The following is a 56,048-nucleotide window of genomic DNA, read 5'->3' on the forward strand; positions in this document are numbered from 1 at the left end:
ACCACCCCCCCCCCCGGGGCGGGCCCCGCGGCCGGGCGGCCCCCCCGGCCCCCCCGCGGCGGGTGATGTTCTGCTTGACCTCGTTGAGTCGCTGATCGAGCTGGCTCTGCATGACCACGTCGTTGTCGACGATGGCCACGACCTTGTCGAGCGGGACCACGGCAGCCTGAGCCAGAGGGGAGAGAACGAGCGCCGCGCCCAGGGCGAGCGGGCGCAGGGCGTTACATAGCTTGGTCTTCACGTTCACGATAGCCTTGAATGCCTCTGTCCAGGAAGCCTTCGGTCTTGCCGCCGAAGACGTTGCCAAGTCCCTTGAGCACGATCTGCAGGAAGATCCCGCGATCGGCTTCGGAACTCTGGGCGGTGTAGAAGACGTCGTCTTCGCTCTTGAGCCAGTAGCGGCTGATCAGGCGCAGCTTCCAGCAGCAGTTGTCGTACTCGAAGCCACCGAAGGCTTCGAGGGTACGGCTCTTGTTGTAGTCGAACTGCCAGCGGGCAATCGCGGACCACTGGGGCACGATCGGCCAGATGAAGGAGATGTCGTGCTGGTCGACCTTGTAGTCGTCGCTGTTGTAGGTGAAGCGGCCGAAGTTCGGATCGAACACTCGGACGTTGTCACGATAGCGATAGCCGACGTTGAGGATCTTGCCCGGCTCGGCTTCCGGCTGGTAGTGGAACATGACGCTGCCGGAGTCGGTCTGGTGCAGGGTCGGATCCCAGTTGAATTCGCCGTTCACGCGCCAGTCGCGATTGAAGCGATACATGCCAGCCAGGGCATAGGGCGAGCGCGAGGTGGTGGCCTGGGGATTGTCGATGTTCTGCCCCAGGCTGCGGGCGTAGGCCAGGTCGTCCTTGGTCAGGCCGGGCAGCTGCACTTCGCGGTCGCGGAAGTAGAACAGCTGGCCGAAGCTCACGTTGGCGCGCTCGAAGCCGTTGGGCTCGATGAAGCGGCTGGTGGCACCCAGGGCCAGCTGGTTGGCGTCGCCGATGCGGTCGCGACCGGTGAAGCGGTTGTCGCGCCACAGCGAGCTGTAGCTGAAGGTGTATTCGCCGGTATCGAACACCGGCAGATCGTCCTGGTCGCGGTTGGGTACGTAGAGGTACTTGGCGCGGGGTTCCAGGGTCTGCTTGCCGCCTTCGCCGAACAGGTTCGAGGTGCGGTCGAAGTAGAGGCCGCTGTCGAGGCTGAAGATCGGCACCGAGCGGGTCGGGCTGTCGTTGAAGCTGGTCACGCTGGAACCGGCCGCGGCGCGACGGCTACCGCCGACCAGCGGCGAGTTCAGGTCGTTCTGGCCGGTGCTGTCCAGGTCCAGGTCGTAGCGAGTATAGGCATAGCGCAGCGACGGCGTCAGGAAGCCCCAGGACGCGGTCATCGGGCGGGCGATGCCCGGCTCGACGTGGTAGCGATTGCCTTCGGCGCGGGTCAGGCCGAACAGGTTGACGTCCGGGCGGTTGCGCACGTTGGTGCGATTGCCGTTGTCGTCCAGGTCGAAGTATGTGTTGTCGTCGAAGCTGCGGGTGAAACGCACCGCCTCGGTGTCGTAGGTGAAGTCCAGACCGCCCGGGTTGTAGGGCAGGGCGCCGCTCAGGGTCAGCTGCGGCAGGCGGTTGTAGGGCGTCACGTCGGAGACGGTAGCCAGTTGGTAGGCCTGGGCGTTGAGGCCGGCGACGAAGGTGTCGCCGCGGTAGGTCAGGCGACCCTGCTGGTTGACGTAGGTCGGCTTGTTGATGCCGAGGTCGGTGTCCAGGTCCTGGAAGTAGTAGGGGTCGCTGATGCGGGTGTAGTCCACCTCGGCCATCAGGCGCGAATCCAGGCCGCTGCGATTCTTCCAGCCGTACAGCCAGCGGTTGTCGGTGGCTTCCGGTTCGCCCTCGTGCTCCGGGTCGGTGTCCTTGAGGTAGGAGCCGTAGACCTCGCCTTCGCTGCTGCGGGTCAGGTAGCGGAAGTCGCCCTCGGTCTGCAGGCCGTGCTTGGCCATATAGCGCGGATAGAGGGTGGCGTCGTAGTTGGGCGCCAGGTTGAAGTAGTAGGGCGTGGTGATCGCGAAGCCGGTGTCGCTGGAAGTGCTGATCGAGGGTGCCAGGAAACCGGACTGCCGACGGTCGTCGATCGGGAAGTAGATGAAGGGCGTATAGAGGACCGGAATGTCCTTGACCCGCAGCGTGGCATTGGTCGCGTAGCCGAGGCCGGTGGCCGGATTCAGGGTGACGGTGTTGCCCTTGACCTGCCAGGCGTTGCTGCCCGGTTCGCAGGTGGTGTAGGTGCCATCCTTGAGGCGGATGATGGCGTCGTCGCCACGCTTGGCGTAGAGCGCGCTGCCACGGGCGCGGCTCTGGTGCATGACGAATTCGGCGTTATCGACCTGGACCTGGCCGTTGTCCAGCTGCATATCGGCTTTGTCGCCGACCATCAGCAGGCCGTTGTCGCGGAATCTGACGTTGCCCTTGAGCTCGCCGCGATTCTCCAGCTGGTGCAGGTTGGCTTCCTGGGATTCCACCTGCATGCCGCCCTGGCGCAGCACCACGTCACCGGCCAGGGTAGCGACCTGCTGCTCCTGCTCGTAGCGCGAGGCCTTGGCGGAGATGTAGGTCGGGGCCTTGGCGGTCGGGGTGTCGTCGTACATGCCTGGACGCTGCGGCTCGACATAGGCACCGCTGCAGTAGGGACCGGTCTCGGCCAACTGGGCCGGGGTCAGCTGATCGCGCGGGACCCAGTCCAGGTGACTGTAGTCGGCGCTGCGGGACTTCAGGGCGCGGCCCTTGCTCTCGGTCACCAGTACGGCAGTATCACCCTTGCGCGCGGCGGGCTCCGCCGCGACGCCCTGGGTCTCGCCCTTGCTGGGGCGGGGCGGAATGGCCGCGGTCGGTGCCTGGGTGTTGCACGACCAGCCGCCGCCGGCTCCGGCGCTACAGCTGAACTGCTCGGCGGGGGCGGCGATAAGGGCGGTGACGGGCTGCATGGCGAGCAGGCTGCCGGTTACCAAGAGGGGAAATTTTCTGCGAAACGCGGGGGTTTTCACGGCCATCCTTAAAGTCGTCCTGCACGCCGGCCATTAAGGGGCCGCGGCCTCTCGATGGGCTCAAAAAGATAGCGGATAATAAAACATGACCTGCACATCGGCTAGGGCCGAGGGATCCGCTGTAAATGACTGAAGATGTTCGCTTAAACCAGATAGAAGACTGGCTGACCACCGTTCTACCGGAAATTTTCCGGGAACAGGCCTGGGGCGAGGTGCCCAAGGGTAGCCTGACCGCGGCCAGCAGCGATGCCAGTTTTCGCCGTTATTTCCGCTGGGCGGGCGAGGGCCGCAGCCTGATCGTGATGGATGCGCCGCCGCCGCAGGAGGACTGCCGTCCGTTCGTCCAGGTGGCCGCGCTACTGGCCGAGGCCGGGGTCCATGTACCACGCATCCTGGCTCAGGATCTGGAGCGGGGATTCCTGCTGCTGAGCGATCTCGGCACCCTGACCTATCTGGAGGTGATCAATGCGGCCAATGCCGACGATTATTTCCAGGCGGCCATCGATGCCCTGCTGGCTTTCCAGGGCAAGCAGCCGACGAACGGCAGCCTGCCGCTCTACGACAGGGCTCTGCTCGCCCGCGAGTTGAGTCTGTTTCCAGAGTGGTACGTGGGTCGCGAACTGGACACGACCTTCAGCGCCAGTCAGCGCGAACGCTGGCAGGCCGTCTGCGATCGATTGATCGACAGCGCCCTGGCGCAACCCCAGGTGCTGGTCCACCGGGACTTCATGCCGCGCAACCTGATGCTGAGCACGCCCAATCCGGGCGTGCTGGACTTCCAGGATGCGGTCATCGGGCCGGTGACCTATGACATTACCAGCCTGTTCAAGGATGCCTTCCTCAGTTGGCCCGAGCCGCTGGTGCAGCGCTGGCTGCTGGGCTACTGGGAGCAGGCACGGGCCGCCGGCATCCCGGTGCAGCCCGACTTCGCCGATTTCCAGCGCGCCTCGGATCTGATGGGCGTGCAGCGCCACCTCAAGGTGATGGGCATCTTCGCCCGCATCTGGCATCGCGACGGTAAGCCGCGCTACGTCGCCGACACCCCGCGCTTTCTTGCCTACATCCGCACCGTGGTGGCGCGGCGACCGGAGCTGACCGATCTCGGCGCTTTGCTCGACGAGTTGCACGCCGCGCGGGCCGACGCATGAAGGCCATGATCCTGGCGGCGGGCAAGGGCGAGCGGATGCGACCGCTGACGTTGAGCCTGCCCAAGCCGCTGATCGAGGTGAACGGCCGGCCGCTGATCGAGCATCACATCCGGGCGCTGGCCGCGGCAGGCATAACCGAGCTGGTGATCAATCACGCCTGGCTGGGCGCCCAGCTGGAAGCCGTCCTGGGCGATGGCAGCCAACTAGGGGTCACCATCCGCTTCTCTGCCGAGGGTGAGCCGCTGGAGACCGGGGGCGGGATCTTTCGCGCGCTGCCGCTGCTGGGCAGTGCGCCCTTCGTGCTGGTCAACGGCGATATCCGCACCGATTTCGCCTTCGGTACCCTGGCCTTGCCAGCCGGTCGCCTGGCGCACCTGGTGCTGGTCGACAATCCGCCGCATCACCCGGCCGGCGACTTCGGTCTGGTGGACGGGGGGATCACCCTGGATGCCCCGCAAAAGCTCACCTACAGCGGCATCGCCGTGTTGCATCCGCAGCTGTTCGCCGAGCGCACGGCCGGGGCCTTCAAGCTGGTGGACGTGTTGCGACCCGCCATTGCCGCCGGACAGGTCTCGGGCCAGCGGCTGGACGGTCGCTGGGTGGACGTGGGCACCCTGGAGCGGCTGGCGGAAGCGGAGCGGCTGTTCGGGACGGCTTCTTGAAGGTCTGGTTCTGGCCGCTGACGGTGCTGGGCTTCCTGGCCGGCTGGGCCGTGGCCAGCATTCCCGGCGCCCTGCTGGTGGCGCTGCTCGCCCATGCCGGTGAGCGCCAGCTGGGGCTGACTTCCCTGGCGGGCTGGAAGGCACGCTGGCAGGGGCGCCCCGGGCGCTTCGAACATCAGGCGCAATTCCAGATGCTTGGCCGGCTGGCCAAGCGCGGGGGGCGGGTGCTGACGGCCCACATCCGCCAGGCCGAAGGCGAGATCGAGCGTCTGGGGCTCGGCGCCGACGACCGCAAGCAGGCCATCGCCGCCTTCGAGCAGGGCAAGGGCGGCACCCTGCCGTCGACGGCCGACCTGCAGCGTCTCAGCGAGCGCAGCGAGGCCATCCTGCGCGCCTGCTGGCGCATGGTCTGGATCAGCGGCAGCGTGCGCCCTGGGGATCGCGACGAGATCCTCGGCTGGGGGCAGGCGATGGGTCTGGCCGAAGCCCAGGTGCTGGCCCTGCAGCCACCGGTGCAGGCGGCGCCGCGCCAGCCCGGCGGCGAGGAGAAGTATCGCAAGGCGCTGCAATTGCTCGGCGTTACCGATGACGCCGACGCCGCCACGGTCAAGCAGGCCTATCGGCGGCTGCTCTCCCGCCACCACCCCGACAAGAAGGCCGGTGCCGGGGCGGGCCAGTCGGCGGTCTATGCCGCTGCCCAGCGTACCGCCGAGCTGCATGCCGCCTATCAGCTGATCAAGAGGCGGCGGGGCTTCCGCTAGCGGCCGGTGGCAGGCGATCCAGCCAGGCGCGCAGCCGGCGGACGGTCTGCTCCTGCTCCGCGGCACGGTCGCCGGGAATCACCGGCAGGTCGATCTGCCGATAGCTCTTGTTGGCCTTTTGCGCCGCGCGCTCCTTGCGCCGTTGGGCAGCCGGTCCGGGTGCATGTACCAGGTCGGCGATCTGCAGATCGGTCTTGCCCATGGTGGCGTCCAGCCGCGGTGGCAGCCCCTGGGGCTCGCGACCATCGATGAGCACCAGTTGCTTGACCTCGGCCGGTTCCTTTTCCGCCAGATAGCGCGCCGCCCAGTAGGCGCCGGTGCCGTGGCCGACCAGTACGATGGGGTTGGCGCCCTGTTGCAGTGCCAGGTCGATGCCAGCGGCGATGCGGGCCAGCACCCGGGTGGCCTGGGCATTGGCCGCCGCCTCGGGATCGACCGGCGCGACCGCCGCCTGGGCCGGTTCGCCGCTGCCGGCTTCGGCCTGGGTCGGAGCGGCGGGCACCGCGCCGCTGCCACCGGTCACCGGCGGTGCCGTCTGCTCGCTGTTGGCCTGGGCGTCGGTGTCCGCCGGGGCGGTATCGCGCTCGATCGCCACCACCGGGTCATAGGGGTCGGGCAGGCTCAGACTGATGGTCTGCCAACCAAAGGTGGGCAGTTGCTGGCGCACGGGCGCCACCACATTGGGCCAGTCGGCCGATTCGCCGTCGCCCGGCACCAGCACCACCGTCCCGCTAGCCTTGGCTCGGGCGGCGGGCACCAGCAGGGCAAGAAAGGACTCGTCGCCGGCCTGCAGGGTCTTTTGCTGCTCGGTGGGCAGTTGCCGCATCAGCGCCTGCTGCTGCTCCTGGCTGCGCTCCAGCGCCGGGGCCACGGCGGCTGGAGCCGCGGGCGTTTCCGGCGCCGGGGTGGGCGGCTCTTCGGCACGCACCGGGGCGGTGAGGCCGAGCAGAAGCAGGCAGAGTGGCAGCAGGGCGGGCGACGACATCGACGGGAATCCTCGACAAGGGCAGGGTTGACCCCGGCGAGCCTACCGCCGTTCGCCCCGGCAGGGCAGCGGGAACGCCCGAGCCGCAGACGGATCTCCGTTACAATGCTGTCCCTCAACCTTCGCCGAGGCTATCCCATGCAACCCTTCGCCATCGCCCCCTCGATCCTGTCCGCCGATTTCGCCCGCCTGGGCGAGGAAGTCGACAAGGTCCTCGCCGCCGGTGCCGACATGGTCCATTTCGACGTGATGGACAACCACTATGTGCCGAATCTCACCATCGGCCCCATGGTCTGCAAGGCGCTGCGCAACTACGGGGTGACCGCGCCCATCGACGTGCACCTGATGGTCAAGCCGGTGGATCGCCTCATCGGCGACTTCATCGAGGCCGGCGCCACCGACATCACCTTCCACCCCGAGGCCTCCGAGCACATCGATCGCTCGCTGCAGCTGATCAAGGATGGCGGCTGCCGGGCCGGTCTGGTGTTCAATCCGGCCACCTCGCTGGACGTGCTCAAGTACGTGATGGACAAGATCGACATGGTGCTGCTGATGAGCGTCAACCCCGGCTTCGGCGGCCAGAAATTCATTCCCGGCACCCTCGACAAGTTGCGCGAGGCGCGCGCCCTGATCGATGCCTCCGGCCGGCCGATCCGGCTGGAGATCGATGGTGGGGTCAACGTCAAGAACATCGGCGAGATCGCTCGCGCCGGGGCCGACACCTTCGTCGCCGGCTCGGCCATCTTCGGCCAGTCCGACTACGCCGCGGTGATCCAGGCGATGCGCGCCGAGCTGGCCAAGGCGCGCTCGGTATGAGCGCCCTGGTAAGGCTCGGTGGCGGGCAGCCACCCGCGCTGGTGATGTTCGACCTCGACGGCACCCTGCTGGACTCGGCGCCGGACCTGGCCGCCGCGGTGGACGCCATGCTCGTACGCCTGGACCGCGCGCCGGCGGGGCTGGACAAGGTGCGGCTGTGGATTGGCAACGGCGCCCGGGTGCTGGTGCGCCGCGCGCTGGCCGACGATATGGCGCATGCCGCGGTGGACGAGGCCGCCGCCGACGAGGCCCTGGCGCTGTTCATGGAGCTCTATGGCGGCAGCCACGCTCTGACCCGTCTCTATCCGGGGGTGCTGGACAGCCTGGCGCTGCTGCGCACCCTGGGCGTGCGCCTGGCGGTGATCACCAACAAGCCGGAGCGCTTCGTCGCGCCGCTCCTGGCCGACATGGGCCTGGGCGACTTCGACTGGATCGTCGGCGGCGATACCCTGCCGCAGCAGAAGCCGGACCCGGCCGGCTTGCTGTGGGTCATGCAGCTGGCCGGCGTGGTGGCCGGCCAGGCCCTGTTCATCGGCGATTCGCGCAACGACATCCGCGCCGCCCGTGCCGCCGGGGTGCGCTGCGTGGCCCTGAGCTATGGCTACAATCATGGCGAGCCCATCGCCCTGGAGCAGCCGGATCTGGTCGTCGACGATCTGCGCGAGCTGTTCATCTAGCACGCCGAGGTGGCCGGCCGGTTGCCATGCCGCGCCGGCTAGGCTAACGTGGCCCTTCAACCCCCGCCTCAAGAGCAAGAGATCGCATCGTGGTGGTCACCCGCACAGGCTCCTCGCGAGCATGGATGAAAGTCATCAAGGCCCTGGCCCGTTGGCGCTGGCGCGCCTGATTTCGTCCTGGCCGGTATCTGACCGGCGCGCTGTGCACCTGACCTTTCGTTTTCCTCGCCACGAGGCTGATCATGACCCGCGACGATTTCCTGCGCCTGGCCGCTCAAGGCTATAACCGCATTCCCCTGGCCTTCGAAACCCTGGCCGACTTCGACACCCCCCTGTCCATCTACCTGAAGCTGGCCGACGGCCCCAATTCCTATCTCCTGGAATCGGTGCAGGGTGGCGAGAAATGGGGGCGTTACTCCATCATCGGCCTGCCGTGCAGCCGTGTCCTGCGCGTCCATGGTCATCGCGTGGTGGTCAGCGATGCCGGTCGCGAGGTCGAGGTGATCGAGCACTGCGACGATCCCCTGGCCTTCGTCGAAGCCTTCAAGGCGCGCTATCGCGTGCCGACGCTGGATGGCCTGCCGCGCTTCAACGGTGGCCTGGTGGGCTACTTCGGCTACGACAGCGTGCGCTACGTCGAGCGGCGCCTGGCGGCCTGCCCCAATCCCGATCCGCTGGGTACGCCCGACATCCTGCTGATGGTGTCCGATGCCGTGGTGGTGTTCGACAACCTGGCGGGCAAGATCCACGCGATCGTGCTGGCCGATCCGGACGAGACCGACGCCTTCGCCGCCGCCCAGGCGCGCCTGGGCGACATCCTCGACCGCCTGCGCCAGCCCATCGTGCCGCGCCGCGGCCTGGATCTCGCCGCCCCGGCCGGTCCGGAGCCGAGCTTTCGTTCCAGCTTCAGTCGCGAGGATTTCGAAGGCGCGGTGCAGCGCATCAAGGACTACATCCTGGCCGGCGACTGCATGCAGGTGGTGCCCTCGCAGCGCATGTCCATCGCCTTCCAGGCGGCGCCCATCGACCTCTATCGGGCACTGCGCTGCTTCAACCCCACGCCCTACATGTATTTCTTCAACTTCGGCGACTTCCATGTGGTGGGCAGTTCGCCCGAGGTCCTGGTGCGGGTGGAGGACGGCGAGATCACCGTGCGTCCCATCGCTGGGACCCGTCCGCGCGGCGCCACCGAAGAAGCCGATCTGGCCTTGGAGCGCGATCTGTTGGCGGATGCCAAGGAGCTGGCCGAGCACCTGATGCTGATCGACCTGGGACGCAACGACGTGGGCCGGGTCTCCACCACCGGCAGCGTCACCCTGACCGAGAAGATGGTCATCGAGCGTTATTCCAACGTGATGCACATCGTCAGCAACGTCACCGGTCGGCTCAAGCCCGAGCTGAGTGCCATGGACGCCCTGCGCGCCATCCTGCCGGCCGGGACCCTGTCCGGGGCGCCGAAGATCCGCGCCATGGAAATCATCGACGAACTGGAGCCGGTCAAGCGGGGCATCTACGGCGGCGCCGTGGGCTACCTGGCCTGGAACGGCAACATGGATACCGCCATCGCCATCCGCACCGCGGTGATCAAGGACGGCGAGCTGCACGTGCAGGCCGGGGCAGGGATCGTCGCCGACTCGGTGCCGGCGCTGGAGTGGGAAGAAACCCTCAACAAGCGCCGCGCCATGTTCCGCGCCGTCACCCTTGCCGAACAGTCCGTCTGAGGAATCCTCCATGCTGCTGATGCTCGATAACTACGATTCCTTCACCTACAACCTGGTGCAGTACCTGGGCGAGCTGGGGGCCGAGGTCAAGGTGGTGCGCAACGACGAGGTCCCGGTCGAGGCGCTCGAAGCGCTGGCGCCCGAGCGTATCGTCGTCTCTCCCGGTCCCTGCACGCCCAACGAGGCGGGCATCTCCCTGGCCACCCTGGAACGCTTCGCCGGCAAGCTGCCGGTGCTGGGCGTCTGCCTGGGGCACCAGAGCCTGGGCCAGGCCTTTGGCGGCGAGGTGGTCCGAGCCCGCGAGCCGATGCACGGCAAGACCAGCCCGGTCTACCACAACGGCGAAGGCGTCTTCGCCGGCCTGCCCAATCCCGTCACCGTGACCCGCTACCATTCGCTGGTGGTCAAGCGCGAGACCCTGCCCGAGTGCCTGGAGATCACCGCCTGGACCCAGCATCCGGACGGCAGCATGGACGAGATCATGGGCCTGCGGCACCGCGAATTCATGATCGAGGGGGTGCAGTTCCACCCCGAATCCATCCTTACCGAACATGGCCATGATCTGCTGGCCAACTTTCTCCAGCAGCAGGGAGGGCGGCGCTAGATGGACATCAAGCAGGCCCTGAATCGCATCAGTGGACAACTCGACCTCAACGTCGCCGAGATGCAGGCGGTGATGCGCCAGATCATGACCGGTGGCGCCGACGAGGCGCAGATCGGTGCCTTCCTCATGGGCATGCGCATCAAGAGCGAGACCATCGACGAGATCTGCGGCGCGGTCAGCGTGATGCGCGAGCTGGCCACTCCGGTGGTGCTGCCGACCCTCGACCACGTGGTCGACGTGGTCGGTACCGGCGGCGATGGCGCCAATATCTTCAACGTCTCCTCCGCCTCGGTATTCGTGGTCGCGGCGGCGGGCGGCAAGGTCGCCAAGCACGGCAATCGCGCGGTGTCCGGCAAGAGCGGCAGCGCCGATCTGCTGGAGGCCGCCGGTATCTACCTGGAGCTGACCCCGGCGCAGATCGCCCGCTGCGTCGAGCAGGTGGGCGTCGGCTTCATGTTCGCCCAGTCGCACCACAGCGCCATGCGTCACGCCGCCGGGCCGCGCCGCTCGCTGGGGCTGCGCACCCTGTTCAACATGCTCGGTCCCCTGACCAATCCGGCCGGGGTCCGGCACCAGGTGGTCGGGGTGTTCAGCGCCGCGCTGTGCCGGCCGCTGGCCGAGGTACTGCAGCGCCTGGGCAGCCACCATGTGCTGGTGGTGCACTCCCGCGACGGCCTGGACGAATTCAGCCTGGCCGCGGCGACCCAGGTCGCCGAACTCAAGGACGGCAGCATCAGCGAATATCAGGTGCTGCCGGAGGATCTGGGCATCAAGAGCCAGACCCTGGTCGGCCTCACCGTGGACGGCCCCGAGGCCTCCCTGGCGCTGATCCGCGACGCCCTCGGCCGGCGCAAGACCGAGGCCGGGCAAAAGGCTGCCGACATGATCGTGCTCAATGCCGGCGCGGCGCTCTACGCCGCGGATCTCGCCCACAGCCTGCACGAAGGGGTACTCTTGGCCCACGACGCGCTCTACAGCGGCCTGGCCCGGGAAAAGCTGGACGAGCTCGCCCATTTCACATCCGTCTATCGCGAGGAGGGTCGCCCGTGAGTGTGCCAACCGTGTTGCAGAAGATCCTGGCCCGCAAGGCCGAGGAGATCGCCCAGCTCAAGGCCCGGACCAGCCTGGCCGAACTCGAGGCCCAGGCCCGTGCCGCCGACGCTCCACGCGGCTTCGCCCGTGCCCTGCAGGCCCAGGTGGCGCGCAAGGAGGCAGCGATCATCGCCGAGGTGAAGAAGGCTTCGCCGAGCAAGGGCGTGATCCGTGAACACTTCGTGCCGGCCGAGATCGCCCACAGCTACGCCCTGGGCGGGGCCACCTGCCTGAGCGTGCTCACCGACGTGGACTTCTTCCAGGGTGGTAATGCCTATCTGCAGCAGGCGCGCGCTGCCTGCCAGCTGCCGGTGATCCGCAAGGACTTCCTCGTCGATCCCATCCAGGTGGTGGAAGCCCGGGCCATCGGCGCCGACTGCATCCTGCTGATCGTCGCCGCGCTGGACGACGGCCTGATGGGCGAACTGGCCGCCACGGCCAAGGACGTCGGCCTGGACGTACTGGTCGAGGTGCATGACGGCGCCGAGCTGGAGCGCGCCCTGACGGTGCTGGATACCCCGCTGGTTGGGGTCAACAACCGCAACCTGCACACCTTCGAGGTCAGCCTGGAAGCCACCCTCGATCTCTTGCCGCGTATCCCCCAGGATCGGCTGGTGATCACCGAGAGCGGCATCCTCAATCGTGCCGACGTGGAGCTGATGGAGATCAACGAGGTGCGCGCCTTCCTGGTCGGCGAAGCCTTCATGCGCGCCGACGAGCCGGGTCAGGAGCTGCAGCGCCTGTTCTTTCCGGAGCGGCGCTTCCCGCTCAAGGACGCCTGATCCTTCGGTCGTCCGCAGCAGGCCTCGGTGGCGACACCGGGGCCTTTTTTTATCCCTCGCAGTGACCCAGGTCGACTCGTGCGCTCCCCAAACGGCGGGAACGACCTCGGTGTGCCCGCTGCCGACGCAGGGCTTTGTTTCCATCGGAATAAACCCGGTTAATGGCCTCCGACTCACTGAACCGTGGCGAGGCGCGGAGACGGCTGGCTGTCGCAGGACGAGCCTGCGCTCCGCCGCACCAGGCCATCCACAACCAGGGCAAGCAAGCACCATGGCAACGGAAGAAAAAAGCGAAACACTTGATATCAGCGTCACCGATCCCTCCCGGACCGAGGAGTCGCGCCGGGATCGGCGACTCGCCGGCACCACCGACTGGGTCGTCTTCGGCGTCACCAGCATCGCCGCGCTGGCCTTCGTGATCTGGGGCTTCGTCAGCCAGGCCAGCCTGGCCAGCAGCGCCTCGACCGCCCAGGGCTGGGTGATCACCCACTTCGGCTGGCTGTTCGTGCTCACCTCCACCGGCTTCGTGGTCTTCGTCATCTGGCTGGCCGCCAGTCGCTATGGGCGGATCCCCCTGGGGCGCGACGACGAGCAGCCGGAATTCCGCACCCTGTCCTGGGTGGCGATGATGTTCAGCGCCGGCATGGGGATCGGCCTGATGTTCTTTGGCGTCGCCGAGCCGCTGTCGCACTATCTAAATCCGCCGCCCGGTGGCGCCGCGGGGCAGAGCAGCGCCGCCCTGCAGGTGGCCATGGCCACCACCCTGTTCCACTGGACCCTGCATCCCTGGGCCATCTACGCCGTGGTCGGTCTGGCGATCGCCTATGGCACCTATCGCCGCGGGCGCTCGCAACTCATCTCGGTGGCTTTTCGCCCGCTGATCGGTGAGCACGCCAATGGCCCCCTCGGCCGCGTCATCGACATGATGGCGATCTTCGCCACCCTGTTCGGCTCCGCGGCCTCCCTCGGTCTGGGCGCCCTGCAGATCGCCGGCGGACTCGAACACAACGGCTGGATCGAGCAACCCGGGAAAATGCTCTACATCAGCATCATCACAGTGCTGACGGCGGCCTTTGTCATCTCCGCGGTCTCCGGGGTCGAGAAGGGCATCCAGTGGCTGTCCAACACCAACATGGTGCTGGCGGTGGCCCTGGCGCTGTTCGTCTTCGTCGCCGGTCCGACCCTGCTGATGCTCAATCTGCTGCCCACCGCCATCGGCGACTACATCGACCTGCTGCCGGAGATGATGGCGCGCACTAGCGCCAGCGGTGGCGAGGCCATGGGCAACTGGCTGTCCAGCTGGACGGTGTTCTACTGGGCCTGGTGGATTTCCTGGACGCCCTTCGTCGGCATGTTCATCGCCCGCATCAGTCGCGGTCGCACCATCCGCCAGTTCGTCACCGGCGTGCTGCTGGTACCAAGTCTGGTCAGCGTGGTCTGGTTCGTCATCTTCGGCGGCGCGGCCATCGACGCCATGCGCCTGGGCGCCTTCACCCTGGTCGACGGTGCGGTGAACAGCAACTTCGCCCTCTATGACCTGCTGGCCAGCTATCCCTGGGTCTCGGTAACCTCGGTGCTGGTGATGGTGCTGGTGGCGATCTTCTTCGTGTCCGGCGCCGACGCCGCGTCCCTGGTGATGGGCACCCTGTCCGAGCGCGGCACCACCGAGCCTTCACGGCGCACGGTGATCTTCTGGGGTGCCCTCACTGGGGCGGTGGCGGCGATCATGCTGGCCATCGGCGACCCGAACAACCCGGGCGCGGCGCTCAACGGCCTGCAGAATCTGACCATTGTGGTCGCGCTGCCCTTCGTGGTGGTGATGGCGCTGCTGTGCCTGGCGCTCTATCGCGATCTGCGTAGCGATCCACTGATGCTGCGGCATCTGCGCGGTACCGAGCTGATCGAGAAGGCGGTGCTCTATGGCGCGGTCAAGCACGGCGAAGAATTCCATTTCGTCGTGGGCGAGCCCAAGGCCAAGGGTAATGACGAGAAGACCGTCGACGAGAACGCCGCGGTGCGGGTCGCGAAGATCCAGCCGCAGGTCGAGCGCTGAGGCCAGGATGGGCGGGGGGAGCGGCCCCCGCCTGCTTGCAGGGGCGCGCTAAGCGGGCTCAGCGGGTGCCGAACACCACCATGGTCTTGCCCTTGACGTGGACCAGGCCCTGTTCTTCAAGGGACTTCAGTACGCGACCGACCATCTCGCGGGAGCAACCGACGATGCGGCCGATCTCCTGACGGGTGATCTTGATCTGCATGCCATCCGGGTGGGTCATGGCGTCGGGCTGCTTGCACAGGTCGAGCAGGGTGCGCGCCACACGACCGGTGACATCGAGGAAGGCTAGGTCGCCGACCTTGCGGGTGGTCTGGCGCAGGCGCTCGGCCATCTGGCGTCCGAGGGAGAACAGCATGTCCGGATCGTGCTGGCTCAGCTCGCGGAACTGTCCGTAGCTGATCTCGGCGACTTCGCACTCGGTACGGGCACGCACCCAGGCGCTGCGCTCGGGCTCGCTGCCTTCCTTGGAGAACAGCCCCATCTCGCCGAAGAAGTCCCCGGCATTGAGATAGGCGATGATCATTTCGCGGCCTTCATCGTCTTCGATGAGGATGGTCACCGAACCCTTGAGGATGAAGAACAGGCTTTCGCTGTTGTCGCCAGCGTAGATGATGGTGGTTTTTGCCGTATAGCGGCGACGCGAGCAGTGCGCTAGCAGCTTGTCGATGTGCTGTAACTTCGCGGGTGGGATGATAGCGGCCATGCTGATTCCTGAGGTTGAAAACTAACCTGAGTCGGGGCACCGAGGTCCGAACCGGTGCGTGCACAGGCTGCGCCGGTTCCAATTCAAAGACCGGATAAGAACATGCGCAGCTTAAATGCGAGCTGAATAACCCTTCACTGCGCCCCAGTTTACGCCATCCAGCATGTTAAGCTGATCACCATTTGCATATATAAGTAGGACGAAAGCGATGAAAGCGCGCATCCAGTGGGCAGGCGAGGCCATGTTTCTCGGTGAATCCGGCAGCGGCCATGTGGTGGTCATGGACGGCCCACCGGAAAGCGGGGGTCGCAACCTCGGCGTGCGGCCGATGGAAACCGTGCTGATCGGCCTGGGCGGCTGCGCCAGCTACGACGTGGTCAGCATCCTGCGCAAGGCGCGGCAACCGGTGGAAAGCTGCGAGGCCTTCCTCGAAGCCGACCGCGCCGACACCGAGCCCAAGGTGTTCACCCGCATCCACCTGAAGTTCGTGGTCAAGGGCCGGGGCCTCAAGGAAGCCCAGGTCAAGCGCGCCATCGAACTGTCGGCGGAGAAGTACTGCTCGGCCTCCATCATGCTCGGCCGGGCCGGCGTCGAGATCACCCACAGTTACGAACTCGTCGAACTCGCCTGATGCTCTTAGGCGATGCCCGTGCGGGCGTCGCCCTCCGCTTCATCCCTTCCCCGTCGACATCAATTCATCACCTGGGCCCGGCAGACTCTGGCCCCAGCCGCTGCCGATCTGCATAATGCGCCGCTCTTAAGGGGCTAGCCCCCGACAAGTACAGCCAATCGCCATCGCGAAGAGGTGTTCGCCGCCCTACGCAGCTTGCGCAATCCGCAGCTGACGGGCACTCAGGACCGCGGTCAGAGACCGCACGACGGGAGCTTTACCACCGTGAAAAGCAAACTCAGGCTTCATGGTTTCAACAACCTGACCAAGACCTTGAGCTTCAACATCTACGACATCTGCTATGCCGAGACGTCGGAAGATCAACAGGCCTATGTCCAGTACATCGACGAGGAATACGACGCCGAGCGTCTGACCCAGATCCTGACCGACGTGGTCGATATCATCGGGGCCAACATCCTCAATATCGCCCGCCAGGATTACGATCCCCAGGGTGCCAGCGTGACCATCCTGATCTCCGAGCAACCGGTCGAGCCGACCGAGAGCCAGATCGAGGAGTCGCCCGGCCCGCTGCGCGAGACCATTCTCGGCCACCTGGACAAGAGCCACATCACGGTGCACACCTATCCGGAGATCCATCCGGACGACGGCATCGCCACCTTCCGCGTCGACATCGACGTCTCCACCTGTGGCGTGATCTCCCCGCTCAAGGCCCTGAACTACCTGATCCACCAGTTCGACTCGGACATCGTCACCGTGGATTACCGGGTGCGCGGCTTCACCCGTGACATCGAAGGGCGCAAGCACTTCATCGACCACGAGATCAATTCGATCCAGAACTACCTGTCCGAGGACACCCGTGCGGCCTACCAGATGACCGACGTGAACGTGTACCAGGACAACCTGTTCCACACCAAGATGCTGCTCAAGGAATTCGAACTGGACAACTACCTGTTCGGCGACGCCTCCCGCAGCCTCTCGTCCGGACAGCGTCAACAGATCACCCAGCGTCTCAAGCACGAGATGCGCGAGATCTTCTCCGGCCGCAACCTGCCGCGCTGATCGCTCGGGTGTTGCCCGGAAACCCCCGCCATGGCGGGGGTTTCTCGTTTCCGGGGATCAGTGGTGCTCGTCGCGCGCGACCGGGGCACCGCCGGTGACGCTCTTGACCACCCGGCCGATGGTCAGGCCCTGGCCGAGAATGGAAACCAGCACCACGATGTAGGTCAGGGCGAGGATCAGATCCCGTTCCGGACCGGCCGGCAGACTCAGCGCCAGGGCCACGGAGACCCCGCCGCGCAGGGCGCCCCAGGTGAGGATGCGCGCCGTGCCACGGGTCATGTTGCGCCAGTGCGGGCTGAGCAGCACCACCGGTGCCACGCTGATCCAGCGGGCGAAGAGGATCGCCAGGGTCACCAGCAGCGCCGCGCCCAGGTGAGCCCAGCTGAACGGCAGTACCAGCAGCTCCATGCCGATCAGGGCGAACAGCAGGGCGTTGAGGATCTCGTCGATCAACTCCCAGAAGCCGTCCAGGTAACGCCGGGTGAAGTCGCTCATTGCCTTGGTTCGTCCCAGGTTGCCGATGATCAGGCCGGCCACCACCATGGCGATGGGACCCGAGACGTGCAGGTGGCTGGCCAGCGTCGAGCCGCCGATCACCAGGGCCAGCGACAGCATCACCTCGATCTGATGCTGCTCGATACTCAGCATCAGCCAGTAGCAGGCGAAGCCGATCAGCAGGCCGAACAGGATGCCGCCACCGGCTTCTTCGAGAAACAGCCAGAGCGCCGCGTTGACCGTGGGCGCCTCGCCCAGCTGGATCACCCCCAGCAGCACCGAATAGACCACCACGGCCACGCCGTCATTGAACAGCGCCTCGCCGACGATGGTGGTTTCCAGCGACTTGGGCGCGCCGGCCGAGCGCAGGATGCCGAGTACGGCGATGGGATCGGTCGGAGAGATCAGGGCACCGAAGATCAGGCAGTAGAGGATGTCGACGTGCCAGCCCAGCCAGCCGAAGATCCAGTGGCTGAGATAGCCGATCAGCACCGTCGAGATGATCACCCCGAGGGTCGCCAGGCCGCCGATGGCCCATTTGTAGTCGCGCAGGTCCTTGAGATTGACGTGCAGGGCGCCGGCGAACAGCAGGAAGCCGAGCATCCAGTTCATCAGCAGGTCGTTGAAGTCGATCTGCCCGAGCAATTCGCCGATGCGGTGTTCCAGGCCGGGAAAGCCGAGCCAGGAAAGACTTTGCAGGCCGACCGAGAAGATCAGCGCGATGACCATGACGCCGATGGTGGGCGGCAGGCCGACGAAGCGGTAGTTGAGGTAGGTGAGCAGCGAGGTGAAGCAGATGAAGGCAGCAGCGAGTTCGAGCATGGCGTTCCAGATCCATCAGACAGCGAGCCCCTGCGAACGCAGGGCCTAGGGGTAGGATGGGGCGGACGCCGCAAAAGTTACATTTTCGATAGCTGGCTAGCCAGTCGTTTGTCGAGGAACGGCCGTGAACCGCCCCGGGCCGTCGCTGAACGGGCGGCGCCAGGGTGATCCAGAGGACGGCCGGTCAGGGTGCTGCCGGCCTAGAGCGGCGCTGCCATTGCCGTGGTTACCTCACGCAGCGGCAACGGATGGGGCGCGGCGATGCGTGCCTCCAGCGTGGCCACGTAGCTGCGGGCATCGGCTTCGCTGAGAAAGGTGATGGCCTGCTTGTCGATGCAGACCTGCCAGGCACTGGTGGTGGACTTGCGCAGGGGGCGAACCACGATCTTCATACTGGTACCCTCGGGGACAGACGGAAAGTGGAAACCCGAGTCTAGAACGGTTTTGATTGCAATACCGTGACATTCGTCGCTCAGCAGACTAGGCGCGCGCCCTCTGTCGTTCGGCATACCAGGCCTCGAACTCTTCCGGCGGCAGCGGCGGACTGAACAGGAAGCCCTGGCATTGCTGGCAACCCAGCTTGCGCAGGATGTCCCACTGCTCGGTGGTCTCTACCCCTTCGGCCAGGACGTCGAGATCCAGCCCCTGGCCCAGGGCGACGATGGCCGCGGCGATGGCCTGGCTGCTGTGGGTGCCGCTGTCGCTGCGCAGTTCGTGCATGAAGCTCTGGTCGATCTTGAGCTTGTCCAGGGGGAAGCGGCGCAGGTAGGCCAGCGAAGAATAGCCGGTGCCGAAGTCATCCACCGCGATGCGCACACCCAGGGTCTTGAGGGTGGCCAGGGACAGTAGCGCCTCCTCGACATTGTTCATCAGGGTGCCTTCGGTGATCTCCAGTTCCAGATTCTCGGCCGGCAGGCGACTGCGCGCCAGGGCGCGGGAAATGGTGCTGGCCAGGTCGCGCTTGGCGAATTGCCGGGGCGAGATGTTGATCGCCAGGGTCTCCAGTTCCAGTCCCTGGGCGAGCCAGTTGTGCATCTGCTGGCAGGCGCTTTCGATGATCCAGTCGCCCAGCGGCACGATGAGCCCGGTCTCTTCGGCCAGCGGAATGAATTCGGTGGGCGGGATGAGGCCCAGCTCCGGATCCCGCCAGCGCACCAGGGCTTCCACGCCAATGGTCTGGGCCGTGCTGACGCTCATCAGCGGCTGGTAGTAGAGGACGAAATCACCGCGCTTGAGCGCCGTGCGCAGCCGTGACTCCAGATTCAGCCGCCGCCGCGACTGCTCGGTGAGAGCCTGGGTATAGAAGCGGAAGGTGTCACGCCCCTGGTCCTTGGCCTGGTGCATGGCGGTGTCGGCATTGCGAATGAGGTCATCGGCGGTGGCGCCGTCGTCGGGAAAGAGACTGATGCCGATGCTGGCGTTGAGATAGATGTCGTGCTCGCCGAGATGGAAGGGCTGTTCCAGCTTGCCGAGCATGGCCTGGGCGATCTGGGCGGCGAATTCGGGCCGGTCTATCCGCTCGATGATGACCAGGTACTCGTCGCCACCGATGCGCGCCAGGGTGATGTCTTCGCTGAGCAGGGCGCGCAGGCGGGCGGCGAATTCCACCAGCAGTTCGTCACCCAGGGCATGGCCGTGGCTTTCATTGACCGTGCGGAAATGATCGAAGTCGAGGATCAGTACGGCGACCAGGTATTCCTGTGGCTCGGCCAGGGCCAGGGCGTGCTCCAGATGGGTGCGCGCCAGCAGGCGATTGGGCAGGTCGGTCAGGGGATCGTGATGCGCCAGGTGACTCAGGCGCGCCTCGCTCTCCCGCAGGCGCGTGGTGTCGCTGACGGTGACCGTGTATTGCCGGGTTTCCCGGGGGTAGAGGGTGTCGATAGCGGTCCAGGCCGGAAAGGTAGTGCCGTCGAAGCGCGGCCAGAGCAGTTCGCCCTCCCAGCGGCCCTGGCGGCGCACCGTGCGCCAGAGTTCGCGGTAGAAACGCTGGTCCTGGCGACCGCCGCCGGGCAGTCCCAGCCGCTGGCCGAGCAGGGTGCCTTCCTGGGCGCCCAGCAGGCGGGCGAAGGCCGGATTCACCGCCAGGATCCAGCGGCGCTCGTCGAGCAGCAGCAGGCCGTCGCGACTGTTCTGGAACATCGCCGCGGCCTGGCGCAGGCTTTCTTCCTGCTGCTTGCGCAGGGTGATGTCCTGGGCGGTGCTGATGAAATACTGGGGCACCCCCTGGTCGTCGCGGATCAGGCGCGTGGTGACGTTGGCCCAGACCGGCTGGCCACTGCGATGCAGATAGCGTTTTTCCAGGGTGTAGCGGTCCTGGCCGGTGTCGACCAGTTGTTTGCGCAGGGTGGCGCCCAGGGCGCGCTCGTCCGGATGGGTCACCGAGGCGGTGTCCTTCTGCAGCAATTCCGGTTGCGAGTAGCCGAGCATCTGGCAGAAGTGGTGGTTGGCGCTCAGCCAGCGACCTTCCAGGTCGCTGAGCATGATGCCGGTGTAGGCCTGCTCGAAGATGCCGCGGTAACGCGCTTCGCTCGCGCGTTGGGCCTGGACCACGCGCTGTTGGCGGATGGCCAGCACTGCGAGGCGGGTGAATTCGGTGATCAGCGCCTGGGTTTCCGTCTCGGGCAGTCGCGCCTCTCCGTAGTAGACGCCCAGGGCGCCCACGGCGCGCTGCTGCTCGTCCTGCAGGGGCAGGGCCCAGGCGCCGCGAATGCCGGCCGCCTGGGCGGCCGGCAGCAGCTTCTGCCAGGCTGGATCCAGTTCGACATCGATGGTGAACACCGGGGCATTGGTGGTGACGGCACTGCAGCAGCCCTGGTCGTGGCGGCTGCGCGGCACGCTTTCCAGCGCCGCCTGGAAGGCGGGCGGCAGGCTCGGCGCGGCGGCGACCCGCAGATGCTCGCCCTGGTCGTCCAGCAACAGGGCGACGCGCATCTCCGGATAGATCCGTTCCAGCCGCTGGGCGATGCCCTGCTGGATCTCCGCCAGTGGCAGGCCGGTGAGCAGATCGTCGAGGACGTCGCTGCGGGCCTGTTGCAGTTGCTGCGCCTGGTAGTCGTGATGAATGTCGGTGAGGGTGCCCTGGATCTCGCCATCGAGACCGGCGCGCAGCTCCATCTGCATCCAGCGATGGCTTTCCACCGACAGGCGCAGCCGTACCACGCCATTCCAGTGCAGGCGCTGACCGGCGGCGAAATCGGCCACCAACTGGCGCAGGCGCGCCCCATCCTGGGGGTGGAAGGCCTGATCCAGGGGGTGGTTGAGTTGCTGGCTGGCGGGGTGGCCGGTCAGGGCTTCCCAGGCCGGATTGAGAAACTGCCAGCGGCCACGGTGATCGCTGGCAAAGACCACTAGCGGCAGGTGCTGGACCAGTTCGCGATAGCGTCTCTGGCTGTCCTGCAGCGCCTGCTCGGCCAGCTTGTGGCTGGTGATGTCGACCAGGGCACCGCGCGTAGTGCCGGCTTCATCGAAGTCGCTTTGCCAGTTGAGCCAGCGCCAGCTGTCCTGGCCATCGGCGAAATGCGCGGAGAAATTCAGCGGGCCCTGCATGTGCTGCAGGCGTTCGAGCATGCTGTGCACATGATCACGGTCATCGACACGGGCGCAGGCCGCGATGGTGGCGAAATCCAGCGGATCGCTGCCCTTGGGCTGGCGCAGCATCAACAGGGCACGTTCGGAGCAGAGCAGGCGGCCATCGGACGTCAGCTGCCAGTCGCCGGTGTTGGTCAGGCGCTGGACGAAATCCTGGGTGGCACGCTGGTTCTGCAGCTCTTCGATGAAGCCTTCGCGATAGCTGACCTGGCGCCGCAGCAATGCATAGAGCACCAGCGACAGCAGGCTCATGAAGGCCAGACCCTTCAGGGTTTGCCACAGATAGACACTGTCCTGATCGCTAACCAGCAGATACAGCAGCCCGTCGCTGCCGATCACCCAGAGGGCACTCAGCAGCAGATAAACCAGGGCAATGCGCGCAGGAGAAAGAGGCCGCATGCCGGATCCTCAAGGCCCGATCGCAGGTGTCGGGTTCAATTGAGCTTTGACCGAATAAAGGTATGGCAGTTCTGAGCTGGTCACGTGGAAATCTTTTCCATAAGTCCGGCTTTATCGGGTGAAGTGCTTTGGCAGGCCGCTCTTCCCATCCAGGCTCAAGAGTCATCTGACCTCGTGCAAATTACCAGGCCTATCCACCTGCCAATTGCATTTTGCCCGCTTCTTGCTTTCACCTATTTTACATAAGCCATTGATAAATAACGTCTTTAACAAGTTTCGGAATTCGGCGCGGCCGTTGCGCTCTACATCTAGGTCGCTGCTGCCAGGACCTGAGCGCAGTACAACCAAGGAAAACAGGAGTCATCTCATGAAAAAGACTTTCGGTACTTTCGCCCTCGCCGCCGTCACCGCTTCCGTTCTGAGCCTGCCGCTGGCCGGCGGTGCCTTTGCTGCCACCAGCCAGAACATGACCCTGGCTGCCAACACCACCATGGACAAGACCGAAGATGCCGCATCCGATACCTGGATCACCAGCAAGGTGAAAGCATCTTTCCTGGCCGACGAACACATCAAGGGCACCTCGATCAAGGTCGAGACCAACAAGGGTGTCGTGTCCCTGTCCGGCACCGTGGCAACCGAAGCCCAGCGCGACCTGGCGATCAAGGAAGCCAAGGCCATCAAGGGCGTCAAGGCCGTGTCGGCTGATGCGCTGAAAGCCGCCCAGTAAGAACGCCCGGTACACCCGGCACGATGGCGGCGCCGCGCGCTGCCATCACCCCCTGTCCTTCACCCCGGAGAACTGCCATGACCAGCACGACCGAAACCCTCAACGATCTGATCGAGATCGCCCGTGACGGCAAGAACTTCTACGAGCACGCCCTCACCGAAGTGAAGAACCCCGAATTGAAGGCTCTGTTCACCGAGATCGCCCAGAGCAAGGCCGAGATCATCAGCGCCCTGAGCAGCCAGGTATCGGCTGCGGGTGAGAAGCCCGCCGAGCAAGGCACCTTCGCCGGCAGCTTCCGCAAGTACTACACCGACGTCAAAACCTCCTTTGCCAGCAAGGAAAAGGAAGAAGTCACCTACGTCAGCGAGCTGGAAGAGCAGGAAGACCGCCTGCTGCACGCGCTGGAGCGTGCCGTCAACGAACACGCCACCCCGGATGCCCAGGCCAACCTGCGCAGCCAGCTGCAAAAGGCCCGTGCGACCCATGATCGCATGCGTGACCTCAAGCATCGTATGCAAGCCGCCCACTAAGGCTGCGCGCAGAAACAGCCCCGCCTAGGCGGGGCTTTTCTTTGGGCCGGCGTTCAGCCTTGTGGCGCGCGATTGAGGCGGGCGTCGATCAGGCTGTCGACCACCGAAGGATCGGCCAGGGTCGAGGTATCGCCCAGACTGTCCAGCTCGTCGCAAGCGATCTTGCGCAGGATGCGTCTCATGATCTTGCCGGAGCGGGTCTTGGGCAGGGCGGGTGCCCACTGCAGGAATTCCGGCTTGGCGAAGCTGCCGATCTCGTCGGCCACCTGCTGGCGCAGGCGGGCCTTGAGTTCGTCGCTCGGGGTCACCCCGCCCTTGGTGGTGACGAAGGCATAGACCGCCTGACCCTTGACCTCGTGGGGGCAGCCCACCACGGCGGCTTCGGCCACGTCCGCATGTTCGGTCAGCACGCTTTCCACCTCGGCGGTCCCGATGCGGTGGCCGGACACATTGAGCACATCGTCCACCCGCCCGGTGATCCAGTAGTAGCCATCTTCGTCCCGGCGTGCGCCGTCGCCGGTGAAGTAGTAACCCGGATAGGCACTGAAATAGGTGTCGATCAGGCGCTGGTGATCACCATAGACAGTGCGAATCTGGCTCGGCCAGCTGGCCTTGATCGCCAGTACGCCACTGCCGGGGCCCTCGATTTCCTTGCCCTGCTCGTCCAGCAGCACCGGCTGGACGCCAAAGAAGGGCAGGGTGGCCGAGCCCGGTTTCAGTGCCAGGGCGCCAGGGGGCGGGGCGATCAGGATGCTGCCGGTCTCGGTCTGCCACCAGGTGTCGACGATAGGACAGCGCCCTTCGCCCACTACCCGGTGATACCACTCCCAGGCCTCGGGATTGATCGGCTCGCCGACGCTGCCCAGCAGCTGCAGGCTCTTGCGCGAGGTGCGCTGTACCGGCCCGTCGCCTTCGCGCATCAGGGCGCGCAGGGCGGTGGGGGCGGTATAGAAGATGTTGACCTGGTGCTTGTCCACCACCTGCCAGAGGCGACTGGCATCGGGATAGCTCGGTACGCCTTCGAACATCAGGGTGGTGGCGCCATTGGCCAGGGGGCCGTAGACGATATAGCTGTGGCCGGTGACCCAGCCAACGTCGGCGGTGCACCAGAAGACCTGACCCTCGTGGTAGTCGAAGAGGTACTTGAAGCTCAGGGTGGCGCCCAGCAGGTAGCCACCGGTGGTGTGCAGCACGCCCTTGGGTTTGCCGGTGGAGCCGGAGGTGTAGAGGATGAACAGCGGATCCTCGGCGTCCATGGGCTCCGCCGGGCAGTCGGGCGACGCCGCGGCCACTGCCTGGGCATAGGGCAGGTCGCGCCCCTCCTGACGGGGCACGTCGGCGCCGGTGCGTTCGACCATGACCACCGTGTGGACCTCCGGGCACTTGGCCAGGGCCTTGTCGACATTGGCCTTGAGCGGGACACGCTTGCCGCCGCGTACACCCTCGTCGGCGGTGATCACCACCCGGCAGTCGGCATCGAGGATGCGGTCGCGCAACGCCTCGGGCGAGAAGCCGCCGAACACCACCGAGTGCACCGCGCCGATGCGGGCGCAGGCGAGCATGGCGTAGGCCGCCTCGGGAATCATCGGCGAATAGAGGCAGACGCGGTCGCCTTTCCTGACCCCGCGATCCTTGAGCACATTGGCCAGGCGGCTGACGCGCTCGTGCAACTGGCGATAGCTGATGGCCTGGCTGTCGGCGGGGTCGTCGCCTTCCCAGAGGATGGCGGTCTGCTCGGCTCGAGCGCCCAGGTGGCGATCGATGCAGTTGTAGGCGACGTTGAGCTGGCCACCGCTGAACCAGCGGGTCTGGCCCTGGCGCAGATCGCCGCTATGGACTTCGTCCCAGGTGCGCGACCAGTCGAGCAGGGCGCTGGCCTGTTCGCTCCAGAAGCGCTCCGGCTGTTCCACCGAGCGCTGGTAGAGCTCGCGATAACGGGCTTCGTCGAGGTGGGTGCGGGCACTCAGGCTCTCGGGCACGGGATAGCGTTGGCTCATGGCCGGCTCCTTCTAGGTGTTGTTGTGCTCCTAGTTTAGGCCGCGGATGGCCTGCCGGGGTTCAGCGAGGCGATAAAACGAAAAAAGCGCCGCAGAGCGGCGCTTTTCCGAGCGGACCTTGATCGATCAGCCGCGGTGACGACCGCGGAAGTAGTCGATCAGGCCCTGAGTCGAACCATCGTCGGCCTTGCCTTCGCTGCGGCCGATGATGTGCTGGTAGACGTCCTTGCCCAGCTCCTTGCCCAACTCGACGCCCCACTGGTCGAAGCAGTTGATGCCCCAGATGACGCTTTGCACGAACACCTTGTGCTCGTACAGGGCCACCAGCGCACCGAGGCGCCGCGGCGAGATGCGCTCCAGCACCAGGGTGTTGCTCGGGCGGTTGCCCGGGATCACCTTGTGCGGCGCCAGCTTGGCGATCTCGGCTTCGCCCAGGCCCTTCTCGCGCAGCTCGACCTCGGCTTCTTCGCGGGTCTTGCCCAGCATCAGCGCCTGGCTCTGCGACAGGCAGTTGGCATAGAGCCACTGCTGGTGATCGGCCACCGGGTTGTGGCTCACCACCGGCACGATGAAGTCGCCGGGGATCAGGTGGGTGCCCTGGTGCAGCAGCTGGTGGTAGGCGTGCTGACCGTTGCAGCCGACGCCGCCCCAGATCACCGGGCCGGTCTCCACACTCACCGGTGAGCCGTCCTGACGCACGCTCTTGCCGTTGGACTCCATGTCCAGCTGCTGCAGGTGCTTCACGAAGTTACGCAGGTGGTGGTCGTAGGGCAGGATGGCGTGACTGGTCGCGCCCCAGAAATTGCCGTACCAGACCCCGAGCAGGCCCAGCAGCACCGGCATGTTCTCTTCGAAGGGGGCGCTGGTGAAGTGCTGGTCCATGGCATAGGCGCCGGCCAGCAGGTCCTTGAAGTTGGACATGCCGATGGCCAGGGCGATGGGCAGGCCGATCGCCGACCACAGCGAATAGCGACCGCCGACCCAATCCCACATGGGGAAGATGTTCTCTTCGGCGATGCCGAATTCCACCGCCACCTTGACGTTGCTGGAGACGGCGATGAAGTGCTTGTGCAGCTCCGGCTCCGGACAGCCCTGGGCCAGGCACCAGGCGCGGGCGGCCTGGGCGTTCTTCAGGGTCTCCAGGGTGCCGAAGGACTTGGAGGAGACGATGAACAGGGTGGTGTCGGCGGCGAGCTTGGAGGTCACCTCGCGGAATTCGCTGCCATCGATGTTGGCGAGGTAGTGGCAACGCACGCCGCGCTGGGTGAAGGGCACCAGCGCCTCGGAGACCAGTTGCGGACCGAGGAAGGAGCCACCGATGCCGATGTTGACCACGTCGGTGATCGGCTTCTCGGTATAGCCGCGCCAGAGGCCGTTGTGGATGCGGGTGACCAGCTGGGTCATCTGGTTCAGGACCCGGTGCACCTCGGGCATGATGTCCTGGCCGTCGATCTGGACGCTGTCGCCCACCGGGCGGCGCAGGGCGGTGTGCAGGGCGGGGCGGTGTTCGGAGGAGTTGACGTAGGCGCCGTCGAACAGGGTGTGGATGGCGCCTTCCAGGCCCGCTTCACGAGCCAGGTTCACCAGCAGCTCACGGGTCTGCTCGGTGATGAGATTCTTGGAATAGTCGAGGAACAGACCACTGGTGTTCAGGGAGAACTGCGTGAACCGCTGCGGGTCGGCGGCGAAGGCGTCGCGCATGCGGAAATTCTGCATGGCCTTGCGGTGCTCTTGCAGCGCTTTCCAGGAGGCGAGCTGGGTCACGTCGAGAGGATGTTGATAGTACTCCATGGGTAGGCTTTTCCTTGGTGGCTCTTGTTTGCTGTTGTGCCCCACAAGCCGCTGGCTTGCAAGAGAAAGTCGGTGACCGCGAGACGCCGGTCGTGGCGCCGCGCTTCGAGCATGAAAAAGCCCGGTATGTTCCGGGCTTCCAGGGTTCAGTCAGGGGCGGGTGAGCTAACCTTCGGTTGCGTCACACTCGGGCCCTGCGGCGAAAGCTCAGGTTGTCGATCAGGCGGGTCTGGCCGAGGTAGGCCGCCACCAGCAGGACCAGCGCCGAGGTGTCCGGCCCGGCCGGTTGCAGACTCAGCTGCTCACGCAGTTCCAGGTAGTCCACCCTAAGCCCCTGAGCTTGCAGTTCGGCGACACCGGCGGCCAGGGTCGGCTCGACCGCGGCGCCGGCGGCGAGCTGATCGGCGAGCCGCCTGAGCAGGCTGTACAGGCAGGGCGCACTGGCGCGCTGGCCGTCATCGAGATAGCCATTGCGGGACGACAGCGCCAGGCCGTCGGTGGCCCGCACCGTCGGCTGGGCGACGATCTCGATGGGCATGTCCAGGTCCTGCACCAGCTTGCGGATCACCGCCAGCTGCTGATAGTCCTTTTCGCCAAACACCGCCACGTCCGGTTGCGCCATCTGGAACAGCTTGGTGACCACCGTCGCCACGCCCTCGAAATGCCCGGGACGGCGTGCGCCGCAGAGGCCTTCCGAGACCTGGGGGACGTTCACCCGGGCCAGGCCGTCCATGCCGCTGGGATACATCTCCGCCACCGCCGGTGCGAACAGCAGATCGCAATGGGCCTCGTTCAGCTGGCGGCTGTCTTCCGCCAGGGTGCGTGGGTAGGTGTCCAGATCCTCGCCGGGGCCGAACTGCAGCGGATTGACGAAGATGCTCGCCACCACGAAGTCGGCGTGGCGCCGGGCGGTCTCCACCAGGGCGATATGGCCGGCGTGCAGATTGCCCATGGTGGGCACCAGGCCGATGCGCAGGCCCTGGCGGCGCGCGGCGGCAACGGCGGCGCGCAGTTCGCGGACGCTATGGACCGTTTTCATGCGGAGAATCCGTGTTCGGGAGCGGGAAAGCTGCCGTCCTTGACGGCGGCGACGTAGGCCGCCAGGGCAGCCTGGATGCTGTCCTGACCGGCCATGAAGTTGCGGACGAATTTCGGCGTGCGCCCGCGCAGGGCCAGGCCGAGCATGTCGTGCAGCACCAGCACCTGGCCATCGGTGGCGGCACCGGCGCCGATACCGATCACCGGTACCCGGGCGGCCCGGGTGATTTCCTCGGCCAGCGCCGAGGGCACGCATTCCAGCAGCAGCATGGCCGCGCCGGCTTCTTCCAGCTCCCGCGCGGCCTCGCGCAGCTGCTGCGCGCGGAGCGGATCGCGGCCCTGCACCTTGAAGCCGCCGAAGACATTGACCGACTGGGGCGTCAGGCCCAGGTGGGCGCAGACCGGCACGCCATTGGCGGCCAGGCGGCGAATCGGCTCGGCCAGCCAGGCATCGCCCTCGAGCTTGACCATCTGCGCACCCGCCTGCATCAGGCGACCGGCGCTGGTCAGGGTTTGCTCCAGGGTGGCATAGGTCATGAACGACAGGTCGGCGACGATGAAGGCCCCCGCATGGCCGCGCTTGACGCAGGCGGTGTGGTAGACCATGTCGTCGAGGGTCACCGGCAGGGTGCTGTCGTGACCCTGCAGCACCATGCCGAGGGAATCGCCGACGAGCAGCATCTCCACGCCGGCCTGGCTGGCGGCCTGGGCGAAGGTGGCATCGTAGGCGGTCAGCATGGCGATCTTTTCGCCGCGCTGCTTGAGCCCCTGAAGGGTCGTGAGGCTGATATCAGGCATGCAAGGGGTCCTCGTGGGACGGCGCTATGGTTGTTGTCTGGGCGCCGCGGGCGCGGGGTGGCCACGCGCAAACGGCTGATATAGTCCCGGCGCGTCCGGCACAAGTCAATGCTCGGTGTTACGGCTGTGTTACCGGCTGAGTGACGACGGTAGCAGCCGCTCCAGGCCTTCGAAAGGGCAGGTGGACAGCAGGTCCGGCAAGTGGCGGCCGTCGGGCAGGTGCAGCGCGGGAGCCAGCTCGGCCAGCGGATAGAGCACGAAGGCGCGGGCCTGGAGGTGATAGTGCGGCACCTGCAGGCGTGGCTCGTCGATCAGCCGTTCGCCGAACAGCAGAATGTCGATGTCCAGGGTGCGCGGACCCCAGCGTTCGTCCTTGCGCACGCGGCCCTGCTGCTGCTCGATGGCCTGGGTGGCGTCGAGCAGCGCCAGGGGGGCGAGGGCGGTGTCCAGCGCGGCGACGGCATTGACGTAGCGCGGCTGGTCGGGCGGACCCAGGGGGTCGCTGGCATAGAAGGCGGAGACCGCCACCACCTGACTCTCGGGCAGGCTGGCCAGGGCCTCCAGGGCGGCGTCCAGCTGCCGCCGCGGCTCGGCCAGGTTGCTGCCCAGGCCGAGATAGACCCGTTCCATCATTCGTCGCCGGCGGTGGGCGCATCCGAGGTGCGCCGCTTGCGACTGCTGCCGCCCCGGCGGCGACGCTTGGCCGGCGCGCCTTCGTCCCGGCTGAGGTTCTTGATCATCTCGCGCCGCTGGCTGTCACCGACCTCCTGGTAGCGCGTCCACCAGTCGCCCAGGCCACCGGTCTCTTCGCCCGCGCTCTCGCGCAGCAGGAGGAAATCGTAGCCGGCACGGAAGCGCGGATTTTCCAGCAGCTGATCGGCGCGCTTGCCCTGACGACGCTGCAGGCGTTCCTGCATGTCCCAGATCTCGCGCATCGGCAGGGTGAAGCGCTTGGGGACGGCGGTCCGTTGGCACTGCTGCACGGTCAGGTCGTGGGCGGCTTCCTGCATGGCCGGAATCGGCGCCAGACCGAGGTCCTGATGATGACGGACGCGCTCGGGCAGGGCCGGCCAGAGCAGGGCGGCGAACAGGAAAGCCGGAGTGACCGGCTTGCCTTCACGGATGCGGGTATCGGTATTGGCCAGGGCCTGGCGAATCAGGCTGCCGGCGTATTCCGGGTCGCGTTCCAGGGCTTCGCCACTGGCCGGAAACAGCGGGGCGAACAGGCCGTACTGGCAGAGCAGCTCGAAGGTGCGTTCGGCCTTGCCGCCGAGCAGCAGCTTGATCACCTCGTCGAACAGGCGCGGTGCGGGAATGTCCCGCAGCAGCGGTGCCACGCGACTGATGGGTTCGGCGGTGGCGGTCTCGATCTGGAAGTCCAGCTTGGCGGCGAAGCGCACGGCGCGCAGCATCCGTACCGGGTCTTCCTGGTAGCGCTGCTCGGGGTCACCGATCAGGCGGATCTGCCGCAGGCGGATGTCCTGGGTGCCATTGGCGTAGTCGAGGATGCGTTCGCCGCTGGCATCGTAGTAGAGCGCGTTGATGGTGAAGTCGCGCCGCTGGGCATCCTGTTCATGGTTGCCATAGATGTTGTCGCGCAGGATCCGGCCGCTTTCATGGCGCGAGCCCTGGGCCTCGTCCTCGGCATCGCCGGTGGGATGGTTGGCGCGGAAGGTCGCGACCTCGATGATCTCGCGGCCGAAATGCACGTGGACCAGCTTGAAACGCCGACCGATGACCCGTGCATTGCGGAATTCGGCCCGCACCTGTTCGGGCGTGGCACTGGTGGCGACATCGAAGTCCTTGGGCTCGAAGCCCAGCAGCAGGTCCCGGACGCAACCGCCCACTAGGTAGGCCTGATAACCCGCCTTTTCCAGCCGCTCGACGACGCTCAGGGCGTAGCGGCTGATGCGCTCTCGTTCCAGAGCATGCTGACTGCGGGGCAGTTCGATGGGCAAGGCAGGCGCGGCCGGGGTACGCCGCAAGGGCGAGCGCAGAGTCTGGATCAGCTTCTTCAGCATGCGAGTTTCTGTTCGGAGAGACGGCTATACGCAATCTGGCCCACGGCGGGAACCGTTGCGCAATAGATAAGGAGGGGATCTTGAACGAGGGAGGGGAGGCTGTCAAAGGCACTGGGGGAGCCGAAGCTCCCCCCCAAAGTGGTACGTGCTTTGTTTTTATTGTTTATCCAGACCTCTTGTTTTTCTTGTGTGGTCTGTTCCGTGCGGTTACCTGCCGCCGGAAAGGCTCTGAAGTCTAGAGCCAAGAGCAAACGGATTACTTTGGAAGCTGATGCCGTCAGGATCATTCCTGCTCTGCCTGGTACGGGTGCTGCCTCGGGGCAGTTTTGTTGTTCTCTGGCCTGACATCGCGCGGACCATCCCGCTAGACGACTCTTCTCCAAAATGATCAGTTAGCTACGCCTCCGCCTGCTTGTTCTTATTGTGCTGGAGTCGCTACGTCTTGTTTTTGTTATGGCTGGGGTACGTTCTTATTGTTCTTGTACGAGAACATAAAGCAGATGCCGTGCCAGTTTTATAAAATCCTTTATTTTCAATGTCTTGCGAAAAATGTAGCCTTTTTGCTCAGGGGCTACAGGCAGATTTTCGTTACCGCTGAACCCGCCGGCTGTTACGGCGGTAACACATTGCAAAGGATGGGGGAGGGACTGGAGAGGTGTTACCGCGGGACGTGCAAGGCTGTCACGTCCCGGTATGGATCAGGAGGCGTCGCTACTGGCGCTGGCCTTGCGCCGCGGGATGCCCAGGCGCTGACGACGTTCCCAGAGGCACTTGCGGCTGACGCCCAGCTTGCGCGCCAGCTCGGTCTCGGTCATGTGGTCCTGGTGTTCGAGCACGAAGTGCTGGAAGTAGTCCTCCAGCGACAGGTCCTCGGTGGGCTCGTGGGCGCCATTGCCGTTACCCAGTCCCGTGCTCGGCAGCGGATCCAGGTAGCTGTCGGCCAGCTCCAGGTCGCCGAGCTCGATGTCGATGCCCAGTTGATCGGCACTGATCTCCTGGCCTTCGCTGAGAATCACCGAGCGCTCGATGGCGTTCTCCAGTTCACGTACGTTGCCCGGCCAGTTGTAGTGGCGAATGGCGGCCTCGGCTTCGGCGCCGAACTTCAGGCCTGGGCGACTCATGCGCGCCGACTGGCGAGCGAGGAACACCCGGGCGATCTCCATGACGTCGCCGCCACGTTCGCGCAGGGCGGGCAGACGCAGGGAGATGACATTGAGGCGATAGAAGAGGTCTTCGCGGAACTGGCCGATCTTGGCCAGGCCCTTGAGATCCCGGTGGGTCGCGGCGATCAGGCGCACATCGACCTTTTGCGACTGCACCGAGCCGACCCGGCGAATCTCGCCTTCCTGCAGCACGCGCAGCAGGCGTGCCTGGGCCTCCAGCGGCAATTCGCCGATCTCGTCGAGAAACAGGGTGCCGCCGTCGGCCGCTTCCACCAGACCGGTACGGCTGGCACTGGCGCCGGTGAAGGCACCCTTCTCGTGGCCGAAGAGTTCGGATTCGATCAGGGTCTCGGGAATGGCCGCGCAGTTGACCGAGATCAGCGGCGCCTTGGCCCGCCGCGACAGATTGTGCAGTGCCCGCGCTACCAGTTCCTTGCCGGTACCCGATTCACCCTGGATCAGCACGGTGGAGTCGGTGGGCGCGACCTTGCGGATCTTGCCGAAGAGATCCTGCATCGGCGCGCAGTTGCCGATGATGCCGATCTCGCCGGTGGCCGGCGCTGGTGCCGGCGTGACGCTTTCCTCGGCGGCCATCGGCGGGCGCTGCTCGCGCTCCACCAGGATGCGCGCCACGGCCTGCAGCATCTCGTCGTGGTCGAAGGGCTTGGCGATGTAGTCCACCGCGCCCTGCTTCATGGAATCGACCGCCGAGCGAAGGCTGGCGTAGCTGGTCATGATCAGCACCGGCTTGCCCTTGGCGAGATCGATCATCTCGGTACCGGGGGCGCCGGGCAGGCGCAGATCGCTGATGACGAGATCGAAGCTGGGAACGTCGTAGAGATCCTGGGCTTCCTGGACGGAGCCGGCTTCGCTGACACGGAACTGGTTGCGCTCGAGCAGGCGGCGCAGCGCCGAACGGATGATCTTCTCGTCTTCGACAATCAGGATATGGGCCATCAAGTGCGCTCTCTTACGGGAAGGCAAGACGACCCACGCCAGGCAGCGTGTGTTGTCGCGGTCGTCTGGACTTCCGAATGCTTTAGCAGATCCATCCAGCAGGCGGATGGGTCCGTCACGGCGCCTCCGGCAACCCGAGATAGCGCGGCAGCAGTACCCGAATGCGGGTGCCCTGGCCGGTCACGGGGTCGGTAGGACTATCGATCATTATCTGACCATAATGCTCTTCTACGATGGAATAGACCAGCGCCAAGCCAAGCCCTGTCCCCTTGCCCGGATCCTTGGTGGTGAAGAAGGGTTCGAACAGCCGACTGACGATGGCCTTGGGAATGCCGCTGCCTTCGTCTTCGACGCTCAGGGTCACGGTCTGGCCATGGGCCTCGCTGCGCACGCGGATCGGCGCGCCGGCCGGCGAGGCGTCGCGGGCGTTGGACAGCAGGTTGATCATCACCTGCACCAGCCGTTGGGGATCGCCCTGCACCAGGTGTTCCGGGTCGCAGAGATTGAAGAAGTCGACGTCCACGCTCTGCCGATTGAGCGAGAGCAGGGCGATGGCCTCCTGCGCCGCCTCGGCCACGCATACCGGTTCGTGGGCCTGCTGGCGGCCGCCGGCGTGGGCGAAACTCATCAGCGACTGGACGATGCGGGTGATGCGGCGGGTCTGCTCGATGATCTGGCTGCTGATCTCGTCGATCTCTTCGTCCGCCTCGCGCTCCTCGCGCAGATTCTGCGCCAGGCAGGCGATGCCGGTGACCGGGTTGCCGATCTCGTGGGCGACGCCCGCGGCCAGCCGGCCGATGGACGCCAGACGCTCGGAGTGGATCAGGCGGTCTTCCAGCAGCTGGGTCTCGCTGATGTCTTCCACCACCAGCACCGTGCCGTTGCTGCCCACCGCCAGGGGTTCGTCGATAGTCGCCTTGTGCAGATTGAGCCAGCGCTGCTCATGTTCCTGGGGCAGGCGCTGCTTGTAGAGGTGCTGCTGCGCCGGCTCGGCGAGAAAGCGCTCGAACAGGTCCTGCCAGGGATCGGGCAGGGCACTCAGGCGCGAGCCCACCACCCGGGCGCCATCGATGCCGGTGAGTTCTTCCATGGCGCGGTTCCACATGAGGATCTCACGGTCGCGGGCCAGGGAGCAGACGCCCATGGGCAATTCCTGCAGGGTCTGGCGGTGATAGCGGCGCAGGGCGTCCAGCTCGGCGGCAAGACCCGTCAGGCGCGACTGGTAGTCTTCCAGGCGATTCTCGATGAAGTGGATGTCTTCGGTGGCATAGGCCTCGCTTTCCGCCTTGAACGGCAGAAAGGTCTCGACGATGTCCTGGGCGACCCGCGGGCCCATCAGGCCCGAGAGGTTGGCCTCGATGCGATCGCGCAACCGGCGCAGGGCATAGGGGCGGCGTTCGTCATAGGGCAGCAGCAGGTCGGCCAGGGCGCGCTCGACTTCCTTTTGCGCGGTCTTGGCGCCCAGCGGCTTGGCCAGCTGGGCCGCGAAGTCCTGGGGCGAGCTGGCCGCCAGTTCGCGGCGCTGCGGACGGCGGACGTTGTCCACCGCGCAGGCCTCGGCGGCGCTCTTCTCTTCTTCGCTGGCTTCGGTGAACAGCGAGACCAGGGCGAACACCAGCACGTTGACGGTCAGCGAGGCCACGGCGGCGAGGTGCCAGTTGCTGGCGCTGATGCGATAGCTGAAGACGCCGATGTGCAGCGGATTGATGTCGGCCACCAGCGGCATGAGCATGCTCAGGAACCACAGGCCCAGGCCGCACAGCAGGCCGGCGATGAAACCCTTGCGATTGGCCGTCTGCCAGTAGAGCACCGACAGCGCGCCGGGCAGGAATTGCACGGTGGCGACAAAGGAGACGATGCCCAGGCTGGAGAGATCGCCATGGCCCTGCAGCAGGCGATAGAAGCCGTAGCTGCCGAGGATGATGGCGGCGATCAGCAGGCGCCGGGTCATGCGCAGCCAGCGATAGATGTTGCCGTCGGTGGGCGGCTGGTAGAGCGGCAGCACGATGTGGTTGAGCAGCATGCCCGACAGCGCCATGGTCACCACGATGATCAGGCCGCTGGCGGCCGACAGGCCGCCGACGAAGGCCACCAGCGCCAGCAGCGGATTGTCCAGCGCCAGGCCCACGCCCAGGGTGAAGTACTCCGGCGGCGTCGGCGAACCCAGCGCCAGGCCACCCCAGAGAATCGGCGGCACCGCCAGGCTGATCAGCAGCAGGAACAGCGGCAGGCCCCAGCTGGCGCTGACCAGCGCCTGAGGGCTGAGATTTTCGGTAAAGGCCATGTGGTACATGTGCGGGGTGACGATGGCCGCGGCGAAGAACACCAGCAGCAGGATCCGCCAGGGGCCTTCCTGCAGCGGGGTGTGCAGGGTGGAGAGGGCGCTCTGGTTCTGCTGCAGCCAGGTCTCCAGGCCGTTGGGGCCGCCGAACACGGTATAGAGGGTGACGCCGCCGACGATGCCCAGGGCCAGCAGCTTGACCAGGGATTCGAAGGCGATGGCCACCACCAGGCCCTCGTGGCGCTCCTTGGAGTTGATCTGGCGCGCGCCGAAGAGCATGGCGAACAGGGTGATCAGCAGGCAGAAGCCCAGCGCCGGGGCGTCCTGGGCGCGGGCCTGCACCAGGATGCCGGTGCTGGTGGCCACCGCCTGGATCTGCAGCGCCAGCAGTGGCAGCACGGCGATCAGCATGCCCAGACTGGTCAGGGCGCCGGCCCAGGTACTGCGGAAGCGGAAGGCGAAGAGATCGGCCAGGGACGCCAGCTGGTAGGCGCGGGTCAGGCGCAGGATGGGGTAGAGCAATACCGGCGCCAGCAGAAAGGCGCCGCACAGCCCCAGGTAATAGGCGAGAAAGCCATAGCCGTAATCGTAGGCCAGGCCCACGGTGCCATAGAAGGCCCAGGCGCTGGCATAGACGCCCAGCGACAGGGTGTAGATCAGCGGATGGCGCACCAGCCGGCGCGGCACCCAGCCCTTCTCGGTCATCCAGGCGACGCCAAAGAAGATCAGCAGGTAACCGGCGCTGATCAGGACCAGTTGGGACAGACTAAAGCTCGTCGGCATCGCGCTGGCTCTGCAGGATGAAGGTCACCACGATGAGAATGAGCCACAGCAGGTAGGGCCGATACCAGGCGCCGCTGGGAGCGATCCACCAATCCATGATGGCGGGGGAGAACAGATAGATGCCTACCACGAGGAGCAGGACCAACCGGTAGATGTACATGCGCGGTTCCCGAACGGCGATGGCGCCATGGTAAAGCAAAAGCGCTGTGCCCCGGAGAGGGAGGCTTCTACCGTGAAGGCATCCTTGTCCGCTGGAGATCCTCGATGACCAGGCCCCGCCTCGCGGCCGTACTGGAAACCGCGCTCTATGTCGCCGATCTGCCCAGGGCCCGACGCTTCTATGACGAGGTGCTGGGCCTGGCGCCGCTGTTCGCCGACGAACGTCTGGCCGCCTATGCGGTGGGCGCCAGCGTCCTGTTGCTGTTCCAGCGGGGCACTACCGAGCAACCCGTCAGGTTGCCGGGCGGCTGCATCCCCCCTCACGGCGCCCAGGGCTGTCAGCACCTGGCCCTGGCAATCGCGGCGGATGAACTGGACGCCTGGATCGCGCACCTGGCAGCCGCCGAGGTCGCCATCGAGGAACGCACCCAGTGGCCACGGGGCGCGATCAGCCTGTATTTCCGCGATCCGGACGGGCACCTGCTGGAACTGGTCACGCCCGTACTCTGGCCCAACTACTAGGCCGGCAGCTGGGCTTCGGCCAGGTGGGGCACCCGCGGGATCAGCGTGGCGTCCCAGTGGGCGACGCCCCAGGCCAGCACCCGGGGCGGGGGCTCCTCGGCCAGCGCTGGCTGGGTTGGCTGGCCCAGGGTACGCAGGGCGCGTACCAGCAGGGCGCCGGCCTGTTCGGCTGGCAGCGGTGGCGAGCGGTAACTTTTGCCCAGCTTGTGGCCATCGGGCTGGATCAGCAGCGGCACGTGCAGATAGCGCGGCGCCGGATGGCCGAGCAATTCCTGCAGATAGAGCTGGCGCGGCGTGGAATCCAGCAGGTCGGCGCCCCGCACCACGTCGGTGATGCCCTGCAGGGCATCGTCCATCACCACCGCCAGCTGGTAGGCGATAAGGCCGTCGCGACGCTGGATGACGAAGTCGCCCACCTCGCGTCCCAGGTGCTGGCGGAATTCGCCCTGCACCTGGTCGACGAAGCGGTAGTCCAGCTCAGGGACGCGGATGCGGAGGGCGGCGTCCGTCGCCGGCAGCCCGCGATTGCGGCAGGAGCCGGGGTAGCGCCCGCCACTGCCTTCGAGCTGCTTGCGCGAGCAGTCGCAGGCATAGGCCAGCCCGCTGGCCAGCCACTGTGCGATGACCGCGCGATAGGCGTCGAGGCGCTCGCTCTGGCGCAGCACCGGGCCGTCCCATTCGAAGCCATAGGCCTCCAGGGTGGTGAGGATGGCCGCCTGGGCGCCCGGGACCTCGCGCGGCGGATCCAGGTCTTCCATGCGCACCAGCCAGCGCCCGCCCGCGGCGCGGGCATCCAGGTAGGAGGCGAGGGCGGCGACCAGCGAGCCGAAGTGCAGATAGCCGCTGGGCGTGGGGGCGAAACGGCCGACATAGGGGCGCCTGGACATAGCTCATCCTGTGAATGCCGGAAAAACCGAAATCTGAACAGAACAAAGGGCGCCGTAGCGCCCTCGTCGGTGAGGCAGCAGGACTCAGGTCCCGGTCTGCTTCTCGCGGATCTCGGCCAGGGTCTTGCAGTCGATGCACAGACTGGCGGTCGGGCGGGCTTCCAGACGACGGATACCGATTTCCACGCCGCAGGAGTCGCACCAGCCGTATTCGTTGTCTTCGATCAGCTGCAGCGTCTCGTCGATCTTCTTGATCAGCTTGCGCTCGCGGTCGCGGGCACGCAGTTCCAGGCTGAATTCCTCTTCCTGGGTCGCGCGGTCGGCCGGGTCGGCGAAGTTGGCCGCCTCTTCCTTCATGTGGTGCACGGTGCGATCGACTTCTTCGCGCAGTTCCTGCTTCCACTTGTTCAGAATGCCGGTGAAGTGGGCGCGCATGCGCTCACTCATGTATTCCTCGCCCTTGGCAGGCTGGTAGGGTTCGTAGCCACGGGCCAGATGATTGTTCTGCTGATTTGCTTCGCTGGGCATGATTGACCCTCTCACTTTCGCTGATCCTGTCCACAGGCTGGATGCGTTTCCAGGCCTCTCCATGTTGGAACGCCTGGAGGCTGTGGCTGCCGATGGCGTCCCGCGCAATGCCGACGCCAGGCTGAATATGTTCTCGACTGGCCAGTCGCCCTGCGGATGCAAGCCGGCGAACTTACCAGAAGCTTCCAGGGGGCGCTACTACTGGCCTCCCGCTCCTTGCTGACGCGGCGGGTGCCGGCCTGCGAAGCCTTGGTTAGAATCCCGCCTTCGCCACAAGTTCGGACCCTGTCCATGTCCAATTCCTACAGCGCACGCAGCCAGGCCATCGAGCCCTTCCACGTGATGGCCCTGCTGGAGCGCGCCAACCAGCTCCAGACCGCCGGCCACGACGTCATCCACCTGGAGATCGGCGAGCCCGATTTCACCACCGCCGCCCCGGTGGTCGCCGCTGGCCAGGCCGCGCTGGCAGCCGGTCAGACCCGCTATACCGCGGCCCGCGGCCTGCCGGAGTTGCGCCGCGCCATCGCCGCCTTCTATGGCGAGCGCTACGGCATCGACCTGGATCCGGAGCGGGTGCTGATCACCCCCGGCGGCTCGGGCGCCCTGCTGCTGGCCAGCGCCCTGCTGGTCGATCCCGGGCGGCACTGGCTGCTGGCCGATCCCGGCTATCCCTGCAACAGGCACTTCCTGCGCCTGGTGGAAGGCGCAGCCCAGCTGATCCCGGTCGGTGCCGACACCCGCTACCAGCTCACGCCCGAGCTGGTCGAGCGGCACTGGCAACCGGCCAGCGTCGGCGCCCTGGTGGCTTCGCCGGCCAATCCGACCGGCACCCTGCTCGATCGCGATGAACTCGCCGGGCTGTCGGCCGCGCTCAGGGCGCGGGGTGGTCACCTGGTGGTGGACGAGATCTACCACGGCCTGACCTACGGCCTGGACGCCCCCAGCGTGCTGGAGGTGGACGATTCGGCCTTTGTGCTCAACAGCTTCTCCAAGTACTTCGGCATGACCGGCTGGCGCCTCGGCTGGCTGGTGGCGCCGCCCGCCGCCGTGCCGGAGCTGGAAAAACTGGCGCAGAATCTCTACATCAGCGCCTCCACCGTGGCCCAGCAGGCCGCCCTGGCCTGTTTCACCCCGGCGGCCATGGCCATCTTCGAAGAGCGGCGCGCCGAATTCGCCCGCCGTCGCGACTACCTGCTGCCGGCGCTGCGTGGCCTGGGCTTCGAAATCGCCGTCGAGCCCCAGGGCGCCTTCTATCTCTATGCCGACATCTCCGCCTTCGGCGGCGATGCCTTTGCCTTCTGCCAGTTCCTGCTGGAGACCGAGCACGTGGCCATCACCCCCGGCCTGGACTTCGGTCGCTACCGCGCCGACACCCATGTGCGCTTCGCCTACACCCAGTCGCTGCCGCGCCTGGAAGAGGCCGTCGCTCGCATCGCCCAGGGCCTGCAGCGCTGGAGGGCCCGGTGAGATTCGATCCGCCCCTGGAGGAAGGTCGCCTGCTGCGCCGCTACAAGCGCTTTCTCGCCGACATCGAGACCGCCAGCGGCGAGGTACTGACCCTGCACTGTCCCAATACCGGGTCCATGCGCCATTGCCAGCCGGCGGGAGCCCGCGTCTGGTTCAGTCGGGCCAGTGGTCCCAAGCGCAAGCTGCCCGGCACCTGGGAACTGGTCGAGACGGATCACGGGCGCCTGGCCTGCATCAATACCGCCCGCGCCAATCGCCTGGTGGAAGAGGCCCTGCTGGCGGGTGGCATTCCCGAGCTGGCCGGCTTCACTGCCCTGCGCCGGGAGGTGGCCTACGGCCTGGAGAACAGTCGCGCCGATTTCCGCCTGGAGTATCCCGCGGGGCCGCTGTACCTGGAGGTGAAGAGCGTCACCCTGGGTTTTGCCGACACCACGGTCGCCGCCTTTCCCGATGCCGTGACCACCCGCGGGACCCGCCATCTGCGCGAGCTGGCGGCCCTGGCCGCGGCTGGCGAGCGGGCGGTACTGCTCTATTGCGTGCTGCTCGACGGTATCGAGGCGGTGCGCCCGGCGGCGGAGATCGATGCCGCCTATGCCCTGGCCTTGGGCGAAGCCCGCCGGCAGGGCGTGCAGGTGCTGGCTTATGGGGCACGGCTCTCGCCCGCGGGTCTGCAGCTGGACCGACCGCTACGCCTCGCTGACTGAGCAGTCACAAAAAGCTGATCGCCCGGACAGGATCTGGCAGGCGCCTTGCTTACGGATATCGCCCATCGATCGCCGCTATCGGGCGATCCTGTCAGGAGTCTCTTGATGATCTCTGTGCTGGGCATGCTGTTGCTGGTGGCCATCGCCATCCTCTTTTCCCGCCAGCGCCGCGCCATTCGCGTGCGTACCGTGCTCGCGGCCTTTCTGTTGCAGGCAGGACTCGGCCTGTTCGTCCTCTACATTCCCTGGGGCCAGCAGGTGCTCGGCAGCGTCTCCGGAGCCGTCTCTTCGCTGCAGCTCTATGCCGACAAGGGCATCGAATTCCTCTTCGGCGGTCTCGCCGGACCGAGGATGTTCGAGTACTTCGGTAACGGCGGCTTCGTTTTCGCCGTGCGGGTGCTGCCTCTGATCGTGTTCTTCGGCAGTCTGATCGCGGTGCTCTACTACCTGGGCATCATGGGCTGGATCATCCGTGTGGTGGGCGGGGCCTTGCACGCCCTACTCGGCACCAGCCGGGTGGAATCCACCACGGTCACCGCGACGCTGTTTCTCGGTCAGTCGGAAATGCCGCTGGTGGTACGGCCCTTCATCGCCGATCTCACCCGCTCGGAGCTGTTCGCCATCATGGTTGGCGGGTTCGCCGCGGTGGCCGGTTCGGTGCTGCTGGGCTACGCCGGCATGGGCGTGGAGCTCAAGTACCTGATCGCCGCCAGCTTCATGGCCGCCCCGGGCGGACTGCTGATGGCCAAGCTGATGGAGCCGGAGACCGAGCAGCCGCGCGACCAGGCCATGAAGACCCTGGGGGAAGGGGAGGAGCGTCCGGCCAACGTCATAGATGCGGCCGCCGAAGGCGCCCAGGTCGGCCTGCGCATCGCCCTGGCGGTCGGTGCCATGCTGCTGGCCTTCATCGCCCTGATCGCCCTGCTCAACGGCATCCTCGGCTGGTGCGGCGCCTGGTTCGGCGTGCCGCAACTGAGCATGCAACTGGTGCTGGGCTATCTGCTGGCGCCGGTGGCCTTCCTCATCGGGGTGCCCTGGAACGAGGCGGTGCAGGCCGGTGGCTTCATCGGCCAGAAGCTGGTGCTCAACGAATTCGTCGCCTATGCCGACCTCTCGACCTACCTGGACCCGGTCAAGTCGGCGGCGGCTGGCGTCCAGCCGCTGTCGGCGCACACCCAGGTCATCGTCACCTTCGCCCTGTGCGGCTTCGCCAATCTCTCCTCCATCGCCATCCAGCTCGGCGGCCTGGGCGGCATCGCCCCGCAGCGGCGTCACGAACTGGCGCAGCTGGGCCTGCGCGCCATGCTCGGCGGCACCCTGGCCAACCTGATGAGCGCGGCCCTGGCCGGCTTTTTCATCGGCCTCTAGGTCGATGCCGATTGGACCATCCGGTCCACTTTATGGTGCACAGCTGGCCTGGGTGCGCCAAAACGTAACAGCGGATGACCATGGCGTGCTCCTGCTTCGCCGCCACGCGTTGTCCGCGGCTTCTCAAGGCTTTCGCTCAGGAACCCTTCTCATGACCTTTTCCCGCCCCCGTCGCGTGCGCTTCGGCGCCTTACCGCTCCTGCTCTGCTGCAGCACTCAGCTGTTGGCCGCTCCCGCTGTCGCGACCGACAGCGCCCAGGGCGAGACCGCCAGTCCCGCCGCGCAACAGACGGAAAATCGCTCGCCCTATCTGTCGTCCTGGTACAACCAGGATCTGACCCTGATCGGCAGCAAGGACATCAGCTTCGGCCCGCAGCCCGTGGACGACGTCTATCTGGAGTACGAGTACTTCGGCCGCAAGGGGCCCTTCGAACTCTATGGCTACATCGACGTGCCCAAGGTGCTGAGCATCGGCAACAGCCACGACTCCGGCGTCTGGGACCGCGGCTCGCCCCTGTTCATGGAGCACGAGCCGCGGATCTCCCTCGATCAGCTCACGGGTCGCTCGCTGGCTTTCGGGCCGTTCAAGGAGTGGTACCTGGCCTTCGACTGGATCTACGATCATGGCAGCAGTCAGGCCAGTCGACAGAACACCCTCTACGCCGGCTTCGGGACCGACATCGAGACCCATAGCCCGGTACTGCTGTCCGCCAACCTGTACGGCCGCCGCCAATGGGAAAACTATGGCGCCGCCAACGAGGATTCCTGGGACGGCTATCGGGCCCAGCTCAAGTACATCTGGCCACTGGCCAGGTTCGACAACGGCGCCTCCCTGACCTATGTCGGCTTCACCAACTTCGATTTCGGCTCGAAGCTGGGCGACGAGCCGGGGCGTACGGCCAATGCCACCGTGTCCACCAACGTGCTGCTCTATGCCTTCACCCACCTGCGCTTCATGTTCGCGGCGCGGCACTTCCACAATGGCGGCAACTGGCGCGACGGCACCGAGCTGAACTTCGGCGAGGGCGACTTCGAGGGTCGCTCCAACGGCTGGGGCTACTATGCGGGGGTGGGTTATCAATTCTGATCTGGAGACTGTCATGAGCACCAACCTGCCTGCGCACCTCGCCGCACTGCTTCCGGAAGCGGTCGCTGCGGCCGAGCGCGCCTACTGTCCGCATTCGGAATTTCCCGTGGGCGCCGCCCTGCTGACCGCCGAGGGTGAGGTCATCCATGGCTGCAACGTGGAAAACATCTCCTACGGCCTGACCAACTGCGCCGAGCGCAGCGCCCTGTTCGCCGCCATCAGCCGGGGCCTGCCGCCGCGCAGCTTCACCGCCATGGCCATCCACGCGCCGGGCGTCCCCCTGATCAGTCCCTGCGGCGCCTGCCGGCAGGTGCTGCTGGAGCTGATGGCGCCCGACGCGACCATCGTCTGCAGCGGCAGCGAACCCGGGCGCACCCGCACCTGGACCCTGGCCGAGCTGCTGCCCGGCGCCTTCGAAGACTTCTAAGGAGTCCGCCCATGTGGCTTGCCCAGGAAGTGATCCGCCAGAAGCGCGATGGCCTGGAGGTGTCCGCTGCGGATCTCCAGCGGCTGGTCCGCGGCATCGCCGACGACAGCCTCAGCGAAGGCCAGATCGCCGCCTTCGCGATGGCTACCCTGCTGCGTGGCATGACCGCTGCGGAGCGCACCGCCCTGACCCTGGCCATGCGTGACAGCGGCCAGGTGCTGCACTGGGACCTGCCGGGGCCGGTGGTGGACAAGCATTCCACCGGCGGCGTGGGCGATCTCACCAGCCTGGTGCTGGCGCCGCTGCTCGCCGCCTGTGGCTGCCATGTGCCGATGATCTCCGGGCGCGGCCTGGGCCATACCGGCGGCACCCTCGACAAGCTGGAGAGCATCCCCGGCTATCGTATCCGTCCTGGCCTGGCGCGCTTTCGCCAGGTGGTGGCCGAGGTGGGTTGCGCCATCGTCGGTCCGGACGCCGATCTGGCCCCGGCCGATCGCCGCCTCTATGCCATCCGCGACGTCACCGCCACGGTGGAATCGGTGGACCTGATCACCGCCTCCATCCTGGCCAAGAAACTGGCCGCCGGCCTGGACGTGCTGGTCATGGACGTCAAGACCGGCGGCGGCGCCTTCATGGCCGAGCAGGAAGCCGCCCTGCGCCTGGCCGACAGCATCGTCGCGGTCGCCGAAGCGGCAGGGGTCCGTACCCGCGCCCTCGTCACCGACATGGGCCAGCCCCTGGCGCGCAGCGCCGGCAATGCCCTGGAGGTGGAAGAGGCCATCGCCCTGCTGGCCGGCGAGGTGCGCAGCGCGCGCCTCTGGCAGGTGATCCAGGCGCTGGCCGAGGAGACGCTGCAATTGGCCGGACTGGCCGGGGATGCCGCCACCGCCGCGCGCCTGGTGCTGGAGGCCTGGCAGAGCGGCGCCGCCCTGGCGCGTTTCGCGGCGATGAACCTGGCCCTGGGCGGCCCGTCCGACCTGACCGAGCGGCCCTGGCAGCATCTGCCCCGGGCAGCGACGGTGCGCGCTGTCCATCCGGAGCGACCGGGCTGGGTGCAGCAGGTCGATACCCGTGCCCTTGGTCTGCTGGTGGTCGAATTGGGTGGCGGGCGGCAACGTCCGGAGGATGAGGTGGATCCTGCGGTGGGCCTGGCCGGCCTGGCACTGCCCGGCGAGTGGGTCGACGAGAATCGGCCCCTGGGTGTGATCCATGCCGGCGACGCCCACCGTGCCGCGCGGGCTGCCCGGCAACTGCAGGCGGCCTATGTTCTGGGGGAGGAGCGGCCGGCTGATGCTGTGCCAGCCGTACTGGATCGCCGCTAGCGCCAGATTCCGGACAAAAAAAGACCCGGCAGAGCCGGGTCCAAAACCGTGATTAGCCTGATGAGGAGATAACCCGAAGACCACTGCTGGACCTCCAGTTATCGACCGATCTCGCGACCGGCTGAGTTGAATAATAACAATTCTCATTCCATCGTCAAGCGTATTCGAGAATATTTCTTAATTACTGCCAGGGGGGCGCTCCGGGGCAGTGCGCAGGCGGGTGACTTCCTTGTTCAGCGTGTCGATATGGCGCGCCATGTTCTCGATCAGGCTGTGGGCGATGCGTGGAGTGGTTTCCATCAGCGAGACGAACTGATCCTGGGGAATCACCAGCACGGTGCAGACTGTCTTGGCGATGACGCTGGCGGTACGCGGCGTATGGGTGAAGACCGCCAGGGCGCCGACGATCTCGTCCTGGCAGACCTCGCCGACCTTGCAGCCATCCACCCAGGCTTCGGCATGGCCTTCGGTGATGACGAAGACATGCTCGGCGGAGTCGCCCTGGCGGATGATGACCTCGCCGGCGGCATAGCGACGGAAGCCGGTCGCCGGCTGGGTGACCGGCGGCTTGAGCCGGATCAGCGCCTGGGCCAGCAGCGACTGCTGGCCCAGCATGTACCTGAGCAGGGCATCGCGCTGGACCGGCGTGGCGGTGGCCGCCGCGAGAAAGGTCTCGCGGTCATAGGGCAGCACCCGCACGTCGGCCTCGCTCTCGTAGTTGAGGATCGGCAGATCCAGGGTGCGCCCCAGGCCGATCAGATCGCCCTCGCCGAGCTGGAACAGCGCCCGCTGATCCAGTACCACCCGCAGCGGGCCGCGCTGGATCAGATAGACCTCGTCATTGCGCATCCAGTCCTGCAGCAGAGCGGCAGGACTCAGCTGCAGCGGCTGCCGACTCGGCGCTACACCACTGACCAGCCGCGCCGGAATGGCCTGCAGCGCCTGACGCAGCTGATCGACATAGGGAGGCTGATCGCCGATGAGGTACATGGTGCCAATTCCTTCTTGTTACGCAGAGGTTGTGACGTGGGTCGCACGATAAGCCGCTCGTCGGCGACCGTAAATCCACAACTCCACGAGCTGTGACGGAACGCTTGTTCTGCCTCCCCGGAGGTCGCGGTCAGACCGACGCGCGACCCAGGCGGCGCAGCAGTCGAGCCGGCAGGGCTTCCAGCTGTCCCGCGCGCTCCAGTTCCACCACCAGTGCCCGATCCTGTTCGGCGGGTTCGAGCGGATCCTGCGCCTGGCGCTGGGCTGCCACCACCGCGAGGGTGGCTTCGGAAGGGTCGGTCCCCTCGGCCTGGCGCTCCTGCAGCCAGCGGGCGATGAGTTCGTCGTCCGCCTGGCAGTCGATGATCAGCAGGGGGGCGGCCTGGGCTTCGGCCAGGGCCTGGGCCGCGGCGCGCTGGGCCTGCTTGAGATAGGTGGCGTCGAGCACCAGCGGATAGCCGGCCGCCAGCACCTGGGCTCCGATCTCATGCAGTCGCGCATAGGTGGCTTCGCCGGCTGCGGCGCTGTAGCGGGTGGCCTCGTCGCTGTCGACATAGAGGCGCTGGCGCTCGATATCGGATCTCAGCCGAATGGCGCCGAGCGCCTCGACCAGGGCCAGGGCCACGGTGCTCTTGCCGATGCCCGAGACGCCATGCATTACCGCCGCGAAGGGCTGGGGCACCTGGGTGTAGCCCTCGGCCAGGGCCGTGTAGCTGCGATAGCTGGCGAGGATCTCGGCCCGCAGCGCCGGCTCCTCGGCCTGGCCCAGGCGGAACAGGGCGATCTTGGCGCGCACCATGGCGCGATAGGCCTTGTAGAAGTCGAGCAGGGCAAGACCGGCATAGTCGCCGGTCGCCTCGAAGTAGGCGTTGACGAATCTGTTGCTCAGCGCCTTGAGACCCCGGTCTTCCAGGTCCATGGCCAGGAAGCCGGCATCGCCCATGGTGTCGGTCAGGCGGAAGGGCTCGTTGAACTCGATGCAGTCGAACAGCACCACCTCGCCGTCGAGCAGGGTGGCGTTGGCCAGGTGGATGTCGCCGTGGCATTCGCGGATGAAGCCGTCCCGGCAGCGGGCCTCGAACAGCGGCAGCAGGCGGGCGTAGCTGGCTTCGGCCCAGGCTTCCAGCTGGTCGAGCTGCTTGAGGTCGGCCGCCTCGCCGAGCATGGCGCGGATCTGCTCGAAATTCTGCCGCACCGGCGCCATGGCGGCGTCCGGGGTGCACAGCGGATGCTCGGTCGCCACCTGGGGCGCTGCCAGGTGGAAGCGGGCGATCTGGGCGGCCAGGGCATCGATGTGCGCCTCGGTCAGTTCGCCGCGCTGCTGCACTTCGCTGAGCAGCTGGCTCTGGGGGAATTCGCGCATGCGCAGGGCGTATTCGATCACCGGTCCGCTGCCATCCAGCTCGGGGGCACCTTCGCTGCCGGTGATGGCCACCACGTCCCGGTAGAGATCGCGGGTCAGGCGCTGATTGAGGCGCAGCTCCTCCCGGCAGAAGTGGCCGCGGGCCTCCAGGTCGGTGAAGTCGAGGAAGCCGAAATTCACCGGCTTCTTGATCTTGTAGGCGACCTCGCCGGTCAGCACGACCCAGGAAATATGGGTTTCGATCACCCGGAACGCCGAGGTGGGATGGGGATAGAGCGCCGGGTTCTGCAGGGCGGAAATCAGGAGCTGGCTCACGGGCGGTCCTTGTAGGAAATGGATGGCGGCATTATCGCTGCCAGGGCGGTCCACGCAAGCCACGGCACCGGGAAGGGGCATCCTTGAACCCCAGCTGACGAAGCGCTTGTGGGCCGCTGTCGGCCAACGGGCAAGTGCGTATAATGCGCCGCCATGAAGCGACCCCGATCCTCTCGTTCCCGCAAGCGCAAGACCTTTGACTGGCGCCGTCTGTCCGGCTGGGCAGTCAAGCTTGGTCTGGTCGCGCTGGTAGCCCTGGCTGGCGTATGCATCTATCTGGATGCCGTGGTCCAGGAAAAATTCTCCGGCAAGCGCTGGACCATCCCGGCCAAGGTCTACGCCCGGCCGCTGGAATTGTTCAATGGCGTCAAGCTCAGCCGTGACGACTTCCTCACCGAACTCGATGCCCTCGGCTATCGCCGCGAGAAGACCGTGGACGGCCCCGGCAGCGTCTCCGTGGGGGCTTCCACGGTCGAGCTGAACACCCGCGGCTTCCAGTTCTACGAAGGCGTCGAGCCGGCCCGGGCGATCCGCGTGCGCTTCGCCGGCGGCACCGTCTCCGGCGTCAGTGCCCTGGATGGCAGCAATCTCGCCGTGGCCCGCCTGGAGCCGCTGATGATCGGCGGCATCTATCCGGCGCATAACGAGGATCGCATCCTCATCAAGCTCGACCAGGCGCCGCCGCACCTGGTCGATGGCCTGGTGGCCGTCGAGGACCGCGAGTTCTGGCATCACCACGGCGTCTCGCCCAAGTCCATCGCGCGCGCCGTCTGGGTCAACGCCACCAGCGGCCAGGTGCGCCAGGGTGGCAGTACCCTGACCCAGCAGCTGGTCAAGAACTTCTACCTCACCAACGAACGCAGCATCACCCGCAAGGGCACCGAAGCTCTGATGGCGCTGCTGCTGGAGCTGCACTACAGCAAGCAGGAGATCCTCGAGGCCTACCTCAACGAGGTGTTCCTCGGTCAGGATGGCTCGCGCGCCATCCACGGCTTCGGTCTGGCCGCCCAGTACTTCTTCGGCCAGCCCTTCAGCGAACTGAAACTGCATCAGGTCGCCCTGCTGGTCGGTCTGGTGAAGGGCCCGTCCTACTACAACCCGCGTCGCTATCCCGAGCGCGCCACGGCCCGCCGCAACCTGGTACTCGACCTCATGGCCGAGCAGGGCGTGGTCAGCGCCACCGAGGCCGAGGCCGCCAAGGCCCGCCCGCTGGGCATCACCAAGGCCGGCAGCCTGACCAACAGTTCCTTCCCGGCCTTCGTCGACCTGGTCAAGCGTCAGCTCAAGCAGGACTACCGCGACGAAGACCTCACCGAGGAAGGGCTGCGTATCTTCACCAGCTTCGACCCCATCCTGCAGACCAAGGCCGAAGCGGCCATGGGCGAGGCCATGAAGCGCATCGACGGCCGCAAGGGCGCGGAAAACGTCGAGTCGGCCATGGTCGTGACCAATCCGGAAACCGGTGAGGTCCAGGCGCTGCTGGGCGGGCGCGATCCGCGCTTTGCCGGCTACAACCGCGCCCTCGATGCGGTGCGCCAGGTCGGTTCGCTGATCAAGCCGGCGGTCTATCTCACCGCCCTGGAACGCCCCAGCAAGTACACCCTGACCACCCTGATCCAGGACGAGCCCTTCTCGGTGAAAGGCGCCGACGGCCAGGTCTGGCGGCCGCAGAATTACGAGCACAAGGCGCACGGCACCATCTTCCTCTATCAGGGGCTGGCGCATTCCTACAACCTCTCCACGGCACGCCTGGGCCTGGACCTGGGGCTGCCCGAGGTACTCAAGACCGTCGAGCGCCTGGGGGTGAGTCGCGCCCTGCCGCCTTACCCGGCGACCCTGCTCGGCGCTGGCGCCCTGACGCCCATGGAAGTGGCGACCATGTACCAGACGCTGGCCAACGGCGGCTTCAATACGCCGTTGCGCAGCATCCGCAGCGTGCTCGATGCCAATGGCGAGCCGCTCAAGCGCTATCCGTTCCAGATCGAACAGCGCTTCGATACCGGCGCCATCTACCTGGTGCAGTACGCCATGCAGCGCGTCATGCGCGAGGGCACCGGCCGCTCGGTCTACAACCAGATTCCCACCAGCGTGAACCTGGCGGGCAAGACCGGTACCACCAACGATTCCCGCGACAGCTGGTTCTCCGGCTTCAGCCAGGATCTGCTGGCGGTGGTCTGGCTGGGTCGCGACGACAACGGCAAGACGCCGCTGACCGGCGCCACCGGTGCCCTGCAGGTCTGGAGCAACTTCATGCGCCGCGCCGATCCGGTCTCCCTGGACATGCCGGTGCCGGAAAACATCACCCAGGCCTGGGTCGATGCCACCACCGGCCGCGGCACGGATCCCTCGTGTCCCAATGCCGTGCAGATGCCTTATATTCGCGGCAGTGAGCCGCCACCAGGCGCCTCCTGTGGCGCGCCGGCCGCACCCGCCGCTGGCGGTAACAGCAATAGCGGCAGTCCGGTCATGGATTGGGTCAAGGGTTGGTTGAATTGAGAGGTCCCAAGGTGACGAAAGCAGTCTGGCCGGTGATGATCGCCGGTGTTCTCCTCGCCGGTTGCGCCGCGCCGCAGCGTGGCGCCATCCCCGTGGTCGATTCCAGCGGTCCGGTGTCCAACGGCGAACTCTATCGCCAGGGCAACAACCGGCCCCTGCCGGCGCAGCGCCAGGCCCCGGTGGCCGCAGCGCCCAGCGCACCGGCCGATGCCGGGGTGACCGTCATGGTGCCGGGCGGCAGTTCCGCACCCCTGGAGACCTATGCCGCGCCGGCGGCCTCGGCGCCGCTGATCACCTCGTCCAGCCCCAGCGCACCGCCTGCCCAGGCGCCGGTGCAGCCCAGCTATTCGCAGCCGGTCTATCCGCCCGCCACTCAGGGCGCCGCAGCTGCCAGCAATGCGCCGACGGGCATCCCCTCCGCCAGCACTTCCACGGGTGGCGGCCTGGCTGCCGACGAACAACTCGACGGTCCGGTGCTGGCCCTGCTGACCACCGCCCAGCAACAGCAGGGTGGTGGCGATCTCAACGGTGCCTCCTCGAGCCTGGAGCGTGCCCAGCGCATCGCGCCGCGCGAGCCCCAGGTGCTCTATCGCCTGGCCCAGGTGCGCCTGGCGCAGAACGATCCGGCCCAGGGCGAGCAACTGGCCCGTCGCGCCCTGACCTACGCCAATGGTCGTCCGGCCCTGCAGGCCAGTCTCTGGCAGCTGATCGCCCAGGCCCGTGAAGCCCAGGGCGATGCCTCCGGGGCCGCCCTGGCTCGGCAGAAGGCGCAGGTGGGTACCTGATGGACGAGCGCCTGCCGGCTCTCGCCGATCAGCTGCTGCAGATCGAGCGTGAATTGCGCCTGCTCGGCTGGTGGTCGGCGCAGGCGCCCAGCGCCGAGGCCCTGGCCAGCCAGGAGCCCTTCTGCGTCGATACCCTGAGCTTCGCCCAGTGGCTGCAATGGATCTTTGTGCCACGGATGAAGCTGATCATCGAAAGCGATGCGGTCCTGCCGGCGCGCTCAGGCATCCGGCCGATGGCCGAGATGGTCTACCAGGGCAATCTCGATCCGGTCCTGCCCCTGCTCGCGTCCCTGGCCGAATTCGACCGCATCATCGAAAGCCCCTGAGCTACTTGCCGCAGTTCTGCTCGATGGACAGCTGGGTCTCGGCCAGTCGCTGCTGACGTTCCTCTTCGCTCAGTCGCCGCGTCTCGCCACGACCGGACTGCACCAGGATGCGCGGATTGTTGCGCAGCTGCGCCAGATTCTGGCGCGCCTGGTCGCACTGCTCCTTCAGCTTGTTCTGCTCCTCGCGCACCTGCGCCTTCACCTGGCGATCCAGCTCCTGCTGCTGGGCATCGTTGGACACCGACGGCTGCTGGGCACCGTTGGGCATCTTGTAGGTGGGCGCAGAGCCAGCGCCATTGATCTGCGGCGCCGTCTTCACGTCCACCTCGTTGGCCTTCTGGCCCTCGGGCGGCTGGGCACTGAAATGGGTGACACCCTTGTCGTCGGTCCACTTGTAGACCTGCGCGGCCTGGGCGGACAGGCTGCAGGCGAAAGCCAGGGCGGAAAGCCAGAAGATCGAGCGCATGGGAATCCTGGAAGGGGAGAGGACAGGACTTCACTATAAGAGGAGACGTCGACCTTTTCATCACGACTCATCGCCGACGACCGATTGCGCCCGGTTGCACCTTTCGGCTTGACTTGCACCGGTCGAATGCGAACAATCCAAAGTTCGCTGTAGCGAGTCGGCCCAAAGCTGACTGCTCGGCAGACCATGAGGTGCCTACCCGCGCCGCCACAGTCAAATACCCTGCACCGCGTTACCTCGCGTCGGGTGGAAGCTCCAGCATTCATCGGAATCTTCCAACAAGGCTTTCTAGGCAGCTGAATCGTCGGTGACCACCGTCGCCCATGCTCTGCCTTGCAGTCAACCGAACCTTGAGCGTCCACCAATGGGCGCTCGCCATGCGTGGAATGAGGTGATACGTGGAGCTATTAACTGGCGCTGAGATGGTCGTCCGCTTCTTGCGCGACGAAGGCGTGAAACACATCTACGGGTACCCGGGCGGTGCCCTGCTGCACATCTACGACGCCCTGTTCAAGGAACCGGCGCTCAACCACATCCTGGTTCGTCACGAGCAGGCCGCCACCCACATGGCCGACGGCTATGCCCGCGCCACCGGCAAGGCCGGCGTGGTCCTGGTGACCTCCGGCCCCGGTGCGACCAACGCCATCACCGGCATCGCCACCGCCTACATGGACTCCATCCCCATGGTCGTCCTGTCCGGGCAGGTGCCGAGCAACATGGTGGGCACCGACGCCTTCCAGGAAACCGACATGGTCGGCATCTCCCGGCCGATCGTGAAGCACAGCTTCATCATCAAGCACCCCTCCGAGATCCCCGAAGTCCTCAAGAAGGCCTTCTACCTCGCCGAGTCCGGCCGTCCCGGTCCGGTGGTGGTCGACATCCCCAAGGACATGGGCGATCCGACCAAGAAATTCGAATACGTCTATCCGAAGAAGATCAAGCTGCGCTCCTACAATCCGGCGCAACGCGGTCATTCCGGGCAGATCCGCAAGGCCATCGAGATGCTGGTGGCGGCCAAGCGACCGGTTCTCTACGCCGGTGGCGGGGTCATCCTCGGCGGCGCCTCCGCGGCTCTTACCGAGCTGGCGCGCCTGCTCAACCTGCCGGTCACCAATACCCTGATGGGACTCGGCGGCTATCCGGGCAGCGATCGCCAGTTCCTCGGCATGCTCGGCATGCACGGCAGCTACCCGGCCAACCTGGCCATGCACCACAGCGACGTCATCCTCGCCGTGGGCGCGCGTTTCGATGACCGCGTCATCAACGGCGCCACGCGCTTCTGCCCGAACGCCAAGATCATCCACGTCGACATCGATCCGGCGTCGATCTCCAAGACCATCAAGGCCGACGTGCCCATCGTCGGTCCGGTCGACAGTGTCCTCACCGAGATGGTCGCCGTGGTCCGCGAGCTGAGCGAGAAGCCCCACGCCGAAAGCCAGGCCGTCTGGTGGAAGCAGATCGAGGAATGGCGTGGTGGCCGCGAGATGTTCCCCTACGACAAGGGCGACGGCAGCATCATCAAGCCGCAGACCGTCATCGAGACCCTGTACGACGTCACTGCGGGCGATGCCTACATCACCTCCGACGTGGGCCAGCACCAGATGTTCGCCGCCCAGTACTACCGCTATGACAAGCCCAATCGCTGGATCAACTCCGGTGGACTCGGCACCATGGGCTTCGGCTTCCCGGCGGCCATGGGCGTCAAGCTCAACTTCCCGGACGCCGACGTCGCCTGCGTCACCGGTGAAGGCAGCGTGCAGATGAACATCCAGGAACTCTCCACCTGCATGCAGTACGACCTGCCGGTGAAGATCGTCTGCCTCAACAACGGTGCCCTGGGCATGGTCCGCCAGTGGCAGGACATGCAGTACAGCAGCCGCTACTCCCACTCCTACATGGAATCCCTGCCGGACTTCGTCAAGCTGGCCGAGGCCTATGGCCACGTCGGCATGCGCATCGAGCGTCTGGAAGACCTCAAGCCGATGATGGCCGAGGCCTTCGCCATGAAGAATCGCCTGGTCTTCCTCGACATCGCCGTGGACAACACCGAACACGTCTATCCGATGCAGATCAAGGATGGCGCGATGCGCGACATGTGGCTGAGCAAGACGGAGCGGACCTGAACATGAGACACATCATCTCCCTGCTGCTGGAAAACGAGCCCGGCGCGCTGTCCCGCGTGGTCGGCCTGTTTTCCCAGCGCAACTACAACATCGAAAGCCTCACGGTCGCCGCGACCGAAGATCCGACCCTGTCGCGCCTGACCCTGACCACCATCGGCCAGGAAGAGACGGTCGAGCAGATCACCAAGAACCTCAACAAGCTCATCGAGGTGGTGAAGCTGGTCAACCTGTCCGAGAGCGCCCACATCGAGCGCGAACTCCTGCTGATCAAGGTCAAGGCCACCGGCGCCCAGCGCGCCGAGGTCAAGCGCGCCACCGATATCTTTCGCGGCCAGATCGTCGATGTCGGCAGCAGCGTGTATACCATTCAGCTGGCGGGCACCAGCGAGAAGATCGACAGCTTCATCCAGGCGATCGGCGCCGCGTCCATCCTCGAGGTGGTGCGTAGCGGCGTGACCGGAATTTCCCGTGGCGACAAAGCCCTGAGCATCTGATACCCCCTTTTCCAGGAGAACCTGCAATGCGCGTTTACTACGACAAAGACTGTGACCTTTCCATCATCCAGGGCAAGAAGGTCGCCATCATCGGCTACGGCTCCCAGGGCCACGCCCACGCCTGCAACCTGAAGGACTCCGGCGTCGACGTCGTCGTCGGTCTGCGCAGCGGCTCGGCCACCGTGGCCAAGGCCGAGGCCCATGGCCTGACCGTCAAGCCGGTCAAGGACGCTGTTGCCTCCGCCGACGTGGTCATGATCCTGACCCCCGACGAATTCCAGTCCAAGCTGTACAAGGACGAAATCGAGCCGAACCTGAAGCAGGGTGCCACCCTGGCCTTCGCCCACGGTTTCGCCATCCACTACAACCAGGTCGTGCCCCGCGCTGACCTGGACGTCATCATGATCGCGCCCAAGGCCCCGGGTCACACCGTGCGCTCCGAGTTCGTCAAGGGTGGCGGCATCCCTGATCTGGTCGCCGTTCACCAGGACGCATCCGGCAATGCCAAGAACGTCGCTCTGTCCTACGCCTGCGGCGTCGGCGGCGGCCGTACCGGCATCATCGAGACCACCTTCAAGGACGAGACCGAAACCGACCTGTTCGGCGAACAGGCCGTGCTGTGCGGTGGTGCGGTCGAGCTGGTCAAGGCCGGTTTCGAAACCCTGGTCGAAGCCGGCTACGCGCCGGAAATGGCCTACTTCGAGTGCCTGCACGAACTGAAGCTGATCGTCGACCTCATGTACGAAGGCGGCATCGCCAACATGAACTACTCGATCTCCAACAACGCCGAGTACGGCGAGTACGTGACCGGCCCTGAGGTGATCAACGCCGAGTCGCGCGCCGCCATGAAGAATGCGCTCAAGCGCATCCAGAACGGCGAGTACGCCAAGATGTTCGTGGCCGAGGGCGCGTCCAACTACGCCTCCATGACCGCCTACCGGCGCAACAACGCGGCTCACCCGATCGAGCAGGTCGGCGAAAAGCTGCGGGCCATGATGCCCTGGATCGCGTCGAACAAGATCGTCGACAAGACCAAGAACTGATCGGGCAGGGCATCTGCCCTGTAACGAACAGTAAAGACGCGGCTTCGGCCGCGTTTTTTATTGCACTGCCCACGACCCCGGCAATGCCTTAGCATGGGAGGTTAGGCTGAACCCTATCCTCAAGAGGTCAGTCCAATCCGTCAGGTAATGCCCAAGGAAAATCCATGAGCGAGCGTCCCGAAGAAACCCCGTCCAACACCAACACCGACGGCCTCATCCCCGTGGATGAACACATCGAGGAGACGCAGGACGCCCAGGGGCGCAAGATCAGACGCCGTGGCGTGTACCTGCTGCCCAACCTCTTCACCACCGCGGCGCTCTTTGCCGGTCTCTATTCGATCATCAAGGGTGTTGCGGCTCAGACCGCCTTCATCCAGGGGCAATACGAGATTGCCTCCGCCGGGTTCTCGGCCGCCGCCGCCGCCATCTTCATCGCCATGGTCCTCGATGGCCTGGACGGCCGCGTCGCCCGCATGACCAACACCCAGAGCGCCTTCGGCGAGCAGTACGATTCGCTCTCCGACATGGTCGCCTTCGGTGTCGCGCCCGCCATCCTAGCCTTCCAGTGGGCCCTGAGCGGCCTGGGTAATGTCGGCTGGGCCGTTGCCTTCATCTATGTGGCAGGCGCCGCCTTGCGTCTGGCGCGCTTCAACACCCAGATCGGTTCGGTGGACAAGCGCTACTTCATCGGCCTGGCCAGTCCTTCCGCGGCGGCCCTGGTGGCTGGTACCGTCTGGTGCTTCAGTGATTTCGGCATCCAGGGCTCCAAGCTGTCGCTGCTGGTAGCCCTGATGGTCGCCGCGGCCGGCATGCTCATGGTCAGCAACTTCAAGTACTGGAGCTTCAAGACCCTGGGCCTGAAAGGACGGGTGCCCTTCGTGGTCATCCTGATCGCCGTGCTGGTCTTCGCCGTGGTCTTCACCGACCCGCCGCGCGTGCTGCTGCTGGGCTTTCTGGCCTATGCCGTCTCCGGCCCCTTCACCACCCTCTGGCGCAATCGCCGTGTCGGTCGCGGCTAGCCGCGCGAGAGGTCTATAGGAAAGGGGGCTGCGTAAGCCGCCCCCTTTCTTTT

At 66.1% G+C, this 56,048-nt stretch carries 47 protein-coding genes and 2 pseudogenes; 28 read left to right on the forward strand and 21 right to left on the reverse strand.

The window, feature by feature from the left end; genetic code table 11:
• Positions 1 to 241 (reverse strand): annotated as a pseudogene (locus QMX82_RS12620) (hypothetical protein); the annotation flags it as partial.
• On the reverse strand, positions 222 to 3,026 hold the full coding sequence (locus QMX82_RS12625; RefSeq protein WP_282283965.1) for an LPS-assembly protein LptD: 2,805 nt from the start codon (positions 3,024 to 3,026) through the stop codon (positions 222 to 224). The pseudogene QMX82_RS12620 and the gene QMX82_RS12625, both read right to left, overlap by 20 nt.
• Before the next feature lie 119 nt (positions 3,027 to 3,145).
• On the opposite strand from QMX82_RS12625, the gene QMX82_RS12630 reads away from it, so the two are divergent.
• Genes QMX82_RS12630 through QMX82_RS12640 form a run of 3 tightly spaced genes read left to right on the forward strand, consistent with a single transcriptional unit; the run spans position 3,146 to position 5,591 of the window.
• Positions 3,146 to 4,168: an aminoglycoside phosphotransferase family protein gene (locus QMX82_RS12630; protein ID WP_282283967.1), complete on the forward strand. Its 1,023-nt coding sequence runs from the start codon at positions 3,146 to 3,148 to the stop codon at positions 4,166 to 4,168.
• Positions 4,165 to 4,830: an N-acetylmuramate alpha-1-phosphate uridylyltransferase MurU gene (gene murU, locus QMX82_RS12635; RefSeq protein ID WP_208693636.1), complete on the forward strand. Its 666-nt coding sequence runs from the start codon at positions 4,165 to 4,167 to the stop codon at positions 4,828 to 4,830. The genes QMX82_RS12630 and murU overlap by 4 nt, the downstream gene beginning before the upstream one ends.
• Positions 4,827 to 5,591, forward strand: coding sequence for a DnaJ domain-containing protein (locus QMX82_RS12640; RefSeq protein WP_208693637.1), 765 nt, complete (start codon positions 4,827 to 4,829; stop codon positions 5,589 to 5,591). Before murU ends, QMX82_RS12640 begins: the two co-directional genes overlap by 4 nt.
• On the opposite strand, the gene QMX82_RS12645 is transcribed toward QMX82_RS12640, so the two are convergent.
• Entirely contained in the window at positions 5,566 to 6,576 is a 1,011-nt protein-coding gene (locus QMX82_RS12645) for a DUF3530 family protein (RefSeq protein WP_282283971.1), read from the reverse strand. The two genes, QMX82_RS12640 and QMX82_RS12645, sit on opposite strands and share 26 nt — an antisense overlap.
• 138 nt (positions 6,577 to 6,714) lie before the next feature.
• On the opposite strand from QMX82_RS12645, the gene rpe reads away from it, so the two are divergent.
• The 7 genes and pseudogenes from rpe (at position 6,715) to QMX82_RS12680 (ending at position 14,321) form a co-directional block, all read left to right on the forward strand.
• Positions 6,715 to 7,392, forward strand: coding sequence for a ribulose-phosphate 3-epimerase (gene rpe / locus QMX82_RS12650; RefSeq protein ID WP_158891514.1), 678 nt, complete (start codon positions 6,715 to 6,717; stop codon positions 7,390 to 7,392).
• A pseudogene (locus tag QMX82_RS12655) lies at positions 7,389 to 8,239 on the forward strand (phosphoglycolate phosphatase). Before rpe ends, QMX82_RS12655 begins: the two are co-directional and overlap by 4 nt.
• Positions 8,240 to 8,311: 72 nt before the next feature.
• Positions 8,312 to 9,790, forward strand: coding sequence for an anthranilate synthase component I (trpE, locus tag QMX82_RS12660; RefSeq protein ID WP_282283978.1), 1,479 nt, complete (start codon positions 8,312 to 8,314; stop codon positions 9,788 to 9,790).
• 10 nt (positions 9,791 to 9,800) lie between these two features.
• On the forward strand, positions 9,801 to 10,394 hold the full coding sequence (locus tag QMX82_RS12665; protein WP_208693641.1) for an anthranilate synthase component II: 594 nt from the start codon (positions 9,801 to 9,803) through the stop codon (positions 10,392 to 10,394).
• Positions 10,395 to 11,444, forward strand: coding sequence for an anthranilate phosphoribosyltransferase (trpD, locus tag QMX82_RS12670; protein WP_145154087.1), 1,050 nt, complete (start codon positions 10,395 to 10,397; stop codon positions 11,442 to 11,444).
• Complete coding sequence (trpC, locus tag QMX82_RS12675; RefSeq protein ID WP_208693642.1) at positions 11,441 to 12,268, forward strand: indole-3-glycerol phosphate synthase TrpC; 828 nt, start codon at positions 11,441 to 11,443, stop codon at positions 12,266 to 12,268. The genes trpD and trpC overlap by 4 nt, the downstream gene beginning before the upstream one ends.
• Before the next feature lie 271 nt (positions 12,269 to 12,539).
• Positions 12,540 to 14,321, forward strand: coding sequence for a BCCT family transporter (locus QMX82_RS12680; RefSeq protein ID WP_282283990.1), 1,782 nt, complete (start codon positions 12,540 to 12,542; stop codon positions 14,319 to 14,321).
• 58 nt (positions 14,322 to 14,379) lie between these two features.
• Here the strand turns inward: QMX82_RS12680 and crp are convergent, their stop codons facing one another.
• A complete protein-coding gene (gene crp, locus QMX82_RS12685) occupies positions 14,380 to 15,024 on the reverse strand; it encodes a cAMP-activated global transcriptional regulator CRP (protein ID WP_017640369.1) in 645 nt (214 codons plus the stop codon).
• A 208-nt stretch (positions 15,025 to 15,232) separates the two neighbouring features.
• Here crp and QMX82_RS12690 point away from each other — a divergent pair, with 208 nt between their 5' ends.
• The gene (locus tag QMX82_RS12690) at positions 15,233 to 15,655 is read left to right on the forward strand and encodes an OsmC family protein (RefSeq protein WP_158891526.1); all 423 of its coding nucleotides are present in this window, start codon (positions 15,233 to 15,235) and stop codon (positions 15,653 to 15,655) included.
• Positions 15,656 to 15,919: 264 nt separating this feature from the next.
• A complete protein-coding gene (gene speD, locus QMX82_RS12695; RefSeq protein ID WP_282283996.1) occupies positions 15,920 to 16,714 on the forward strand; it encodes an adenosylmethionine decarboxylase in 795 nt (264 codons plus the stop codon).
• 57 nt (positions 16,715 to 16,771) lie between these two features.
• On the opposite strand, the gene QMX82_RS12700 is transcribed toward speD, so the two are convergent.
• From QMX82_RS12700 to QMX82_RS12710, 3 genes are all read right to left on the reverse strand, one after another.
• Positions 16,772 to 18,031, reverse strand: coding sequence for a cation:proton antiporter (locus QMX82_RS12700; RefSeq protein WP_133861932.1), 1,260 nt, complete (start codon positions 18,029 to 18,031; stop codon positions 16,772 to 16,774).
• A gap of 200 nt (positions 18,032 to 18,231) precedes the next feature.
• The gene (locus tag QMX82_RS12705) at positions 18,232 to 18,423 is read right to left on the reverse strand and encodes a hypothetical protein (protein WP_282284000.1); all 192 of its coding nucleotides are present in this window, start codon (positions 18,421 to 18,423) and stop codon (positions 18,232 to 18,234) included.
• Positions 18,424 to 18,511: 88 nt separating this feature from the next.
• On the reverse strand, positions 18,512 to 22,018 hold the full coding sequence (locus QMX82_RS12710; protein ID WP_282284002.1) for a bifunctional diguanylate cyclase/phosphodiesterase: 3,507 nt from the start codon (positions 22,016 to 22,018) through the stop codon (positions 18,512 to 18,514).
• A 367-nt stretch (positions 22,019 to 22,385) separates the two neighbouring features.
• On the opposite strand from QMX82_RS12710, the gene QMX82_RS12715 reads away from it, so the two are divergent.
• Together QMX82_RS12715 and QMX82_RS12720 are read left to right on the forward strand one after the other, a co-directional pair.
• The gene (locus QMX82_RS12715; protein ID WP_282284004.1) at positions 22,386 to 22,745 is read left to right on the forward strand and encodes a BON domain-containing protein; all 360 of its coding nucleotides are present in this window, start codon (positions 22,386 to 22,388) and stop codon (positions 22,743 to 22,745) included.
• 77 nt (positions 22,746 to 22,822) lie between these two features.
• Positions 22,823 to 23,275, forward strand: coding sequence for a PA2169 family four-helix-bundle protein (locus tag QMX82_RS12720; protein WP_208693648.1), 453 nt, complete (start codon positions 22,823 to 22,825; stop codon positions 23,273 to 23,275).
• 53 nt (positions 23,276 to 23,328) lie between these two features.
• Here the strand turns inward: QMX82_RS12720 and acs are convergent, their stop codons facing one another.
• The 9 genes from acs to QMX82_RS12765 form a co-directional block, all read right to left on the reverse strand.
• Positions 23,329 to 25,272: an acetate--CoA ligase gene (gene acs / locus QMX82_RS12725; protein ID WP_282284006.1), complete on the reverse strand. Its 1,944-nt coding sequence runs from the start codon at positions 25,270 to 25,272 to the stop codon at positions 23,329 to 23,331.
• A 126-nt stretch (positions 25,273 to 25,398) separates the two neighbouring features.
• A complete protein-coding gene (gene pgi / locus QMX82_RS12730; protein ID WP_208693650.1) occupies positions 25,399 to 27,063 on the reverse strand; it encodes a glucose-6-phosphate isomerase in 1,665 nt (554 codons plus the stop codon).
• 181 nt (positions 27,064 to 27,244) lie between these two features.
• Positions 27,245 to 28,102 (reverse strand): pantoate--beta-alanine ligase, encoded by an 858-nt coding sequence (panC, locus tag QMX82_RS12735; RefSeq protein ID WP_282284009.1) that lies wholly within the window; start codon positions 28,100 to 28,102, stop codon positions 27,245 to 27,247.
• Positions 28,099 to 28,899 (reverse strand): 3-methyl-2-oxobutanoate hydroxymethyltransferase, encoded by an 801-nt coding sequence (gene panB, locus QMX82_RS12740; protein ID WP_282284010.1) that lies wholly within the window; start codon positions 28,897 to 28,899, stop codon positions 28,099 to 28,101. Before panB ends, panC begins: the two co-directional genes overlap by 4 nt.
• A gap of 129 nt (positions 28,900 to 29,028) precedes the next feature.
• Positions 29,029 to 29,532 carry a 2-amino-4-hydroxy-6-hydroxymethyldihydropteridine diphosphokinase gene (folK, locus tag QMX82_RS12745; RefSeq protein WP_442969388.1) on the reverse strand — a complete coding sequence of 168 codons (504 nt, stop codon included), beginning with the start codon at positions 29,530 to 29,532 and terminating at the stop codon, positions 29,029 to 29,031.
• The gene (locus QMX82_RS12750) at positions 29,529 to 30,920 is read right to left on the reverse strand and encodes a polynucleotide adenylyltransferase PcnB (protein ID WP_282284014.1); all 1,392 of its coding nucleotides are present in this window, start codon (positions 30,918 to 30,920) and stop codon (positions 29,529 to 29,531) included. The genes folK and QMX82_RS12750 overlap by 4 nt, the downstream gene beginning before the upstream one ends.
• 698 nt (positions 30,921 to 31,618) lie before the next feature.
• Entirely contained in the window at positions 31,619 to 33,040 is a 1,422-nt protein-coding gene (locus QMX82_RS12755) for a sigma-54-dependent transcriptional regulator (RefSeq protein WP_208693655.1), read from the reverse strand.
• 115 nt (positions 33,041 to 33,155) lie between these two features.
• Positions 33,156 to 36,104: a sensor histidine kinase gene (locus QMX82_RS12760; RefSeq protein ID WP_133861921.1), complete on the reverse strand. Its 2,949-nt coding sequence runs from the start codon at positions 36,102 to 36,104 to the stop codon at positions 33,156 to 33,158.
• On the reverse strand, positions 36,088 to 36,264 hold the full coding sequence (locus tag QMX82_RS12765) for a hypothetical protein (RefSeq protein ID WP_007159707.1): 177 nt from the start codon (positions 36,262 to 36,264) through the stop codon (positions 36,088 to 36,090). Before QMX82_RS12765 ends, QMX82_RS12760 begins: the two co-directional genes overlap by 17 nt.
• 104 nt (positions 36,265 to 36,368) lie before the next feature.
• Here QMX82_RS12765 and QMX82_RS12770 point away from each other — a divergent pair, with 104 nt between their 5' ends.
• Positions 36,369 to 36,785, forward strand: a complete 417-nt coding sequence (locus QMX82_RS12770) for a VOC family protein (RefSeq protein WP_282284055.1) — start codon at positions 36,369 to 36,371, stop codon at positions 36,783 to 36,785.
• On the opposite strand, the gene gluQRS is transcribed toward QMX82_RS12770, so the two are convergent.
• Positions 36,782 to 37,672 (reverse strand): tRNA glutamyl-Q(34) synthetase GluQRS, encoded by an 891-nt coding sequence (gene gluQRS / locus QMX82_RS12775; RefSeq protein ID WP_282284057.1) that lies wholly within the window; start codon positions 37,670 to 37,672, stop codon positions 36,782 to 36,784. The genes QMX82_RS12770 and gluQRS overlap by 4 nt on opposite strands.
• Positions 37,673 to 37,756: 84 nt before the next feature.
• Entirely contained in the window at positions 37,757 to 38,200 is a 444-nt protein-coding gene (gene dksA, locus QMX82_RS12780; protein ID WP_007159704.1) for an RNA polymerase-binding protein DksA, read from the reverse strand.
• A gap of 291 nt (positions 38,201 to 38,491) precedes the next feature.
• On the opposite strand from dksA, the gene QMX82_RS12785 reads away from it, so the two are divergent.
• The 6 genes from QMX82_RS12785 (at position 38,492) to deoA (ending at position 44,575) form a co-directional block, all read left to right on the forward strand.
• A complete protein-coding gene (locus QMX82_RS12785) occupies positions 38,492 to 39,667 on the forward strand; it encodes a pyridoxal phosphate-dependent aminotransferase (protein ID WP_282284060.1) in 1,176 nt (391 codons plus the stop codon).
• Positions 39,664 to 40,371 carry a DNA/RNA nuclease SfsA gene (gene sfsA / locus QMX82_RS12790; protein WP_282284062.1) on the forward strand — a complete coding sequence of 236 codons (708 nt, stop codon included), beginning with the start codon at positions 39,664 to 39,666 and terminating at the stop codon, positions 40,369 to 40,371. The genes QMX82_RS12785 and sfsA overlap by 4 nt, the downstream gene beginning before the upstream one ends.
• A gap of 105 nt (positions 40,372 to 40,476) precedes the next feature.
• Positions 40,477 to 41,739 carry a NupC/NupG family nucleoside CNT transporter gene (locus QMX82_RS12795; protein WP_133861916.1) on the forward strand — a complete coding sequence of 421 codons (1,263 nt, stop codon included), beginning with the start codon at positions 40,477 to 40,479 and terminating at the stop codon, positions 41,737 to 41,739.
• 151 nt (positions 41,740 to 41,890) lie between these two features.
• Positions 41,891 to 42,826 carry a nucleoside-specific channel-forming protein Tsx gene (locus QMX82_RS12800; protein WP_282284065.1) on the forward strand — a complete coding sequence of 312 codons (936 nt, stop codon included), beginning with the start codon at positions 41,891 to 41,893 and terminating at the stop codon, positions 42,824 to 42,826.
• A 13-nt stretch (positions 42,827 to 42,839) separates the two neighbouring features.
• Positions 42,840 to 43,253 (forward strand): cytidine deaminase, encoded by a 414-nt coding sequence (locus QMX82_RS12805; protein WP_273805799.1) that lies wholly within the window; start codon positions 42,840 to 42,842, stop codon positions 43,251 to 43,253.
• An 11-nt stretch (positions 43,254 to 43,264) separates the two neighbouring features.
• Complete coding sequence (gene deoA, locus QMX82_RS12810; protein WP_282284083.1) at positions 43,265 to 44,575, forward strand: thymidine phosphorylase; 1,311 nt, start codon at positions 43,265 to 43,267, stop codon at positions 44,573 to 44,575.
• Positions 44,576 to 44,752: 177 nt separating this feature from the next.
• Here deoA and QMX82_RS12815 read toward each other — a convergent pair whose 3' ends face one another.
• Both QMX82_RS12815 and QMX82_RS12820 read right to left on the reverse strand, forming a co-directional pair.
• Positions 44,753 to 45,565 (reverse strand): cyclic nucleotide-binding domain-containing protein, encoded by an 813-nt coding sequence (locus tag QMX82_RS12815; RefSeq protein WP_282284084.1) that lies wholly within the window; start codon positions 45,563 to 45,565, stop codon positions 44,753 to 44,755.
• 130 nt (positions 45,566 to 45,695) lie between these two features.
• Positions 45,696 to 47,243: a bifunctional aminoglycoside phosphotransferase/ATP-binding protein gene (locus QMX82_RS12820; protein WP_282284085.1), complete on the reverse strand. Its 1,548-nt coding sequence runs from the start codon at positions 47,241 to 47,243 to the stop codon at positions 45,696 to 45,698.
• A 153-nt stretch (positions 47,244 to 47,396) separates the two neighbouring features.
• Between QMX82_RS12820 and mrcB the strand changes: the two genes are divergently transcribed.
• Genes mrcB through QMX82_RS12835 form a run of 3 tightly spaced genes read left to right on the forward strand, consistent with a single transcriptional unit; the run spans position 47,397 to position 50,850 of the window.
• Positions 47,397 to 49,739, forward strand: a complete 2,343-nt coding sequence (gene mrcB, locus QMX82_RS12825) for a penicillin-binding protein 1B (protein WP_282284086.1) — start codon at positions 47,397 to 47,399, stop codon at positions 49,737 to 49,739.
• A gap of 35 nt (positions 49,740 to 49,774) precedes the next feature.
• Positions 49,775 to 50,524 carry a tetratricopeptide repeat protein gene (locus QMX82_RS12830; protein WP_208694894.1) on the forward strand — a complete coding sequence of 250 codons (750 nt, stop codon included), beginning with the start codon at positions 49,775 to 49,777 and terminating at the stop codon, positions 50,522 to 50,524.
• Entirely contained in the window at positions 50,524 to 50,850 is a 327-nt protein-coding gene (locus QMX82_RS12835) for a YqcC family protein (RefSeq protein ID WP_208693665.1), read from the forward strand. Before QMX82_RS12830 ends, QMX82_RS12835 begins: the two co-directional genes overlap by 1 nt.
• Position 50,851: 1 nt before the next feature.
• Here the strand turns inward: QMX82_RS12835 and QMX82_RS12840 are convergent, their stop codons facing one another.
• A complete protein-coding gene (locus QMX82_RS12840; RefSeq protein WP_208693666.1) occupies positions 50,852 to 51,316 on the reverse strand; it encodes a DUF4124 domain-containing protein in 465 nt (154 codons plus the stop codon).
• A 398-nt stretch (positions 51,317 to 51,714) separates the two neighbouring features.
• On the opposite strand from QMX82_RS12840, the gene QMX82_RS12845 reads away from it, so the two are divergent.
• The 4 genes from QMX82_RS12845 to pssA all read left to right on the forward strand — a co-directional run bounded on the left by QMX82_RS12845 (position 51,715) and on the right by pssA (position 55,995).
• Positions 51,715 to 53,439 carry an acetolactate synthase 3 large subunit gene (locus QMX82_RS12845; protein WP_208693667.1) on the forward strand — a complete coding sequence of 575 codons (1,725 nt, stop codon included), beginning with the start codon at positions 51,715 to 51,717 and terminating at the stop codon, positions 53,437 to 53,439.
• Between the two features lie 2 nt (positions 53,440 to 53,441).
• On the forward strand, positions 53,442 to 53,933 hold the full coding sequence (gene ilvN / locus QMX82_RS12850) for an acetolactate synthase small subunit (protein WP_282284087.1): 492 nt from the start codon (positions 53,442 to 53,444) through the stop codon (positions 53,931 to 53,933).
• Between the two features lie 26 nt (positions 53,934 to 53,959).
• On the forward strand, positions 53,960 to 54,976 hold the full coding sequence (ilvC, locus tag QMX82_RS12855; protein ID WP_007159689.1) for a ketol-acid reductoisomerase: 1,017 nt from the start codon (positions 53,960 to 53,962) through the stop codon (positions 54,974 to 54,976).
• Positions 54,977 to 55,140: 164 nt separating this feature from the next.
• Positions 55,141 to 55,995: a CDP-diacylglycerol--serine O-phosphatidyltransferase gene (gene pssA / locus QMX82_RS12860; protein WP_133861906.1), complete on the forward strand. Its 855-nt coding sequence runs from the start codon at positions 55,141 to 55,143 to the stop codon at positions 55,993 to 55,995.
• Positions 55,996 to 56,048 lie beyond the last annotated feature (53 nt).

This window comes from Pseudomonas sp. PS02302 (assembly GCF_029959585.1).
GTDB classification, from domain to species: domain Bacteria; phylum Pseudomonadota; class Gammaproteobacteria; order Pseudomonadales; family Pseudomonadaceae; genus Chryseomonas; species Chryseomonas aestiva.

Bases quoted from the DNA above. Each gene is read 5' to 3' on its own strand.
- dksA (WP_007159704.1), bottom strand. From the start codon at position 38,200: ATGCCCAGCGAAGCAAATCAGCAGAACAATCATCTGGCCCGTGGCTAC.
- QMX82_RS12720 (WP_208693648.1), top strand. From the start codon at position 22,823: ATGACCAGCACGACCGAAACCCTCAACGATCTGATCGAGATCGCCCGT.
- QMX82_RS12755 (WP_208693655.1), bottom strand. From the start codon at position 33,040: ATGGCCCATATCCTGATTGTCGAAGACGAGAAGATCATCCGTTCGGCG.
- QMX82_RS12665 (WP_208693641.1), top strand. From the start codon at position 9,801: ATGCTGCTGATGCTCGATAACTACGATTCCTTCACCTACAACCTGGTG.
- panC (WP_282284009.1), bottom strand. From the start codon at position 28,102: ATGAAAACGGTCCATAGCGTCCGCGAACTGCGCGCCGCCGTTGCCGCC.
- pgi (WP_208693650.1), bottom strand. From the start codon at position 27,063: ATGGAGTACTATCAACATCCTCTCGACGTGACCCAGCTCGCCTCCTGG.
- folK (WP_442969388.1), bottom strand. From the start codon at position 29,532: ATGATGGAACGGGTCTATCTCGGCCTGGGCAGCAACCTGGCCGAGCCG.
- mrcB (WP_282284086.1), top strand. From the start codon at position 47,397: ATGAAGCGACCCCGATCCTCTCGTTCCCGCAAGCGCAAGACCTTTGAC.
- panB (WP_282284010.1), bottom strand. From the start codon at position 28,899: ATGCCTGATATCAGCCTCACGACCCTTCAGGGGCTCAAGCAGCGCGGC.
- QMX82_RS12830 (WP_208694894.1), top strand. From the start codon at position 49,775: ATGATCGCCGGTGTTCTCCTCGCCGGTTGCGCCGCGCCGCAGCGTGGC.
- gluQRS (WP_282284057.1), bottom strand. From the start codon at position 37,672: ATGTCCAGGCGCCCCTATGTCGGCCGTTTCGCCCCCACGCCCAGCGGC.
- QMX82_RS12715 (WP_282284004.1), top strand. From the start codon at position 22,386: ATGAAAAAGACTTTCGGTACTTTCGCCCTCGCCGCCGTCACCGCTTCC.
- pssA (WP_133861906.1), top strand. From the start codon at position 55,141: ATGAGCGAGCGTCCCGAAGAAACCCCGTCCAACACCAACACCGACGGC.
- ilvN (WP_282284087.1), top strand. From the start codon at position 53,442: ATGAGACACATCATCTCCCTGCTGCTGGAAAACGAGCCCGGCGCGCTG.
- QMX82_RS12785 (WP_282284060.1), top strand. From the start codon at position 38,492: ATGTCCAATTCCTACAGCGCACGCAGCCAGGCCATCGAGCCCTTCCAC.
- QMX82_RS12680 (WP_282283990.1), top strand. From the start codon at position 12,540: ATGGCAACGGAAGAAAAAAGCGAAACACTTGATATCAGCGTCACCGAT.
- QMX82_RS12770 (WP_282284055.1), top strand. From the start codon at position 36,369: ATGACCAGGCCCCGCCTCGCGGCCGTACTGGAAACCGCGCTCTATGTC.
- QMX82_RS12815 (WP_282284084.1), bottom strand. From the start codon at position 45,565: ATGTACCTCATCGGCGATCAGCCTCCCTATGTCGATCAGCTGCGTCAG.
- deoA (WP_282284083.1), top strand. From the start codon at position 43,265: ATGTGGCTTGCCCAGGAAGTGATCCGCCAGAAGCGCGATGGCCTGGAG.
- QMX82_RS12750 (WP_282284014.1), bottom strand. From the start codon at position 30,920: ATGCTGAAGAAGCTGATCCAGACTCTGCGCTCGCCCTTGCGGCGTACC.
- QMX82_RS12800 (WP_282284065.1), top strand. From the start codon at position 41,891: ATGACCTTTTCCCGCCCCCGTCGCGTGCGCTTCGGCGCCTTACCGCTC.
- trpE (WP_282283978.1), top strand. From the start codon at position 8,312: ATGACCCGCGACGATTTCCTGCGCCTGGCCGCTCAAGGCTATAACCGC.
- acs (WP_282284006.1), bottom strand. From the start codon at position 25,272: ATGAGCCAACGCTATCCCGTGCCCGAGAGCCTGAGTGCCCGCACCCAC.
- QMX82_RS12765 (WP_007159707.1), bottom strand. From the start codon at position 36,264: ATGTACATCTACCGGTTGGTCCTGCTCCTCGTGGTAGGCATCTATCTG.
- QMX82_RS12795 (WP_133861916.1), top strand. From the start codon at position 40,477: ATGATCTCTGTGCTGGGCATGCTGTTGCTGGTGGCCATCGCCATCCTC.
- murU (WP_208693636.1), top strand. From the start codon at position 4,165: ATGAAGGCCATGATCCTGGCGGCGGGCAAGGGCGAGCGGATGCGACCG.
- QMX82_RS12705 (WP_282284000.1), bottom strand. From the start codon at position 18,423: ATGAAGATCGTGGTTCGCCCCCTGCGCAAGTCCACCACCAGTGCCTGG.
- QMX82_RS12625 (WP_282283965.1), bottom strand. From the start codon at position 3,026: ATGGCCGTGAAAACCCCCGCGTTTCGCAGAAAATTTCCCCTCTTGGTA.
- QMX82_RS12645 (WP_282283971.1), bottom strand. From the start codon at position 6,576: ATGTCGTCGCCCGCCCTGCTGCCACTCTGCCTGCTTCTGCTCGGCCTC.
- QMX82_RS12805 (WP_273805799.1), top strand. From the start codon at position 42,840: ATGAGCACCAACCTGCCTGCGCACCTCGCCGCACTGCTTCCGGAAGCG.
- rpe (WP_158891514.1), top strand. From the start codon at position 6,715: ATGCAACCCTTCGCCATCGCCCCCTCGATCCTGTCCGCCGATTTCGCC.
- QMX82_RS12690 (WP_158891526.1), top strand. From the start codon at position 15,233: ATGAAAGCGCGCATCCAGTGGGCAGGCGAGGCCATGTTTCTCGGTGAA.
- trpD (WP_145154087.1), top strand. From the start codon at position 10,395: ATGGACATCAAGCAGGCCCTGAATCGCATCAGTGGACAACTCGACCTC.
- crp (WP_017640369.1), bottom strand. From the start codon at position 15,024: ATGGCCGCTATCATCCCACCCGCGAAGTTACAGCACATCGACAAGCTG.
- QMX82_RS12835 (WP_208693665.1), top strand. From the start codon at position 50,524: ATGGACGAGCGCCTGCCGGCTCTCGCCGATCAGCTGCTGCAGATCGAG.
- QMX82_RS12700 (WP_133861932.1), bottom strand. From the start codon at position 18,031: ATGCTCGAACTCGCTGCTGCCTTCATCTGCTTCACCTCGCTGCTCACC.
- ilvC (WP_007159689.1), top strand. From the start codon at position 53,960: ATGCGCGTTTACTACGACAAAGACTGTGACCTTTCCATCATCCAGGGC.
- QMX82_RS12840 (WP_208693666.1), bottom strand. From the start codon at position 51,316: ATGCGCTCGATCTTCTGGCTTTCCGCCCTGGCTTTCGCCTGCAGCCTG.
- QMX82_RS12760 (WP_133861921.1), bottom strand. From the start codon at position 36,104: ATGCCGACGAGCTTTAGTCTGTCCCAACTGGTCCTGATCAGCGCCGGT.
- QMX82_RS12630 (WP_282283967.1), top strand. From the start codon at position 3,146: ATGACTGAAGATGTTCGCTTAAACCAGATAGAAGACTGGCTGACCACC.
- QMX82_RS12710 (WP_282284002.1), bottom strand. From the start codon at position 22,018: ATGCGGCCTCTTTCTCCTGCGCGCATTGCCCTGGTTTATCTGCTGCTG.